Raw genomic sequence first — 56,674 nt, forward strand, 5'->3', positions numbered from 1 at the left:
CATGCCGCTTATCGAAAACGCCACGATCAGGAAATTGCGCTCGGGTGGGCTCGCTCTCGGATTCGGCGTGCACCATTTGCGTACCGGCGCAGCAGGCATGATCGCTGCCGCGACCGGGCACGACTGGCTGTTCATCGACACCGAGCATGGCGCATTCTCACAAGACGATGTGGCGCAAATCTGCATCGCAGCGCTGCCGACCGGCATCACCCCGATTGTGCGGATTTGCGCCGACGCGCTCGATGAAGGCACGCGGGCGCTCGACAACGGGGCCGCAGGCGTTGTCGTGCCCCACGTTGATACGATCGATCAGGCCCGTCGCATTGCGGACGCCTTCCGCTACCCGCCTTTGGGCTCACGGAGCTGGGGCGGACCACCCGCGCTGTTCGGCTACAAGGCGCCTGGGAACGCCGAGGCGCAGGCTGCCATCAATCCGGAAATCCTTGTGGTCGCCATGATCGAGAGCCCGGAGGGTGTCGCCATCGCCGAAGGCATTGCAGCGATCGATGGGATCGACGGCCTGCTGATCGGCACATCCGACCTCACGGCTGCGATGGGCATTTCCGGTCAAATCCTGCATCCGCGCATCGAGGAAGTCTATCGCAGCGTCGGCGCGGCATGCCGCAAGGCAGGCAAATTCCTCGGCATGGGCGGCGTCTACGAACCGGACGCCATGAAGCATTACGCCGGCCTCGGCGCGCAGTTCATCCTGACGGGATCGGATCACGCCTACATGCTGGCCGGCGCCAGTCTCAAGTCGGCCACGTTGCGGAAGCTCGAAGCGGATCGCAAGGCGGGCTGAGCCAAGTCACATCCCGGTATAGCCTGCCTTCACCGGGTCGGTGGAGCCGTCGAGCTGGCGCAGATAAGTGAGGCCGCACACGGTCAGGCGGTGGGTGTCCTTTTCGCCGGCCTCGAACAGCGTCTTCACATAGTCGGTCACCTTCTCGCGCGCTTCATCGTTCGCGGCGGCGCTGCGGTTCACCAGCAGGTCGTAGGTGTGCATGATGCGGTCGATGGCGGCTTCCATGAAGTTCTCCGGTGGGGGTCAGGCGATGTAGGTTTCGGCTTCGAATTTGGCGATCGCCTTGTTGGCGAGGCGGATCTTGTTGAGTTCGCCGCGCTGAAACATCTGCACGATGATTTCGAGCAGCCGCTCGTCGGTGGCGAAAGTGTCCGGGAGGGCGCCGGTCCTGCGGAGATAGTTCGAAGCGATGGCGTAGGCGTCGCCCACCACCTCGACATTCATCACCCGCAATCCGCGCTCGACGAGCATGTTCTTCGGTCCCCGTGTCAGGAGCAATAACGCGCGAGCCCGGCACAAGTTCCATCCGGGGAAACCGGCGGTTTGCTGGGCGCGCGCCTATGCCCGCGTGACCTTAGAATCGAGGTGCAGCTTGTTGTTTTGATGCGCTTTATCAGGTGAAACTGTGTTCGCCATCACTCGAAGCAGCTATGCCCGAAGCACTTCTAGCGCGCGTCGCGAAGGATGAAGCCGCTGCACTCAATACTCCGGCCCCAAAAAGCAAAACGCACCGGATCCGGTAACCCGGAGCCGATGCGCCTTGGGCAGGGCTTACTGCCTTGCCAGTTCATGATCCGCTGTGGGCTGCCGGTCTTTTGAGTGGCCGGCTTGGCCGCGGATTCGAATTCTTATTTGACGCGTTTTCTTCACGCGAACCGGAAGTCCGCTTCGCTCGAAAACGCTATGTAAATCTCAAAGCCGATACAGGATCTGGTCGGTCCAGAAGCGCTCGAGCCGATGCAGCGACTTGTTCAGCGTCGCGAACTCCTCGTTCGAAATGCCGCCGACCTGCTCCACGGTCTTGACGTGCTTCTGATAGAGCGCGTCGACGATCTTGCGGATTTCCTGGCCCTGCGAGGTCAGACGGATGCGGACCGAGCGGCGATCAACGCGCGAACGCTGATGATCGAGGAAGCCGAGCTCGACGAGCTTCTTCAGATTGTAGGAGACGTTGGAGCCGAGGTAGTAGCCGCGCGTGCGCAGCTCGCCTGCGGTCAGTTCCTTGTCGCCGATGTTATAGAGCAGCAGCGCCTGCACCGAGTTGATATCGGCGCGACCGCGGCGATCGAATTCATCCTTGATCACGTCAAGCAGCCGGCGATGCAGCCGCTCCACCAAAGTCAATGCTTCAAGATAGAGCGGCTGCACCGGAGCTTGACCGGCAGAGCGTTCAGCGGTTTCCACCGCCGTTGCAACGGCTTTCATCATGACATTCCCCTGTTGTCGTTTTTATCGACTTATTCGACGAAACTTTTGTCCCGCCTGATAGCTTCAACTTAAGGGGGCCGTTTGAAGATCCGCTTAAATAAGACAATAAAGAGATCATGAATTTAAGACAGTGAATCGCGGATTAAGCCCATGGATAAAGGGCTTTTCGCAAGATTTCATTGACGGTGGCAGGCCTCTGTTCACGCTTCGTCTGGCAGGGTTGTCGCATTCCAAAACAGGTTCGTTTGAATTCGAAACGCCTGGGTAACCGACGTGAGGGAACCCTTTACGGTGACTGAAAAGTTACCGCGAAAATCGTCGAAAATCTTACGGGAATGGCGCGGCCCATTCTGGGACGCAGATGCGCTGGCGCAATTAACAGTTCGGGCGGCATCCTTTCGGGCGTCATCCTTCGACACGCCACTTGCACCGAACGTCGTCATGCCCGGACTTGCCGCCTTCGCTAAAGCTCCGGCGGGCCAGCGACTCGTGGCCTCGTCGAAGCCTTGGCGGAGACGGGTGCCGGGCATCCACGTCTTGGCTTCCACTAAGCAAGAAAGACGTGGATGGCCGGCATAGGCGAGCGGAAGCGACGCCGTCCTACAGACGGCTATGCCCGGCCATGACGAAAAGCGAATCATTTTCCGGCAGTTTGGGAGTGCTCGAAAATGCTGGCTGCTTTTTCGGTCAGGCTCACAGGATGAGGTCGAGCAGTTCAGGGCGCGCTCTTGAGACCCTCATGGTAAGGAAGCGCGGCAACGCCGTGCATCTCGAACCATGCGGCCAACGTTTATGCCACCATCATTCAAGCAGACGCGCACGACTGCTATGGCGGCCGTTCGCGCGCGGCCATCCAGGCGAGTGCGAGGTAAGCTGCCAGCATCACGGCTTCGACACCGACCACCGTCAGGCTGCCGCCGTAGATGCCCGGAAACATCAATTCGATGACGGCCATCGAGACTACTGTCGTGAGCCACACCACCGCGCCCCAGGGCGTGGCAAGCCACAGACCGACAGCGGCGACGAGTTCAATCACGGCGAAATAAATCGTCGCGGTCTGCCAGGCCATCGACTGGTTTTCGAACGCCTCTTCCTCGCCGCCGATGAAACCGGTCACCTGCGCCCAATGGTAAAGGCCCTTGGCGATCGAGATGACCGCCATGATGCGCAGGAACAGCACCAGCCGCCGGGTCCACGCGTTGTCATCGGGCTCGATCCGCTCGGACGAGATCGCCGCCACCGACATCGCATTGTCCCGGGCATTGTCCCTGTTATCCCGCGACGGGTCGCGCGCGGAGGTGTCAGACATGAGAATCGGTGCTCACAGGCGAAAACGGGTCCTTATAGGCGGACTCTTGGCCCGCCGGGTCGGCAAAATCAATTGCCGCTGGCGCAAATCAAGCCGCGGTGACGCGGCCGTTCCGGAATGCTAGAATTAGACCAGGTCCAAATCAGGCCAAATCAGCCTTCCGCTGCGGGAGTACCATCATATGGCGATCAAATTCGGGCGTCCGATCGAAATGCGCGACGCGCCGCGGCACCAGACCGCCCTCACCTCGGCCCCGCTCGACCTCGCGATCCGCCCCCGGCGCAACCGCAAGGCCGAATGGGCGCGGCGGATGGTGCGGGAAAACGTGCTGACGACCGACGACCTGATCTGGCCGTTGTTCATCGTCGGCGGCCACAATACCCGCACCGCGGTCGCCTCGATGCCCGGCATCGACCGCATCACCGTCGATCAGGCGGTCCGTGATGCCGAACGCGCCGCGAAGCTGAACATCCCCTGCATCGCGCTGTTCCCCTATACCGACCCTTCGCTGCGCGACGAACAGGGGTCAGAGGCCCTGAACCCCGACAACCTCGTCTGCCAATCGGTGCGCGCGATCAAGAAGGAATTCCCGGGGCTCGGCGTGCTCTGCGACGTGGCGCTGGATCCCTTCACCAGTCACGGCCATGACGGCCTGATCGAGGATGGCAAGATCCTCAACGACGAAACCGTCGCCGTGCTGGTCCGCCAGGCGCTGGTGCAGGCCGAAGCCGGCTGCGATGTGATCGCGCCGTCCGACATGATGGACGGCCGCGTCGGCGCCATCCGCGAGGCGCTGGACGATGAAGGCTTTACCGACGTGCAGATCATGTCCTACGCGGCGAAGTATGCCTCCGCCTTCTACGGCCCGTTCCGCGACGCCATCGGTTCGGCGAAGACGCTGACCGGCGACAAGCGCACCTATCAGATGGACAGCGCCAATTCCGACGAGGCGCTACGCGAGGTCGAACTCGACATCGCCGAAGGCGCGGACATGGTGATGGTCAAGCCCGGCATGCCCTATCTCGACATCGTGCGGCGGGTAAAGGACACCTTTGCGATGCCGACCTTCGTGTACCAGGTGTCGGGCGAATACGCGATGATCGCGGCAGCCGCGGGCAATGGCTGGATCGACGGCGAACGCGCGATGATGGAAAGCCTGCTCGCCTTCAAGCGCGCCGGCGCCGACGGCATTTTGACGTACTTTGCGCCGAAGGCGGCGGAGAAGATCAAGGCGGAGAGCTGATCCGCGCTACGTCGCTAGATGTGGCCCGCAATGCTGGCGCAGGGCCTCCCGCCGCTCGGGCGACAGCACGGTCGCCGGATAGATCGGCTCGCGCGTGTTCTGCCTGAAGAAGGGATGCGGCCAGGTCCGGCCGCGCAGGCGCCAGCCAATCACCTTGGCGATCGCACGCAGGATGAGCGGCAGATTCAATCCGGTGGAGCCAGCCGGGGGCTCACCAATGGCGTATTTCCCCAGGATCGCGCCGGCCGGCGTGCCGAACACCTGATCGGCACGCTGGGTGCCGGTATTGAATGCCTGCGCGACAATTCCGACGAAAGGAATCGCCGGACCCAGCGTGTTGCCGACCGGCGTGTTGCAACAGGTCGTGTGCCACCGGAACAAACCTTTTGAGGTCAGCCGCACGCCTGCGATACGATCCTGCCCCTTCACAAACGTCAGTGACGCGGGCGCTACCTGCACGATATCGGAGCCGCCCTGGGCATTGAGCAGGTCGGCGCGGCCGAGCTGATGCGCAAATGCCTGGCAATCATCGCAGTAGCAAACCACGCGATTGACCGTCCGCGGCGAAGCGTTGGTGATCTCCCCGACCACCTCCCCGCAACGGCATCGCAACTCCGCTTGTTTGCTCATCTCCCCTCCCACAAGGCTACCGCGAATCGTGCCCGGGCATTCAGCCGGCACCGGCACTCCATTCTCAACTCGCTCATCCCATGGCAAGGCCATGGCCGCGGAATCGCCTGAATATTGCCGTTTCGTGACTGCCGCAGGGGCTTGCGTGCCCGGGCGCGGTTCCCATGTTTCCGCTTGCGGGAATATGCACGGTCTGGAGGACTGATCATGTCGTATAGCGGTTCGGGTAATAGCGGTGGCGGCCCTTCAAATGCTGGCGGCGCCTGGCGTAACGATGGCCGCGTGCAGCCGCATGCGTTCGACCCCGATTTGCAGCCGGAACTGTTTCGCGGGCTGCTGACGCGGCGGGTGTTCGCCTTCCTGATCGACCTCGTCGTGCTGTCGGTCCCGGTGATCCTCGGCTACGTCTTCATCGCGGTGTTCGGCCTGATCACGCTTGGGCTCGGCTGGGCGCTGTTCTGGCTGGCCTGGCCGGCCACGATCGTCTGGGCCATCGTCTATTACGGCTCTTCCCTCGGCGGGCCGCATTCGGCGACAGTGGGCATGCGCGTGATGGATCTGGAACTGCGCACCTGGTACGGCGCGCCGGGCTACTTCGTGCTCGGCACCACCCACGCCGTGTTGTTCTGGGTGTCGATCTCGTTCCTGACGCCGCTGGTGCTCCTGATCGGCTTGTTCAACGGCCGCCGACGGCTGCTGCATGACATCGTGCTGGGAACCGTCGTCATCAACAGTTCGATTCGCACACAGGTTGTACCTCCGGCGCGCGCCTATTGAAGGGATGTCACACTCCAAATGGATTGACCGTCAGCCCCCGCGGCGCGATGCTGAGGTTTGTTCGGCCCGGATCAGGATCGGGGCCGAACTTTGTGCCACCGGTACCAATTGTTCACCGGATAGCGTTATCGTTCGTGTTTCGGAGGCCTGACGACCCGACGTGACCCAGCATTCGCGTGATACCCCGCAGTTTTACCTGACGGCGCCCTCGCCCTGCCCCTATCTGCCGGGACGGCACGAGCGCAAGGTGTTCACGCATCTGGTCGGCGACAAGGCCGGCGACCTCAACGACCTCCTGACCCATGGCGGCTTCCGCCGCAGCCAGTCGATCGCCTACCGGCCGGCCTGCGACCAGTGCCGCGCCTGCGTTTCCGTGCGCGTCGTCGCCAACGAGTTCCGGCCCTCGCGCAACTTCCGCAAGATCCTCGCGCGCAACGCCGACATCATCGGCGAGCAGCGCAGCGCGGTCCCGACCTCGGAACAATATTCGGTGTTCCGCGCCTATCTCGACCGGCGCCACCGCCATGGCGGCATGGCCGACATGACCGTGCTCGACTACGCCATGATGGTGGAAGACAGCCACGTCGAAACCCGCATCATCGAATACCGCAAGCGCAACGTCGATTCCGGCATCACCGGTCGCGGCGAAGATTTGATCGCCGTCGCCCTCACCGACGTGCTCAGCGACGGGCTGTCGATGGTCTATTCGTTCTTCGAGCCGTCGGAGCAGAGCCGCTCGCTCGGCACCTTCATGATCCTCGACCACATCACGCGCGCGAGAAGGCTGGGGCTGCCTTACGTCTATCTCGGCTACTGGATCGAGGGCTCCAAGAAGATGGACTACAAGGGCCGCTTCCTGCCGCAGCAGCGGCTGGCCCCCTCAGGCTGGCTGCGCATCGACGCGTCAGGCGAAGTACTGACCGAGCCGCAGGATTAGGAACGGACCTCATCCCCGGATGAGAGCTTTGCGCTCACCGAGGGAGCGCGCTCTTGCGCGCGTCTCGAAGGATGGCCACGGGCCACATGGTTCGAGACGCGCGCGAGATGCGCGCTCCTCACCATGAGGATCGACTCAACCGCCGAAAAACGTATCGAACAGCAGCTTCACATTCAGGATCACAATGATCCCGGCCACGACCCACGCCAGCGTGGCGACCGAACGGGAAATCGCGAAATCACCCATCTTGCGGCGGTCGGAAACGAACCGTACCAGCGGGATGACCGCGAACGGCAATTGCATCGACAGGACGACCTGACTGAAAACCAGCAGCTGTGCCGTGCCCTTCTCGCCGTAGAGCGCGGTGACGATGACGACGGGGACGATGGCGACGCCGCGGGTGATCAGCCGCCGCGCCCAGTTCGGCAGGCGTAAATGCAAAAAGCCTTCCATCACGATCTGGCCGGCCAGCGTCGCGGTCACCGTCGAGTTGAGGCCGGACGCCAGTAGCGCGACGGCGAACAGCGTCGAGGCCATCCCGAGCCCCAACAGCGGCGACAACAGCTCATGCGCCTGCTCGATCTCGGCGACGTCGGTACGGCCGCTGGAATGGAAGGTCGAGGCGGCCACGATCAGGATCGCGGCGTTGATGAACAGCGCCAGCATCAGCGCGATGGTCGAGTCCGTCGTCGCCCATTTGATCGCGTCGCGCCTGCCCTCGTCGGTGCGCGGATAGGCGCGGGTCTGCACGATCGAGGAGTGCAGATAGAGATTATGCGGCATCACGGTGGCGCCGATGATGCCGATCGCGATGTAGAGCATCGCCGGATTGGTGACGATTTCGGTCGACGGCAGGAAGCCGCGCAGCAGCGCGGCAACCGGGGGCGCTGCGGCGAAGATCTGGATCGCAAAGCAGACCGCGATGACGATCAGGAGCGAAATGACGAAGGCTTCGAGGAAGCGGAAACCCCTGTTCATCAGAAGCAGCAGCAGGAAGGCGTCAAGCGCGGTGATCAGCGCGCCGCCGATCAGGGGAATGCCGAACAATAGCTTCAGCGCGATCGCGGTGCCGATCACTTCCGCCAGATCGCAGGCGATGATCGCGGCCTCGCAGGCCAGCCACAGCATGAAATTGACCGGACGTGAAAAGCTGGCGCGGCAGGCCTGTGCGAGATCGCGGTCGGTGACGATGCCGAGCCGTGCGGCGAGCGCCTGCAGCAGGATCGCCATCAGGTTCGACAGCAGGATCACCGACAGCAGCGTGTAGCCGAACTTCGATCCACCGGCGAGATCGGTCGCCCAATTGCCGGGATCCATGTAACCGACGGAAACCAGATAGCCGGGCCCGAGAAACGCGAGCAGCCGGCGCGCCCAATGGCCACCGAGCGGTACCGCGATGGTCGCGTTGACTTCGGCCAGACTGCGCTGCCTGTTCGCCGCGGCGTCGGCGCGCCAGCCGGCGTCGGCGTCTTGCAAGGCCAAAGGCAATCTCTCCGAATAAGTCTTTCGGCCCAATTCGGGCGTTCGCGCATCCATCTCAACAAGATGGTCGATATTCGCTCTTATTGCAACTCATTTGCAACTGCATCTAGTGATCGTGAATAATACCGGCATCGTGTCGAGGCGGGCCTGCGCCAGCGCCGCGGCGGTGAACCCCCGAATTCCCCCCGACGACAAACTGTTTGAGATCAAGTGGTCGATAACCCTGACCATCAACACCGTCGGAGGGGTGTCTTGGTTCCATTTGAAGTCCCGGGCTATCTTGCCGGTGGGAGAGTCCCCTTCCCGGCTCACCTGGTCTCAGACGGCCAGGCTTACGAGATCGACATCGCCGTCAAATCCCAACCGGAGAAGACCATGCCCCACGAAACGGCGATCACCGAACGTCTCGCGCGGATCAAGTCCTCACAATGAGCGCCGTCATCGACCTCCTGCTGGCGGCGGACGTCCGCCCCTTCACGATCGCCGCGGCGATCGTGGCCGTGCTTGCCGTCATCGAACTGCTGTCGACGATGGTTGGGTTTTCGCTCAGCCACATCGTCGGCAAGGACGTCGAGATCGAGGCCGACGGCCACAGCGCCATCTCCGGACTGTTTCTCTGGATCAACGCGGGGCGCGTCCCGCTCTTGATTCTTTTGATGTTGACGCTTGGCATGTTCTCGATCGCGGGATTTTTCCTGCAGGCCCTCGCGCACAGCGTCGGAATTTCTCTCCCGGTTTCGCTCGCCGCCGTCGGCGCCATCATCGGCACCATTCCGGCGGTCCGGGTTACCAGCCGAGCTATCTCGCGCGTGATCCCGCGCGACGAGACCTATGCAGTCGATGAAGCCGACTTCGTCGGCCAGGTCGCCGTGGTCTCGATCGGTCCGCTCGATCAGGGACTGCCCGGCCGCGTCCGTCTCAAGGATGTCTTCGGCAACTGGCACTCTGTCCCGGCGCGCGCCGGCCCCGATTCGAAAGCGCTCGCGGTCGGCAGCAGCGTGTTGCTGGTCGACCGCGACACCAGGAGCTTTATCGCGATTGCCGCACCGGCCAACCTCATTGCGCAACAATAGTCACCAGACAGGGAATGAACATGTGGGAACTTGCAGTACCGATCGCTATCGGCGTCCTTCTTTTTGTCATCATCGGCTTCATGTTCGCGACGCTGTACCGGCGTTCGACCCGCGACGAGGCCTATGTCCGGACCGGTCTCGGCGGCCAGAAAGTCGTTCTCGACGGCGGCTCCGTCGTGCTTCCGGTTTTCCATTCGACGGCAGCCGTCAATCTGAAGACGTTGCGGCTGGAGGTCGCCCGCGGCGGCCCGGACTCGCTGATCACCAAGGACCGCATGCGCGTCGACATCGGCGCCGAATTCTACGTCCGCGTCAAACCGGACATGTCGTCGATCGCGCTGGCCGCGCAGACGCTCGGCAACCGCACCAATGACGCTGCTGAACTGCGCGAACTGATCGAGGCGAAATTCGTCGACGGCCTGCGCTCGGTCGCCGCCACCATGCATCTCGAGGAGCTGCAGGAACAGCGCGCGACCTTCGTCAAATCGGTGCAGGACGCGGTCGGCGCCGACATCCAGAACAACGGCCTCGAGCTCGAATCGGTCTCGCTGACGAGGCTCGACCAGAGCGACATCAAGCATTTCAATCCGAGCAACTTCTTCGACGCGCACGGCCTCACCACGCTGACCAAGATCACCAAGGAGCGTGAGCAGGAGCGTAACCAGATCGTCCGCACCACCGAGGTCAACATCGCGCAGCAGGACCTGGTCGCGCGCCAGACCACACTGACGATCGAGAGCACCAAGCGCGAGGCGGAACTGGCGCAGCAGCGCGACATCGCCAACAAGACCGCGGCGATGCGCGCGCAGACCGCGCAGGTCGAGCAGACGGCGCTGCAGAACGAGGCCGAATACCGCATCCAGCAGGAACTGGCCGTCGCCAACGTCCAGACCGAGGCCAACCAGGCCCGCGACACCAAGAAGATCGAGGCTGATCTGGCGGTGAAGCGCCGCACCACCGAAATGGAGCGTGATCTCCAGATCGTGGCGCAGGAAGCCGCGATCGTCGTCGCCACCAAGAACAAGGAGCAATCCGAAGCGCAGACCATCGCCGAGACGGCGCGCGCACATGCGATCGCAGCCGAAGAAAAGGTCACGACGGCACGCGCCACCGAAATCGCCGAGCGCGACAAGATCATCAACGTGATCGCGGCGCGCAAGGTGGCGGAAACCGATGCGATGCCGATCACCGTGATGGCGGAAGCCGAACGGCAGGCCGCCGCCAACAAGGCCGAAGCGATCAACGTGCTCGCCAAGGCCGACGCCGACGCCGCAACCACGCGTGCGACCGGCGTCAAGGCGCTCGGCGAGGCCGAGGCGGAGGTGGCGGCGCTCAAGGCCGAGGCCCGCAACAAGCTCGGCGCCGAGATAATCGAATACGACCTCAACCTCGCCCGCATCAACATCATTCCGAGCGCGCTGGCCGAAGCAGTCAAACCGATCGAGAAGATCTCCGACATCCGGATCTTCGATACCGGCGGCATGCTCGGTCGCGGTGGCGGCAACGGCGCCATGAACGGCGGCAATGGCGGTCTCGGACTCGGCGACGGTCTCGCCGCACAGTTATTGTCGGTATCGGCGTTCAAGCCGATGATCGACAAGATTCTCGGCGAGGCCGGCTTCCCGGCTGGCCCCGATGGCATGACCAGCCTGTTGAATGCGCTGCGTGCCGGCAGCGGAACGCCGACTGAAGCGGAGTTGCCGGCGCCTGCCGACAGCCCCGCAACGCCGCCGGCCACCATCTCGGGCACGGGCAAGGCGACGCTCGGACCGAAGTCGTAGTCGTAGTCGTCGTGACGGCCTGATCCGCCGTTAGATCGCAAGCAGAGAGAAGCCCGCCGCAGTCGATGCGGCGGGCTTTTTTACGCCTGCCGGGCACGGCGCGTCGCTCCCTCTTCATTTCCTTATTGCAAATGCCTCTCATTAGTGACACTAGTTGCGAATAATTCGCAATTGCAAGTCAAGGGAGGCGGTCGATGCGTCAGCTCAAGCGGGCTTTTGGCGGCAAGGACGGAGACCATGACGATTTCCACTTCGGCAATTTTTCCCAGCCGTTTTTCCAGCCGCACCAGCCTCACAGTTCACATGGCTCGCACCCCTCTCACGGATCCCATGGTTCTCACGGGGGTCACGGCTCGCATGACGGCCCGTCGTGCCAACCGGGTCCGCAGCCGGCAAAAATCGAGTACCGCAGCTTCGACGGCTCACAGAACAACCGGTCTGACTCCACCCTCAACGCCGCCGGCACCGAATTCGCGCGCATCGGCACCGCGCATTTTGCCGACGGCATTTCCGTGCCGCTGGGCGGCAACAATCCGCGCACCATCAGCAATCTCGTGGTCGGCGCCGGCGATGCCGACGTGGCGAACCCGGAAGGTGTTTCCGCGTTCATGTACGCCTGGGGCCAGTTCATCGACCACGACATGACGCTGACCCGAACCGACGGCGTCAACGACATCAGCGTCGTGGTCCCCGCCGGCGATCCCGTCTTCCCCGCCGGCACCATCATTCGGATCACCCGCGCCGTCACCGATCCCACGACCGGTGCCGGCACATCCAATCCGGCGATGGCGGTCAATTCCAATTCCGCCTGGCTCGACGCCTCGATGGTCTACGGGTCGAGTGCGGCGGTCGCGGCCAGCCTGCGCACTGCCGACGGCCATATGAAGACGTCGGCGGGCGACAATTTGCCGATCGTCAACGGCATGGTGGTGGCCGGCGACGGCCGTGCCGCGGAAAATCCGGCGCTGACCGCGCTGCAGACGCTGTTCGTGCGCGAGCACAATTACCAGGTCGACAAACTGCATCATGAGCATCCGAACTGGAGCGGCGACCAGCTCTACAATTACGCCCGCGCCATCGTGTCGGCGGAAATCGCCAACATTACCTATTCCGAATTCCTGCCGAACCTCGTCGGCAAGGACGCGCTCACGCCCTATGACGGCTATGATCCCAATGTCGATCCGCATTTGACGCTGGAATTCGTCGCCGCGGCGTTCCGCTTCGGGCACTCGATCGTCTCGGGCGAAACCGAAGGCCTTGCGGAAAACGGCGAGGTCATCGCCGGCTCCGAGGAAGACCTGAAAGACGTGTTCTTCCAGCCGGCGGCAGACTTCATCGACAATGGCGGCGCCGACGGACAATTGCGCCATCTGGCCGCCGATCCGTCGCAGGCGCTCGATGCGCGCATCGTCGAGGACCTGCGAAATTTTCTGGTCGATGCGCCGGTGTCGATGGATCTCGCCGCGATCAATATCCAGCGCGCACGCGACCTCGGCCTCGGCACGCTGAACCAGACCCGCGAAGCGCTCGGGCTCGACCCATACACGGATTTCAGCCAGATCACGAGCGACCCGCAGACGCTGGCCGGACTGAAGGCGGCCTACGGCAACGTCAACAATGTCGGCCTGTGGACCGGCGGCCTGTCGGAAAACCATGTCACCGGCGCGCTGGTCGGTGAAACCTTCCAGGCCATCCTGACGATGCAGTTCGAGGCGCTGCGCGACGGCGACCGGCTCTGGTTCGAGAACCAGGGTTTTGACGCCAGGACGTTGTCCGAGATCAAAGGCACGACGCTCGCCGACATCATCCTGCGCAACACCGACACCAAGCATATCCAGGACGACGTCTTCGTCACCTATGTCCGTCACACGGGGCTTGCCGGCGGTGTGGAGTCCGAAGATCCCGACGCCCGTCAGATCGTGATCGGTTCCAACGGCACCGACACCCTGATCGGCGGTCCGCAGGGCGATTACCTGTTCGCCGGCACCGGCAAGCAGACCATGACGGGCCATGCCGGCGCGGATCGTTTCGTGTTCGATCTCGGCGCCACCAAAGCCAAAATCACCGACTTCGATCCCGACGTCGACCTGCTGGTGTTCAAACACGCCGGCCGTCTCGACTTTCGCGATGTGAAAATCTCGGGCAACCACGGCAACACGATCGTGCAGGTCGGCGACGACTGGATCGAACTGACGGGCGTGCGGCCCTATGAACTCAGCAAGCACGACTTTCTGTTCGACGTCTGATGGGTCAGCAAGACGTGGATGGCCGGGACAAGTGTTTGGCCCGGACAGATCACTGACGGGTGTTGGGAGACATCGCTGACACGTCAAGGTGAGAAACCTCCACACGTTCGCGTGTGGAGGTTTTTTCGTTGTCCCACCGCTTGTCGGGAAACGGGTGGGTTGGACCGTCTTGCAGTCGGACACTGTTGGTCAATCGAACCATCAGGGAATCGCCCCAAGGAATCCGCCCATGTCCGCCGCCGATACGCCGCACCTGCCGCCGACCTTCAACCGCCTCGCCTGGTCCAACCTCGCCGCGCAATCGGCCGAGCAGATTGCGCTGGCCGCCGCCCCCATCGTCGCGGTGCTGCTGCTGGGCGTCGGCGAAGGCCAGACCGGGCTGCTGCAGACCGCGCTGACGCTGCCCTTCATCCTGTTTGCGATCCCTGCTGGCCTGCTCGCCGATCGCATTTCGCGGCGCTGGCTGATGGCGGGCGCCGAAGCGCTGCGTGCCGCGGCGCTTTGCGGAATCCTGCTGCTGATCTGGCTCGGCTGGATGACGCTGCCGCTGCTGGCCCTGCTCGGTTTCATCGCGGTGTGCGGCACGGTCGCCTATAGCGTCGCCGCACCGGCGCTGGTGCCCTCGCTGGTGAACCCGGAGCAACTGCCCGCGGCCAATGCGCGGATTGAGCTGGCGCGCACAGTCGCCTTTGCCAGCGGCCCCGCGCTCGGCGGCGTGCTGGTCGGATGGGTCGGTGCGGCGCCCGCCTTCGGGTTTGCCGCGGCGCTTTCTGTGCTCGCCGTCGTGCTGTTGTCCGGCATCTATGAGCCCGCCCGCGCGCCCGCGCCCCGCCGCCATCCGCTGCAGGAGATCAAGGAAGGCGCTGACTTCGTGCTGCACCACAAGCTTCTGCGGCCGGTGTTCATCACCCAGTTCATCTTCAACACGGCCTCGTTCCTGCTGCTCGCCGTGTTCGTGCCCTATGCCGTGCGCCATCTCGGCCTCTCCGCCACCGGCGTCGGCACCACGCTCGCGATGTACGGCGTCGGCATGGTGGTCGGCGCGCTGCTGGCGACGCGCGTCATGAAGCGCCTCGCCTTCGGCACCGTGATCGGGCTCGGCCCGGTGACCGGGTTCGTTGCCGCCACCGTGATGGCGCTGACGACCATCGTTCCATCACCGCTGCTCGCGGGCCTGAGCTTCTTCCTGCTCGGCGTCGGTCCGATCCTGTGGGTGATCTCCACCACCACGCTGCGCCAATCGGTGACGCCGCCCTCGCTGTTGGGGCGCGTCTCCGCCATCAACATCATGAGCTATGGCGCCCGCCCGCTCGGCTCGGCGCTCGGCGCCATCGTCGGCGGCCTCTACAGCGCCGAAGCCTGCCTCTATCTGGCGGCCGCGATCTTCGCCGCCCAAGCGCTTGTCATCCTGATGTCGCCAGCCGTCTCGCTGACGCGGCAACCGGACATGGTCGGCGACGGACCGGCGCTGCGGGCGTGTTGATTAGGGAAGCATGATCTCTTCAAGCAGGTTCCCAAGGAAAAACTTCTCGTCATGCCCGGGCTTGTCCCGGGCATCCACGTCTCTCTTGGCGGCAAACCCCGAAGTAAGACGTGGATGGCCGGGTCAAGCCCGGCCATGACGAACGAATTACCGTAACCCTGCCACTGGCATTTCTTAATCCGGTTTTATATGATACTCATCATTTTATAGAAAAACGGGAACCCTCCATGGCCGACCAGACCGTAGCGATCGCAAGCCCCCGTCCCGAGGCCTCCTCCACCGTGCTGCAGATCGCGGTGCTGGCGGCGCTGGCCGCCACCGGGACGCTGGCGACCAATATCCTGCTGCCGTCGCTGCCGCAGATGGCAGCCTCGCTGCACGTCACCAGCGCCGCGGTCACATCCGCCATCACGATCTTTCTCGCGGTGTTCGCGGTCGGCCAGCTGGTGGTCGGGCCGATTTCAGACCGCTACGGCCGCCGCTGGCCAGTACTGATCGGATTTGCGGTGTTTTTCGCCGGCAGCGTCTGGTGCGGCCTCGCCACCGACCTGCCCAACCTGCTCGCCGGCCGCGTGGTCCAGGCCGCCGGCGCCTGCGCCACCTCCGTGCTGTCACGCGCCATTGCGCGCGACCTGTTCTCCGGCGCCGCACTGGCGCGCGCTATGGCGCTGATCATGATTGCGATGGCGGCCGCACCCGGCTTCTCGCCGCTGCTCGGCGGCGCGCTCGACCACTATTTCGGCTGGCGTTCCGAATTCGCGCTTGTCGCCGTCTTTGCGGTGCTCGGCGCGCTCGCCTACAGCATGGTTCTGGGCGAGACCCATCATGCGACGCGCACGCCGCTCGACCCGCTCGCGATTGCCAAAAACTATCTTGGCCTGATCGCCGACCGGCGTTTTGTGGTGCCGGCCGCGACCGTGAGCCTGATCATGGGCGGTCTGTTCGCGATGTTCTCGGCCGCGCCCCGCGTGCTGATCGAAGCGATGCACTTTACGCCTATTCAGTTAGGCCTGTTCTTCGCCGGCACTGTGCTGATCGTATTCGCCTCAGGCATGCTGGCGACAAAGCTGGCGCCGCGCTACGGGCTCGACCGCTCGATCCGCGGCGGATTATTCGCGGCCGCTGCCGGCAGCCTAGCGATGCTGCTGGTGTCGCTGTATAGCCCGACCTTCCTGCCGTTTCTGGGGGCGATGAGCGTATTCCTGCTCGGCATGGGCATCGTGAACCCCTTGGGCACCGCGCAGGCGCTCTCCCCGTTCGGCGAGAAAGCGGGCGCCGCCTCCGCGCTGGTCGGGTTCTGGCAGATGATGACAGCGGCGATCGGCGTCTGGCTGGCCGCGACGATCTCGCGTGAGGCGCTGTTTGCGCTCGGCGTGGTGCTGACGGTGTTTTCCTTTGTCGCGGTCGGGCTGTATACGCTGCGCGCCAAAGCGGCCTAGCTTCCGAGATACCGCTCGTACTTCCCCGCCACAACTTCATCCGACGCAATGTCTGGATCCAGCGTAAAGAGATCCTGCGCGCGGCCGATGCCGCGCAGCGCGTAGCGGCCGGTGGAAACCAGATAGTTGCGCCCCGCAGCGTCCAGTCCGGTGCGAAACGCCTCCGAGGTCAGCAATTCGCGGTCGACCGAACGGCACATCGAGGCGATACGGCTGACTTCGTTGACGGCTGGCCCCACCACGGTGAAGTCGAGCCGGTCATCGCTGCCGATATTGCCGTAAAAGACCTCGCCGACATGCAGGCCGACATGGGCCGTCGTCACCGCCACGCCTTCGGCGGCACGGCGGGCACTGACCGCAGCCATGTTGCGCCGGAAATGGTGTTCGGCGCGCAGCGCTGTGCGCTTGGCAACGGCCATGTTCTCGTTGGTGAACATCGCCAGCACACCGTCGCCGATCAGTTTCAGCACCTCGCCGCCGGCATCATGGATGGCGTCGATCGAGGCTTGCGCATAATCGTTCAGGAACGGGATGATCTGGCCGGGCTCGATGCTCTCGCTGATCGAGGTAGAGCCGCGCAGATCCGAAAACCACAGCACCGCGTTGATGCGCTCGGTGACGCCGCGGGCAATGCGGCCACGCAGCACCTGCTCGGACGCGTCCCGGCCGAGATAGACCCGCCCCAGCGTCCGCGCGACTTCGGCCTGTGCGGCGGATTTGACCGCAAGCCCAAGCACCGGCACCAACTCGCGCAAGGCGGCGAGCCCCTGCTCGCCAAAACCTTCGTCGCGCCGGGTCACCCATGTCGAGTAAAAGCAGTCCATCTGGCCCATGGTGCCGGCTTCGCCGAAGCGGTGCACCATACTGAGAAAATGCTTGTGCCCCTTGGCGGACAGGTCCTCGATCATGTTGAAATCGAGGCCTTCGCAATCGGACAGATCGATCAGCAGTTCGTCGCCACCGGTTTCAAGCAAATGGTAGAATGTCGAGCGCCGCCAGTTTTCCGCAACGGCGCCGCCCTCGCTACTCGAACCATATTCAAAACTGTCGCTCTCGTTGGTTTGGGAATGGCTCCAGCGAAATCCGCGGCCCTCGAACACCGGGTGCAGCGTGTCAATGATGACCATTGCGCGCGACAGCTCCAGGCCATGGGCGCGGCAGCGCTCGCAAAAGCCACGAAGCAGATCGTTTTCGGGCAGGCCTGTCAGGCTCTGGTGGGCGATCCAGTTCATCAGGCGCAGGCGGGGCGTGAGTTCCATGCCGCTATTATGCCGCGCAATCGTGACAGACGGAAGCCTGCCGCAACCCGTTACGTCTTCCCCGCTGCGACGACTTCGCCGTCTTCCTTCACGAAGGAGTCGACGGGACGGTCGAGCAGGTCGAGCACCAGTTTCGACGGCCGGCACAGCCGCACGCCCTTGCCCGTCACCACGATCGGCCGGTTGATCAGGATCGGATGGGCGAGCATGAAATCGATCAGTTCGTCGTCGCTCCATTTGGGATCGGCAAGGCCGAGCTCCGCGTAGGGCGTACCCTTCTCGCGCAATAACTCGCGTGCGGAAATGCCCAACGCGGCGATCAGTTCGACCAGCCGGGCGCGGCTCGGCGGGGTCTTCAGGTATTCGATCACTTCGGGCTCTTCGCCGCTCTGGCGGATCATCGCCAGGGTATTGCGTGAAGTGCCGCAGGACGGGTTGTGATAAATGGTCACGCTCATGTGTGAGCTTACTTCTTGAGTACCAACGAGGCTCCGGCGCCCGCCTCGTACCAGCCGCGCGACGCTTTCACCAAATGGACGACCGAAAGCATGACGGGCACCTCGACCAGCACACCCACCACGGTAGCCAGCGCGGCTCCGGAGTTGAGACCGAACAAGCTGATCGCGGCGGCAACCGCGAGTTCGAAAAAGTTGCTGGCGCCAATCAACGCCGCCGGGGCCGCCACGCACCAGGCCACGCCGAAGCGCCGGCTCAGCCAGTAGGCCAGTCCGGCATTGAGATAGACCTGGATCAGGATTGGTACGGCCAGCAGGACAATCACCAGCGGCTGCGAGATGATCTGTTCGCCCTGAAAGCCGAACAGCATGACCAGCGTCGTCAGCAGCGCAACCAGCGACACTGGCTGCAAGACATGCAGCTTCCGCTGCAACGCCGCCGGTCCCGTGCTCAACAGCCAGCGGCGCCACAGCTGCGCGACGATGACCGGCACGACGATATAAAGCACCACCGAGATCAGCAGGGTCGCCCAGGGTACCGCGATCGAAGCAACTCCCAGCAGCAAGCCGACCAGAGGCGCGAACGCAAACACCATGATGACGTCGTTAAGCGCCACCTGACTGAGCGTATAATGCGGCTCGCCCTCGCACAGGTTCGACCACACGAACACCATGGCGGTGCAAGGCGCTGCGGCCAGCAGGATGAGGCCGGCGATATAGGACGGAATCTGTGCCGACGGCAGCCACGGCGCGAACAAATGTCCGATAAACAGCGAACCCAGCAAAGCCATCGAGAACGGCTTGACCGCCCAGTTGATGAACAGCGTGACGCCGACACCGCGCCAGTGCTCGCGCACCTGGCCGAGCGCGCCGAAATCGATTTTCAGCAGCATCGGGATGATCATCAGCCAGACCAGCGCGGCCACCGGCAAATTGACCCGGGCGATTTCGGCGCTGGCGATGGTTGCAAACAACCCGGGAAGCAGATGGCCCAGCGCGACGCCCGCAACAATGCAAAGGGCGACCCACAGCGAGAGATAACGTTCGAACAGATTCATGGTGAGGTCATTCCGGTGGCGTGGTGGCCGATCCCGCCCACCGGCGCCCCGACCATCGCTTGTCGATAGAGCAGAATCGCATCATCCACAACTATTTGTCTTGATTTCTCGACATATAGAATAGACACTATCGCTGAATGAGCCACCAAATACGCAATTTCTAGACAAAATGTGGCTTATTGTCATCTTCGTGTCATCAAAATATGTCGATAAATATGGACACGACTACCTTATGGAAAATCAGATGAGCGAAAGCAGCCGGGAATCGAGTGCCATTGAAGGCTTTGGGTCGCTTGCGCAGCCGACCCGCCTCGCCGCTGTTCGCCACCTGCTCGCAGTCCATCCGCAAAGCCTGCCCGCCGGTGAGATCGCCCGGCTTTGCGAGGTGCCGCACAATACCATGTCGACGCATCTCGGCATTTTGAGCCGGGCTGGCTTGATCTCCGTCGAGAAGGACGGCCGCTCGATGAACTATCGGGCAGACGTGACAGGCTTTCGAAGCTTGCTCGATTTTCTCTCTCGGGACTGCTGCAACGGCCGTCCCGAACTCTGCGGCACCGCTTTCGATCTGCCATTCGAAGCCATCGCTACCGAACCGTCGGAGAAGTTCATGACGCCGGCATTCAATGTGCTTTTCCTGTGCACCCAAAACTCTGCCCGCTCTATCATCGCAGAAGCCCTGCTCGAGAAGATCGGCCGCGGCCGCTTCCGGGCCTATTCGGCCGGAGCTGAGCCGGCCCGAGAACCGGTTCCGGAAGTCATCGACCGGCTGAAGGCGCTCGGACACGACGTGTCGCACTTGCATTCCAAGTCGTGGGACGAGTTCAAAGGGCCGGACGCTCCCCGGATGGATTTCATCATTGCGCTTTGCGACGCACCCAATGGTCAATTTTGTCCGGATCTCGGCGGCCAATTCGTCACCGGCGCGTGGCCCCTCCCCGACCCCATGCAATTCAAGGGTTCGGCGACCGAGCGGACCACGCTGCTGAATGAGCTTTACGCAATGATCCGGCGACGCATCGAGATCTTCACGAGCCTGCCGTTCGATTCTCTCGACCGCATGGCCGTCAAGGCTCGCCTGGATGAGATCGGCGACACGACGCGCGTATCACCCTAAGAGGACTTTCCATGAAGGTTGGCATCAATGGCATGGGCCGCATCGGCAGGCTCGCGCTGCGTTCGGCACTCGGCGGCACACGGCGCCCTGAGAGCGACCCCCGCGCCGGCAACCGGCTGGACGTCGTCCACATCAACGAGCTGAAAGGCGGCATCGCCGCTACGGCGCATCTCATCGAGTTCGACAGCATCCACGGCCGCTGGCACCAATCCATCGGCGTCGAGGACGAAAAATCAATTGCCATCGGCAAAGCCCGGATCGGATTCAGCGAGCAAGCGTCGCCCGGTGAAGTTGCCTGGGGCGATCTCGGCTGCGATGTCGTGCTGGAGTGCACCGGAAAATTCCTCAAGCCGGATCAGCTTCAGGCTTATTTCGACCGCGGCGTCAAACGCGTCATCGTCGCGGCGCCGGTCAAGGACGAGGCAGCCCTCAACATTGTCGTCGGCGTCAATGACCGCCTCTACGATCCGGCCCGACACAGGCTGCTGACGGCCGCTTCGTGCACGACGAATTGTCTGGCGCCCGTCGTCAAGGTCATCCACGAAGCAATCGGCATCAAACATGGACAGATCACGACTATCCATGATCCGACCAACACCAACGTCGTCGTCGATGCCCCGCACAAGGACCTACGGCGCGCGCGATCGGCGATGCTCTCGATGCAACCGACGACCACGGGAAGCGCCACGGCTATTGCCCTGATCTATCCGGAGCTCAAGGGCAAGCTGAATGGCCACGCCGTGCGGGTGCCGGTGCTGAACGCCAGCCTGACCGATTGCGTATTCGAGCTGAAACGCCCGACCACGGTCGAAGAGGTCAACGCGCTCTTCAAATCCGCCTCGGAAGGGGATTTGGCTGGTATCCTCGGCCTCGAGACCCGGGCACTGGTCTCGGCCGACTACAACAACGATCCGCGCAGTTCGATCGTCGACGCCTTGAGCACCCTGGTCACGGACGAAACACTGCTGAAGGTCTACGCCTGGTACGACAACGAGGTAGGGTACGCCTGCCGGATGGTCGATCTCGCCAACATTGTGCAACGCGCAGGCGTATAACGCCATGGTCCGAAACTACGTCATCGTTACCGCATCCTACTGGGGCTTTACCCTGGTCGATGGCGCGCTTCGCATGCTCGTGCTGTTTCATTTTTTTCGGCTGGGTTATTCGCCGTTCACGCTGGCCTTCCTGTTTCTGCTGTACGAGGCCGCCGGAATTGCCGCCAACCTCGCAGGCGGTTACTTCGCGTCGCGCTTCGGCATTCCTCGCATGCTCGCGATCGGCCAGTTACTCCAGATTGCCGGCTTGCTGATGTTGTCCGCGCTGGACCCGGGATGGGGAGCCGCCGCATCGGTCGCATGGGTCGTCGTCGCCCAGGGCGTTGCAGGTGTTGCCAAGGATCTGACCAAGACCGCATCCAAGTCGGCGATCAAGGCAACTTCTGCGGAGGGCAGCGGGCAGCTTTTCCGATGGGTCGCGTGGTTCACCGGCTCGAAGAATGCGATGAAAGGCATCGGCTTCTTTGTCGGCGGCCTGTTGCTGGACTCGGTGGGATTTGTCCACGCGCTATGGCTGATGGCAGCGCTGCTGGCCGTGGTCTTCGTCGCCGGCCTGCTGCTTCTGCCCTCGCAGCTTGGCAAGGCGAAATCCTCGAAGACCATCCGCGAACTGTTCGGCAAATCGCGCGGCGTCAATCTTCTGGCAGCCGCGCGCATCTTCATGTTCGGCGCGAGGGATGTCTGGTTCGTGGTCGGACTGCCGGTATTTCTCTACGCATATGGCTGGACGTTCTTGCAGGTTGGCGGCTTCTTGGCTGCCTGGACCATTGCCTATGGCGGCGTACAGGCTCTCGCGCCCTCGCTGGTGAACCGCAGCGCCGACGGCTTAAGTCGCGAGGTGCCGGCCGCCCGGGTGTGGGCGGCCGTTCTGGCTGCCGTGCCCCTTGCGCTGGCGTTGATCATGAACTCAACCGATATCGCGCGTCCCGATCTCGTTCTGGTAGTCGGGCTGGCGCTCTTCGGCCTGCCCTTCGCCGTAAATTCATCGCTGCATTCGTATCTCATTCTGGCCTATGCGGGCTCCGAAAAGGCCGCCGAGGACGTCGGCTTCTACTATGCCGCCAATGCCGCCGGCCGCCTGCTGGGCATCATGCTATCCGGAGCGCTCTATCAGGTCGCAGGCATCACCGGCTGCCTGATCGGCTCTGCGGTCATGCTGCTGCTCTGCTGCCTCATCACGTTCCTGCTTCCGCTGAACGCTCCCCTGTCGACCGCAAAGCCGGCCTCGGTCTGATCGAAAGCGAACTTCGAGCGGAGCTGCATTCGACCTCAATCCAAAACGAACACACCCGGGCGCTACCAAGAGACTGGAGCTGCGACATGGCGTGGACCGTAACCAACCTGATCGTTCAAATCATTGCCGGTCTGGCTGGCGCCCACATCGCCGCGGCCGCGGCCCACGAGCACCGGTTCGGCTTCTGGGGACACAGCCTTGTCGGGCTGATGAGCGGCGCGTTGGGTGGCTCTCTTCTCCAGGTCTATGCCATGACAGTAGTAACCGGCAGCGGGAGTCTGAATGTCCCGACCAACGCCGAGACAATCGCCATCCAGTCATTGACGGGCGCAACATTGGGCTGCCTCGCAATGCTCGCAGTCGGATTCTTCATTAGCGAGCAATCGAAAGAGAATTGATCGGGTCGCACCCGGCTGCAGTCGCTAGCTAGCAGCATTCCCTGCTCTCGTGTACCGGCGCAACGCCAACTGCGTCGCCTCGCGCGCAAGCGCAACCTTGCGGCCTGGGTGCGACAAAACAACCCGACGGGCAAATCACTTCCGATTTACGGAAGTCATGTCAAGCCCCGGAACAAAAAATATTTCGGTTTTCAAGAACCCCAAATCAGTGCTCCTGTATGCCCATCCCGTCCTGATCAGAAGGGCGTCGGCCGTCGTCACGGACGTTGGACGGGTTGCGGTGGACGCTGGGTTCACGTCTGACGACGGCGTGGATCGAGCGTACGGCAAAACCGTGTGGTCCTGGCACCCGTTGCCGGTGTCAAGCTGTCGGAGAAGCGCAAGCGGAAACGGCAGTGACGGAGTCAACCAAGAACTCGTCTCCGGGGAGATCACGGCATAAGCCGTAAAGCCACTGCGCAGGGAATGTCGGATGTTCTCCGCTGCCCTGTATGCTCGTGTGCAGCCTACTTAGCACTAACCGCACACGGGACCGCGGGTGCAGCGCGCATCCGGCATTCCCTGCGCCCTCTCTTTGAGGGCGGGAAGTTTCTGGCAAACCTCGGGCCCATCGCGCCGCGAGAAAGCGAAGGTGTGCTTCCCCGTCATCCTGAGGTGCGAGCGTAGCGAGCCTCGAAGGATGAATCGGCCACAGACGGGCCGTCGTCCTTCGAGGCGCGCAAGAGCGCGCACCTCCAGCGACAACGGCGAAGCCGTTGCGCGGGGATGACGGGTCGAGATAAGAGACGACCATGATTGAACCGAAAAGCCCCGGCGTACTGGGTCCCCCGCTTTCGCGGAGGACGACAGCGTTCACTGCGGACAGAACTCGCTATTTCCATAATTCTAGAAATACAGTTGACAGCCCCGGATTCGGATGTCATTCTACCGTCATGAAACTCGATGACGCAGCCGCACACCTCGAAGCCCTGGGCAATCCGACCCGGCTCAAAATCTATCGTACGCTGGTTCGCGCCGGCGACGCCGGAATGTCCGTCGGTCGCCTGCAGGACAAGCTGAAGATCGCGCCATCCACCCTTTCCCACCACATCAAGACGCTGATGGTGGTGGGCCTGATCAACCAGGTGCGGGACGCCACCACGCTGGTGTGCCACGCCAATTACGACGTGATGCGAGGATTGGTGGAGTTCCTGGTGGCGGAATGCTGCACCGGCGCCACCGAAAGCAACGATACCAAGACCGCGGCGTGAATTTGCGCCGCCCGTAATTTCGATATTTCTAGTTTAATAGGAGGATGCCATGAGCGAAGCGAAGACAGTTGCCGTCATCGGCGCCGGCCCGGTTGGCCTTGCCGCCGCCGCCCATGTGCTGGAGCGGGGTTTTCGGCCGATCGTGCTGGAAGCAGGCGACAGCGTCGGGCATTCCGTTCGCCAATGGAGCCATGTCCAGCTGTTCTCGCCGTGGGAATACAACATCGACCGCGCCGCGGAGCGTCTGCTTGCGGCAACGGGGTGGAATTCGCCGGATCCGCAACACTATCCGACCGGCGCGGAATTGCTGGAAGGCTACCTCGAACCGCTCGCGGCCAAGACCGCCCTCACCGATCACATCCACACCTCCAGCCGCGTCACCGACATCAGCCGCGCCGGTTTCGACAAGCTCAAGACCAAAGGACGCGAGTCCGCGCCGTTCGAAATTCGTTACCAGAACGGGCAAGGCCCGAAGGTCGTGAAGGCTGACGCCGTGATCGACGCGTCAGGCACCTGGCATTCGCCCAATCCGGCGGGCGCCAACGGCCTCCCCGCCATCGGCGAGACGCAGGCTGCGGCCAAGATCGCCTACGGCATGCCCGATGTTCTGGGACGAGATCGCGCGCGCTACGCCGGCAAGACCGTCGCCGTGCTCGGTGCCGGTCATTCGGCGATCGGTACGCTGACCGATCTCGCCCAGCTCGCCGCTGAGATGCCAGGAACACAGCCCGTCTGGCTGTTGCGGGGCAATGATCCCGCCAAGGCCTTTGGCGGCGGCGCCAATGACAAGCTGGTTGCGCGCGGCGAGCTTGGCGCCGCCTTTGCATCGCTGGTCGCGGCCGGCCGCATCAAGGTCGAGAGCGAGTTTCGGGTTTCGCACATCACGGCGGATGGCCCTCGCCTCACCGTCGCGACCAGCGCGGGCAGTTGCTGCCGCCAGATCGCCGTCGATGAGCTGATTGTTGCCACGGGCTTCCGGCCGGACCTGAATTTCGTGCGCGAGCTTCGCATCCAGCTTGATCCGGCGATCGAATGTCCGGTGGCGCTGGCGCCGCTGATCGATCCGAACGAGCATAGCTGTGGCACCGTGCGGCCCCACGGCGCGCGCGAACTGGCGCAGGCCGAACCCGGCTTCTATTTCGCCGGCATCAAGTCCTACGGCCGTGCACCCACGTTCCTGATGCTGACGGGCTATGAACAGGTCCGTTCGATTGCCGCCGACATTGCCGGCGATCACGCGGCGGCGGAGCGTGTCGAACTGGTGCTGCCCGAAACCGGCGTTTGCAGCCGCGCGGCCGCGCCTGGCGCAAACCAGTGCTGCGGCGGACCGGCGCCATCCACCGTTGACGCCTGTTGTGTAGCGGACGCAAATGCCAAGCAAGAAGGCAAATCAGGCTGCGGCTGCGCGTCCTGAACGAACCGGGGTGAAGCGCATTTCCTTAAACGGTCGATCCGTCATCGTCGCGATGTGTGTGGGGCAGCTCGGCAGCCTGCTTCCGCATGTCGTGGTGCCTTCCATTCTCGCGGCGTTCCTGATCCCGGAATGGCAGCTGAGCGGCGCGCAGGCCGGCCTGCTCGCAGGCTCGGGCGCTGCAGGTTACATGCTGACCGTGCCGGTGCTGGCGACGCTGACCGACAGGATCGATGCGCGCAAAATCCTGATCGCGGGTTCGGCGGTCAGTGCGCTCGGTACATTGCTGTTCGGCCTGTTTGCGACCGGCCTCTGGTCCGGCGCGTTGTTCAACGCCATCGCGGGCATCGGATTTGCGGGCGCTTACATGCCCGGCCTCAAGGCGCTGACCGACCGGCTTGCGCCCGGCGATTCATCGCGCGCGGTCACGTTCTACACGTCGAGCTTCTCGTTCGGCGTCGGGCTGTCGTTCCTCATCTCGCAGCTCGTCGCGGACGCCTGGGGCTGGCGCGCCGCCTTCCTGGTGACGGCGCTGGGCCCGCTGGTGATGCTTTCGGTCTGCTTCCTGCTGCAACCGGTGACGCCAAAACCCGCGCAAGGCCGTTTGCTGGATTTTGCGCCGGTGTTCCGCAACACCAGCGCGATGGGTTTCGTTCTCGGCTATGGCGCGCACTGCTTTGAGCTTTACGGCATCCGAACCTGGCTGGTGGCGTTCTGGACGTTCGTGGCGGCGAGGAGCTCGGACGGCTCGATCCTGACCCCCGTCGTGGTCAGCGTGCTGTTCTCCGTGCTCGCAATGCCCGCCAGCATTCTCGGCAATGAATGCGCGATCCGGTTCGGCCGCCATCGCGCCATCACCGCCGTGATGTTCAGTTCTGCCGTCGTCGCGCTGCTGATCGCCGCGTTCGCCGACAAATCGCCATGGCTGCTGCTGCCGCTGATCCTGGCCTACGCCATCACCGTGCCCGCCGATTCCGGCGCGCTGACATCGGGGATGACGATGGCGGCGGACCCGAAATACCGCGGGGCAACGATGGCCGTGCATTCGACCGTCGGCTTCAGCCTTTCGGCTTTGGGCGCCTGGGCCCTTGGCGTCGCGCTGGATGCGGCCGGTGGACCGTCGAGCGCCTCGGCCTGGACGGCGGCGTTTGCCGTGCTCGCGGTGGGCATTCTACTCGGGCCTTTGGCACTCTTCTGGTCGAGACGGACCGCGGTTCAGGCATGAGTGCGACACAAGCCTGTTGCCACCTGGCGTCATGGCGCCTAGGTTCCAAGTTGTCTATTATCATAGACAACTTGATTCCGGCATGCTGGAACGACGCCAGCGACAACAAGCAGGCGCAACGAAAAAGATAAGCCATGAGCGCACGTCCCCTCCCCATCATCATCGCGCTCGGCACCACGCAGACGCTGGCCTGGGCGTCGAGTTATTATTTGCCGGCGATCCTGGCCGACCCGATCTCGCGCGATCTCGGCGTCTCCTCGAACTGGATATTTGCCGCCTTCTCCGCAGCATTGGTGCTCTCGGCTTTGCTCGGCCCGCGTGTCGGCCGGCAGATCGACCTGGTCGGCGGCCGGTCGGTCCTGTCGATGTCCAACATGGTATTCGCGGCCGGACTGACGCTGCTTGGGTTCAGCTACTCCATTCCGGTGATGGCCATCGCATGGCTCCTGCTCGGCATCGGCATGGGCTCGGGCCTCTACGATGCGGCGTTCGCCGCGCTCGGGCGCATCTACGGCAATGACGCGCGCCGCTCGATCACCGGCATCACGTTGCTCGCGGGTTTTGCGTCGACCGTCGGATGGCCGCTGTCGGCCTGGGGGCTGGAGACCATCGGCTGGCGCAACACCTGCTTTGCCTGGGCGGCGGCGCATATCCTGATCGGCCTGCCGATCAATCTGCTGATGCTGCCGGCGGTCAAGGGCGCCAAGGCGGCGGTGGCGAACGCCGTCAAGCCGCACATCGCGATCGACCGCACCATGATCCTGCTGGCCTTCGTGTTCGCCGCCGCCTGGACCGTCACCGGTGCGATGGCCGCGCACCTGCCGCGCATCATGGAAGCGGCCGGCGCCACCACCGCGCAGGCCGTGTTCGCCGGCGCCCTGCTCGGCCCGGCGCAGGTGGCGGCGCGTATTTTCGAGGCCGGCTTCCTCAGCCGCTTTCATCCGCTGGTCTCGACCAAGCTCGCATGTGTCACCAATCCGATCGGCGCGGCGATCCTCGGATTGGCCGGTGGCGGCGCGGCCAGCGTGTTCGCGATCTTCTACGGCGCCGGTAACGGCATCCTCACCATCGCGCGCGGCACGCTGCCGCTGGCGATCTTCGGCCCCCAGAATTACGGCTATCGCCTCGGCATCATCGGCGCGCCGGCGCGGATGGCGCAGGCCGCTGCGCCATTGCTGTTCAGCCTCCTGATCGACATCATGGGCAGCCGCGTTCTCATCGTCTCCTCCGCGCTCAGCCTCGCAGCGCTATTCGCGCTGTTCTTGGTACGCAGCCATCCGCCCATGACAAAGCCATCATGAGGACTCCCAATGGTAGATGACACACCACCATCGATCCGGCGCATCAATCCACCCGAACTCGGCACCCCGCCCGGCTATTCGCAGATCGTTGACGTCAGTCCGGGTCGCCTCATCTTTATCGCCGGTCAGACTGCGCTCGACCGCGACGGCAACGTGGTCGGCAAGAACGATTTTGCCGCGCAAGCAGATCAGGTGTTCGAGAACCTCATCATCGCGCTGCGGGCGAGCGGATGCACGGCCGCCAATCTCGTAAAACTCACAGTGTTCCTCACCGACATGAACAATCTCGGCCGCTACCGGGAAGCCCGTAACCGCTTCTTTGCCTCCGTCGCGCCGCCGGCCGCGCCCGCGGTGACGCTGGTCGAGGTGTCGAAGCTCTATGGCCCCGATTTCCTGATCGAGATCGAGGCCATCGCCGCTGCATGAGCGTCACGCGTTCAACGTTTGCTCGCCGCCGACGTCGCGATCCAGATGCCGGCGAACACCGCGACCAGCCCGAGCACGAGGTTCGGCGTGATCGGCTCGCCGACCAGCTGGGTGGCGAGCAATCCTGCTGCCAGCGGGTTGACGGTCATGGTGTTGGCCACCCTTGTCGGCGACGCCCGCTCCAGCGCCAGCACCCACAGGATGAACGCCAGCGCGCCGCCGGCGATCCCGAGATAGAGGCCCGCGATCCATTGCGCCGTTCCGAACTGGCTCAGGACCGCGACGCTCCCGGTCAGGGAGCCTACCAGGATCAGCGCGGCGGCACCCGTGCCCATGCCGACGGTGAGAAAGCCGAGCGCGCTCGAGCGCTGGATGAACGGACGGGACCAGACGTTGTAGAACGCCATGCACAGGACGGCAGCCGTCATGATCAGTTCGCCACGCCACGCGCCCGCCGGCGCGCTCGAAAGCCCCGACGCCAGGGCTGCGAAGACGCCGAGCACGGCAATGCCGACACCGATCGACTTCCGCTTCGTCAGCGGCTCGATGCCGAGCATGGCGCCGACCACCATCGTGTGCAGCGGCAGTGTCGCCAGCGCAAGGCTGGCGCGCGCCGCGGTCGTATAGGACATTGCGATGTTGTAGAGGACGAAGAACACGCCGAAGAAGCAGAATCCCAGCGCGGCGACGGCGGGCCAATCCCGGCGCTGCGGCCAGCGCGCCTTCAGGAGCAGCGCGGCAGGCAACACGCAGCAAAAGCCGATGCCCCAGCGCAGGATCGCCATCGTGATCGGATCGGCATTGCCGGCGAGATAGCGCGTGATCGCCGCCGCGGTCCCGCCGAGAGAGCTCGATACCAATGCGATTGCGACACCGACCCATTCGCCGCCCAATGCCTGTCTCCCATGTCTTGCCAAGCTTGCTTGTGGCATCTTGCCGGTCAGCAGGCTTTCGGCAACTACCTGGCAGGTACTCATGGCGCTTCAACAGGATTTCGCGGCAAGCCTGCGCTGGTGGCGACGGAAGCGAGGCCTGTCGCAACTCGAACTCGCCGGACGCACCGAAATTTCGCAGCGGCATCTAAGCTTCCTAGAACTCAGCCGTGCAGCGCCGAGCCGGGACATGGTAATACGGCTTGCCATTGCCCTCGATGTGCCGCTGCGCCAGCACAATTCGCTGCTGATCGCGGCAGGGTTTGCGCCGGTGTGGCGGCAGACCAACCTCACAGCTCCCGAGCTCGGCCAGATCCGCATTGCGCTCGATTTCATGCTGGCCCAGCAGGAGCCGTTTCCAGCCGTCGCAGTCGATCGGCACTGGAATCTGCTGCAGAGCAATTCCGGCGCCGTCCGGCTGGTCGAATTTCTGGTCGGGCCACTCCCGCCGGATACGCCGGTCAATCTGGCCGACGCGCTGGTTGCCCCTGATGTGCTGCGGCCGCATTTGGTGAACTGGGTCGAAGTCGTCGGCTATTTCATCCGAAGCGTGGAAGCCGATGCTGCCGCTGACGGATCAGCCGAGACCGCAGCGCTTCTCAAGCGACTGCTCGCTTATGAAGGCGTGCAGGCGGCGGTCCATGCGCCACCTGCCGAACTGGCTATCTCGCCGGTCCTTCCCATGCATTTCCGCAAGGACGGGATCGACCTGCGGCTGTTTACGACCATCGCTACGCTGGGCATTCCCCAGGACATTACGCTGCAGGAACTGCGCATCGAAAATTTCTTCCCCCTGGATGACCCCACCGCCCGCATCCTGCGCGGCTGGGCCGAAGATGCGGCTAACGTACGATCCGTAGCAGAATAACCTCAGCCATCCGCGCAAAACCTTCTGCCTGATGGCAGCATTTTTCAGCAGCACAATCTAATCCCGTGCGCTCTCCTCCGGCGGCTTGATGTGGCGGAACGAGAACAGCAGCGCGAGGTCGTAGCCGATCTTGAGCGCGCCGCAGACCACCAGCGGCAGGCCGGAGAATGCCGTCATCAGCAGCGCGCCCGAGATCGCCGGGCTGATCGCGGACGCGAGGCTGCGCGGCACCGCGGTGACGCTGGCGGCAGCGGGCCGCTCTGCGGGCGTCACGACGGCCATCACGTAGGACGTGCGGGTCGGGACGTCCATTTGCGACAGCGCCGAGCGCAGCAACAGTAAGCCCAGCGCCAGGTAAAGATTGGGCGAGAACGCCGCCAGGATCAGGAACACGCTGGAGGGGATGTGCGTGAACACCATGGTGTTGACGAGGCCGATGCGCCTCGCGAGCCAGGCGGCGACCGGATAGGAGAAGGCGCTCAGCGTGCTCGACCAGAAGAAGAACAATCCCGCCGCAGACAGTGAAAGATCGAAGCGCTCGAACAGCCACAGCACCAGCAACGACTGGGCGACGAAACCGCCCGCGAATGCATCGATGCTGAACAGCGCGGCGAGCTTGTAGACGGTGCCGCGCGAAGGTCCGAGCGGCGTCTGCGGCGCCCGCTCCTCGCCGCGCGTGTGCGGGACACGACGATAGAGCGCGGCGCAGAGAATACCGAGCCCGGCGTAGGCATAGAACATCAGGCGGAACGCGCCGAGCTGGGTGCTGCCGCCGGCAACGAGAAAATCTGGCAGCGACGCCGCCAACGATCCCGCCGCGGTGGCCAGCGCCCCGATCAGGCTGTAGCGGGCGAAGATCTGCGTGCGGCGCTCGTCGGTCGTGCTGTGCGCGAGCACCGCATGTTCGAGCGGCACCAGCACGCCGAGGTCGCCGCCGGACGGATTGATGGTGCCGATAAAGGCGACCAGCACGATCAGGACAAAGTGCTCGACGCCCGGGAACGCAATCCCGGTGGCCGCCATCAGGCCGGCGCCGAACATCAGTAGCGGACGCAGATCATGGCGGGGCGCGATCCAGCCGACGATCAAGGTCAGCAGCGCGGTTCCCAACAACGAGGCTGTAGCGACGATCCCGACCGCGATGGCGTCGTAACCCAGCAGCGTCATGTAGGCCGGCAGGATAATGATCGCAAAACCGTCGCCGAACCCGCGCAAGCCCCGCGCGACATAGAGCAGCGTGATCAGCGAATTTGCCGACGAGACGTTCGATTCCGAGGGGATGCTGGCCATCGATCCATGCTTTCATGCGCAACTCGACACGTCGAGCGGTGCGCAGAGCTTGGACGGAGGACCGTCTGACGGGGAGCCTGCTTTGTCCCCGATGCCAAGCAGGCTAGGTCGGAATCTGCACCGGCGCAAGGTTGCAAGGTTGACAGCGGAACCGGCAAGCGCTTAATTCGGCGCATGGGGACTCTGCGATCTCCCCACGAGGCGACATGCCCAAGTATCGCGCCCGTTTTCTCTTAACGAGGGCGCAACCATGTCATCCTACACCACGATATCTCCAGATAAACTTGCACGGTTGATCGGCACGGCGAACATGCCTGTCCTGATCGACGTCCGTACCGACGAGGATTTCGCCGCCGACCCGCGGCTAATTCCGGGCGCCGTCAGGCGCAGCCATCAGGACGCCGCCAGTTGGGGCGAGGAGTTCTCCGGCCGTCCCGCCATCGTGGCTTGCCTGCGCGGCCAAAAGCTCGCGCAAGGCACCGCCGCCTGGCTACGGCATCTCGACGTGTCGGCCGAAACGCTTGAAGGCGGCTTTGAAGGCTGGAAGGCCGCCAAGCTGCCGCTGGTGCCGGCCGAAAAGCTGCCCGCGCGCGATGCGCGAGGCCGCACCGTCTGGGTCACCCGGGCGCGGCCGAAGATCGACCGCATCGCCTGCCCCTGGCTAATTCGAAGATTTGTCGATCCAAACGCGGTGTTCCTGTTCGTCGCACCGTCCGAAGTGCTTGCGGTCGGCGAGCGCTTTAACGCGGCGCCCTTCGACGTCGAGAACGTGTTCTGGAGCCACCGCGGTGAACTCTGCACCTTCGATGTGATGGTCGAGGAATTTGGCCTGGCAACGCCGGCCTTGCTGCGGCTGGCGACCATGGTCCGCGCCGCCGATACCGAACGGCTCGACCTTTCGCCGGAAGCGCCGGGGCTGCTTGCGGCTTCGCTCGGCCTGTCGCGGATGTTCGACGACGATCTCGAGCAACTGGAGGCCGGCATCACGCTGTACGACGCCTTCTATCGCTGGTGCCGCGATGCGACCGGAGAGACCCATAACTGGCCGACCAACAAGGCGAAGCCGTAATGGATGCGACCATCAACAAGACAGCCGAAGCCGGTGCCAACAGCGAATATGCGCACGGCATCAGCTTCGGCGAAGCGTTCCGGGTCTGGCTGCGGGTGGCGTGCCTGAGTTTCGGCGGGCCCGCCGGCCAGATCGCGGTAATGCACCGCATCCTGGTCGAGGAAAAGAACTGGATCTCCGAGAGCCGGTTTTTGCATGCGCTGAATTACTGCATGCTGCTGCCGGGGCCGGAAGCGCAACAGCTTGCCACCTATATCGGCTGGCTGCTGCACCGGACCGCCGGCGGCATCGTGGCCGGCGGGCTTTTCATCCTGCCGGGCGTCATCGCTATCATGGGGCTGAGCTATATCTACGCCGCCTACGGCAATGTCGGATTCGTCGAGGCGGTGTTTTTCGGGCTGAAAGCGGCGGTGCTCGCCATCGTCGTGCAGGCGGTGGTGCGGGTCGGCAAGCGCGCGTTGCGCAACCGGATCATGATCGCGCTGGCAGGCATCGCCTTTGTCGCGATCTTTTTCTTCAACGTCCCCTTCCCGATCATCATCATTGCCGCCGGCGTGATCGGTTATCTCGGCGCCCGCAGCGGCCGGCCGGAATTCGCCGCGGTCGAACATGGTGGCGGCGGCAAGAAGACGGCCGTCGTCGACAGCCTGCTCGGCGAGGAGTTGCCCGAGCATGTCCGCCCGAGCGTCGCCAAGGCGCTGAAAGTAAGTTCGGTCTGGCTGCTGCTATGGCTGGTGCCGGTCGCCGCGCTGCTGATCGCGTTCGGCCAGGACAATGTGTTCAGCCAGATCGCGCTGTTTTTCTCGAAGATGGCGATGGTGACGTTCGGCGGCGCCTATGCTGTGCTGGCCTATGTCGCCCAGCAGGCAGTCGAGCATTATCACTGGGTGCAGCCGCGCGAGATGCTGGACGGCCTCGGCATGGCCGAGACCACGCCGGGCCCCCTGATCATGGTGCTGCAGTTCGTCGGCTTCATGGCCGCCTTTCGCGATCCCGGCACGTTGTCGCCGATGATGGCGGCGACGCTCGGCGGATTGCTGGCGACCTGGGTCACCTTCATGCCCTGCTTCCTCTGGATCTTCCTCGGCGCGCCCTTCATCGAGACCTTGCGCGGCAACAAGGGGCTTGCAGGTGCGCTAACCGCAATCACCGCCGCCGTGGTCGGGGTGATCCTCAACCTGTCGATCTGGTTCGCGTTGCATACGCTGTTCCGGCAGACGACGCCGGTTCGATCGTTCGGGCTGTCGTTCGACATGCCCGTGCTGTCGAGCATCGATATCGCCGCCTTCGTGCTGTCTGCTGCGGCGGCGGCCGCGATCTTCCGACTCAACATCGGCATGCTCTGGGTGCTGGCGGGGTCCTGCGCGGCCGGCGTGGCGTTGCGGCTGACGGGGCTGATTTGAGGCGCGGCGCTGACGTCTGAAGTCAGGCTTACTCCCGACCGATTCTGGTTTGCAGGTCGGCAATGTCGATGAATCCGTCGGCCTGACGACGCAATTCTTCCGCAGCGACCGGCGGCTGGCTCGAAATCGTCGAGGCGACGGTGACGCGGAGACCTCGCCGCTGCAGCGATTCAACCAGCGGGCGGAAAGCGCCATTCCCGGAGAACAGCACGATTTCGTCAAGATGCACGGCAAGTTCCATTGCATCGACCGTGAGTTCGATATCCAGGCTGCTTCTGAACTTGCGGCGGCCACCGGCGTCGACGACCTCTTTCGACGCCTTGGTAATGACGGTGTAGCCGTTGTAACCAAGCCAGTCGATCAAGGGCCGGATCGAGGGGAATTCCTGATCCTCACTGAAAGGCGTGTAGTACAACGCCCGCAACAACGAACCGCGGCTCTCAAATTCCATGAGCAGGCGCTTGAAGTCGATATCAAAACCGAGCGCCCTGGCGGTTGCATGAAGATTGGGGCCGTCGATGAAGATCGCCATTCGGCCGGGCTCAGATCGCAACATATGACCGTCCTTGAATCGAGAAACAATGGGCGGAGTTCAGGCCAGCCGGTCACCGGCTTCCCGTTCACGTGCCTCTTCAACGTTTCGCCTTGAAACCATGTCGTCGAACGCAGCGATGGCCGCACGCACCTTCGTCCGCTCGCCTGCTTTGAAACCTGAGAGATGCCGCAGCAAAAATCGCGCAACCGAAACCGGCCGGCTCGAAGCGGCAATGCCTATCTAGCAGATAGCCCGCGTCCGACTTGCGATCCTGCGCCAATTATTTGGTTTTCTGCGCCAGGATGGCCCCCTCGCGGCGTACAAACCGCAAACGGACCGGGGCGGATCGCCTTACACCCGCTCCGCCGGCGCCAGCTTGCAGACCGCGCCGCTGGACTCGATCTGCAGCGTGGCGTGGTGAATGTTGAAACGGTGCGACAGCTCCTCGCAGACCCGATGCAGGAATGCGTCGTCGCTGCCGTCAGGCCGCACCAGATGCGCCGTCAGCGCGGTCTCGTTGGTGCTCATGGCCCAGATGTGGAGGTCATGCACTTCAGAGACGCCGTCGAGTGCGCCGAGATAGTCCCTGACCTTTGCCAGCTCGATGCCGCGCGGCACGCCGTCGAGCGCGAGATTGACGCTGTCGCGCGCCAGCCCCCAGCCGCTCACGAGCACCACACCGGCGATGGCAAGGCTGATCGCGGGATCGACCCACAGCCATCCCGTGAACATGATCACCAGGGCCGCCACCACCACGCCAAATGACACGCCGGCATCGGCGGCCATGTGCAGATAGGCGCCGCGAACATTGAGGTCGCCATGGCGGCCGCGCATGAACAACAGGGCCGTGCCGCCATTGATGGCGATGCCGAGTGCCGCGACCGCCACGACGGTCCAGCCGGCCACCGGCGCGGGGGCCGAGAAGCGATTGATCGCCTCGACGATGATGCCGCCGACGGCGACCAGCAGAAGCCCGGCGTTGAACAACGCCGCGAGGATCGAGGCCCGCCGGTAGCCGTAGGTATGCCGCTGCGTCGGTTGCTTCTGCGCGAGCCACGCCCCGCCCCAGGCCAGCAGCAGCGCGATCACGTCGGAGAGATTGTGAACGGCGTCCGAAATCAGCGCCAGCGAATTGGCGGCATAGCCGAAGACCAGTTCGGCGGCGACGAACGCCGCATTGAGCGATGCGCCGACGGCAAATGCCCATCCGAAACTGTCGGGCGCATGGCTGTGCCCGGCGTGGTCATGTCCGTGGGAATGGTCGTGATGGTGGTGGTGATCGTGCGCCATGGCGGATTTATAGCGCGCGGAAATGCGAATACTATCACAGCGCCCTGCCCGTCAGAGCGAGACCGCGATCAGTTCCTCCACCAGAGGACCGCCGCCGACCGGAAACACGATGAACTGCTTGCCGCCGGCCATATAGGTGATCGGCGCGCCGACGGCGTTGGCAGGCACCGCGATCTCTGCCAGCATCTCGCCCGAGGTCTTGTCGTAGACCCACAGATGCGGACTGAAATTGTTGAGATCGGCGATCCGGCGCGTTCCACCCGCAGGCAGTCGCGGCGCACCGAAATAGCCTGACTGTACAACGATCATCACCGTTTTCGTGATCAGCGCCCAGCTGCGTGCGGGAAATCCCAGCCGCTCACGTATGCCCAAGGCTTGAATGGTCGGAATAAGCTCGGCACGCCCGATCGGAATCCGCCAGCGATGCTCGCCGCTGTTCATATCGATAGCAAGCATGCTGCCGAATGGCGGCTTGAGCAGCGGCAAGCCACGCGGCCCGGACAGGTAGCGGAATTCGCCGATAAAGTCGTAGCGCGACTCCCCCGGCGCCGGCCTGCGAACGGTGACCACAAACGGCAGCCGGTAGGTGCCGACATAGAGCATGCCGGTGTCCGGATCGATCGCCGCACCTGCCCAGTTGCCGCCGCCGGCGACGCCCGGTACCTGGATGGTCCCTCGTTCCGACGGCGGGGTGAACAGCGGACCGTGATCGTATTTCGCCACGATGTCTCTTGCCTCCTGACGGAGTTCGGGCGTGAAATCGATCAAGTCTTCGTCGCGCACGCCCTGAAGGTCGATGGGGGCCGGCCTCGTCGGAAAAGGCTGGGTCTTCGATGCGCTTTCACCGGGAACGGTCGAAGCCGGCACCGGCTGCTCCTCGATCGGCCACACCGGCTGGCCGGTGACGCGATCGAATACGTAAACAAACGCCTGCTTGGTCACCTGCGCCACCGCCTTGACCGTTTTGCCGCCTACGGTGATGTCGATCAGGGTTGGCGCCGCCGGGGTGTCGTAATCCCACAATCCATGATGCACGAGCTGGTAGTGCCAAACCTTTCTGCCGGTGGCGGCTTCGAGACACACGATGCTGTCGCCGTAAAGCCCGTCACCGGGACGATGACCGCCATAGTAATCGTTGGTCGGCGTGCTCACCGGCAGATAGACATAGCCGAGTTCTTCATCCGCGCTCATCGGCGCCCAGACATTGGCGTTACCCGCCTCGCGCCACGAACCCCGTTGCCAGGTCTCGACGCCCTCCTCTTCGCCCTGCGGCACGGTGTGGAAGGTCCAGAGCAGCCGGCCAGTCACGACATCGAAGCCCCGTACGTCGCCGGGCGGCGACGGGCTTTTCCGCCACCAATCCATGACGGACGACCCAACCACGATGACGCCGCGTACGATCACCGGTGGTGAACTCATGGTGTAGTAGTCGCGGTCGACCTCGCGGCGCAGACCCTGCGTGAGATCGATCCGGCCGTCATTGCCGAAGCCCGGCACCGGCTTTCCGGTCTTCGCATCCAGCGCGATCATCTGCGCAAATGCTGTGAGCATGATGATGCGCTCGTCCTCGCCATTGCGCCAATAGGCGACGCCGCGATGCAGCCAGCCGTCATTGGCGGGCATGCCGAGTCCGTTCTCGTAAACCTTGGGATCAAACACCCATTTGGATTCGCCGGTGACGGCATCGACGGCGGCAACCTGTGACAGCGACGTCGAGGTGTAAAGCACGCCCCCGACCATCAGCGGCGTCGATTCATTGGCGCGGGTCGGGCCGACGGACGGATTGGCTTGCTTGACCGCCATGTCCGGCGACTTCCAGCGCCAGGCGACATGCAGGTTTTTCGCGTTGCTCCGATCGATCTGCGTGAGCGGCGAATAGCGCGACACGGCGTAGGTCCCGGCATAGGCCGGCCATTCCCCTTGCGACAAGGCCTTGGCCGATTCAGGCAGCGCACCGGGGATAGGCTGAGCGTTGAGCAAAGACGGCATGGCGAGCATCAGGACTGCTCCGCCGATCGTTGCGATGAGTCGTTGCCATTCCGCTTTGCGCAATGCCGCCTCCCCTTTTTTGGAGAGCATCGGCGAGAACCCTGAAGCAGTCAAAGGGCATCCAGCAAAACCGCGAGCAGATAACGAAATCGTAATCCGCCGCCAAGACGTGGATGCCCGGCACCCGTCTCCGCCAAGGCTTCGACGAGGCCACGAGTCGCTGGCCCGCCGGAGCTTTAGCGAAGGCGGCAAGGCCGGGCATGACGACGTCTGGGTATAAGTCCCCTACTCCACGCCCCGCAGGAACTTGTTCGACTTCGGCAGGCCGTGCGCGAGGCGGCCGGCGTCGGCGCGGTTGCCGCGCCAATCGGCCAGTTCCTTCCAGCTCATGCTCTGGTCGCGGCCGGCGGAATCTTTCCAGTTCAGCCCCGCCTTGGACTCGAATACCGCGACATCGGAGAGCTTTGCGCTGGTGTATTTCTGCAGCCGCACGCCGCGGCCGCGCGCCATCTCCGGCACCTGGTCGAGCGGGAACAGCACCATCTTGTGGTTGGTGCCGATGACGGCGACGGTGTCGCCGGCCACGGTCGTGATCGCGCAGGCCTCGTTCGGCATTTCGACGTTGAGCACCTGCTTGCCCTTGCGGGTGTTGCCGACGCAATCGTCCTCGTTGACGATAAAGCCCTGCCCTTCGAGGCTTGCGATCAGGAATTTGCGGCCGCCCTTGTTGACGAACAGCGATACGATCGCGGTTTCCGGCTCCATGTCGATGAACATGCGGATCGCCTCGCCATGGCCGCGGCCGCCCGGCAGCTTTGCGACGTCGAGCGAATAGAACTTGCCGTTGGTCGCGAACACCAGGAGCTTCGAGGTGGTCTCGGCAAAGAAAGCGTGGTCGAGCTTATCGTCGGTCTTGAAGGCAAGTCCCGAAATATCCTCGACATGGCCCTTGAGCGTGCGCACCCAGCCCTTTTCGGAGATCACCACCGTGCACGGCTCGCGCTCGACAAACGCCTCCTCGATCGCGGCCAGATCGTGCTCGGGCGCATCCGCGAAGGTGGTGCGGCGCTTGCCGAGCGGTGTCTTGGGCCCGAACATGTCGCGAACCTTGCGGACCTGATCGCCGACCTTGGACCATTGCTCGGTCTCGGAGCCGAGCAGCGACTTGATGCCCTTCAACTCGGCGCGAAGGTTCTTGTCCTCGGTGCGGATCTCGAATTCCTCGAGCTTGCGCAAACGGCGCAGCCGCATGTCGAGGATGGCGTCGGCCTGGACCTCGGTCAGCTTGAACGCCTTCATCAACTCCGGCTTCGGTTCATCCTCGGTGCGGATGATCTTGATCACCTTGTCGATGTTCAGATAGGCGATCAGGTAGCCGCCGAGCACTTCCAGCCGGTTCTCGATCTGGGTCTTGCGGTAGTTCGAGCGGCGCAGCAGCACGTCGCGCAGATGGTCGAGCCATTCGCGAAGGCATTCGGCAAGGCCGACCACTTTCGGGATCTTGCCCTTGATCAGCACGTTGAGGTTCAGCGAAATCTTGCTTTCGAGCTCTGTCAGCCGGAACAGCGATTCCATCATCAGCGCGGGATCAACGGCGCGAGATTTCGGCTCGATCACGAGACGCACGTCTTCGGCAGACTCGTCCCTGACGTCGCCGACCAGCGGCAGCTTCTTTTCGTTGAGCAGCTCGGCGATCTTCTCCACCAGCCGGGATTTCTGCACCAGCCAGGGGATCTCGGTGATCACAACGACCCAGGTACCCCGCGCCCCCTCTTCCTGGGTCCATCGCGCGCGGGTGCGGAACGAGCCCCGCCCGGTCATGTAGGCTTCCGCGATCGCTTCCTTGGAATCGACGATGATGCCGCCGGTCGGGAAGTCCGGCCCCTTGACCCATTTCAGCAGCGACTTCGATTTGGCATCCGGCTTGTCGATCAGGTGCAGGGCGGCGTCGCACAGCTCGGCGGCGTTGTGCGGCGGGATCGACGTGGCCATGCCGACCGCGATGCCCTGGGAGCCGTTCGCAAGCAGGTTCGGGAAGCCGCCCGGCATCACCACCGGCTCTTTGGTCTGGCCGTCGTAATTGGGACGGAACTCGACGCCGTCCTCGTCGATGCCCTCCAGCAGCAGCTGCGCCACCGCGGTCATGCGCGCTTCGGTGTACCGATAGGCCGCCGGATTATCGCCGTCGATATTGCCGAAATTGCCCTGGCCGTCGACCAGCGGGTAGCGCGAGGAGAAATCCTGCGCCAACCGCACCATGGCGTCGTAGATCGCCTGGTCGCCATGCGGGTGGAACGAGCCCATCACGTCGCCGACGATCTTGGCGGATTTCTTGAACGCCGTGCCGGGGTCGAGCCGCAGCAGCCGCATGCCGTAAAGGATGCGCCGATGCACCGGCTTCAGGCCGTCGCGGCCGTCCGGCAGCGCGCGGTGCATGATGGTCGAAAGCGCATAGGTGAGATAGCGCTCTTCCAGCGCATCCCGCAGCATGACTTCATGGATTTCGGCCGGCTCTTCCGGCGGTAACGTTCGTTTTCCCATGGGGACGGGTTAAACTTTTGGGCTGACTCGGGCAAGCCGCGAATCGGGGCAACCGTCGCCCCGGCGAACGCCGGGGCCCATAAACACAGGTGTTTGTGGCGAAAAACGGCTGGGGCCACAGCTCCTATTGATAGGCCGCGGCGTATGGGTCCCGGCTCAAGGCCGGGACGACGCGCGCTCGTGTCAAACCGCGGAACTGATTCGCGCCCGGTATTTGGTCACCGCGTTGATGAATCCATCGCGGGCGTCGGAATGGCCTTGCCCGCGCGGCTCCAGTACGTGGCGGAGCAGGAACATGCCGGTCAACCGAAAGCCGTCCTGCAGGTCCTGGTCCGACCAGCCATTCGTCCCGCCCTCGCCCTCTCGCAAAAATGCCGGCAACGGCAGCAGCCGGTCGCGGTAGGGCTCCCCGGCGCGTCGCGACACCGCGCCGCCGGATTTCGGCGACACGTAGATCAATTCCGTTGTCTCGCCGGTCGCGGCGCAGTTTTCCAGGTCGAGCCCGAAGCCGAGTTCGGCCAGCATCGCCAGCTCAAACCGGATCAGATGCGCCGCGGCGACGCCGACATCGTCGAAATCGTCCAGCGTGCGCTCGAACATCTCGTAGATGTCCTCGTGCGGGTCGCGCTCCGGCAACAACCGCACCAGCGAGGCCAGGTGGGTGACGCCATAGGTGGCATGCGCCGACGCCAGTAACGTCGCCGCGCGCAGCCGCGTGCCTTCGATGGCATAATATCCAAGATGCTCGTCGAGCCGCGCCCGCCACACCGTGGTGACGCTGTTGCCGGGCTGCAGCAGCGGCCGCATCCTTTTACCCGCGCCGCCGCGCACCAGCCCAAGGTGCCGGCCGTGGCTGCGCGTCAAGAGTTCGACGATGGCGGAGGATTCGCCATGCCGCCGCACCCCCAGCACGATGCCTTCGTCGGTCCATTCCATGGGCGGAAGTTTATCACGTAGGGTGGGCAAAGCGTAGCGTGCCCACCACGATCGACAAACGGTGTCGCGATGGGTTGGTGGGCACGGCGCGAAGATCGCGCCTTTGCCCACCCTACGCAGCCGAACTATCAAGCGTTGAACCAGCCCACGGCATCGCCGGTGAAGGAAAAATACAGCCCCGCCGTCGTCAGCGCGCAGGACACCACCTCGATGGCGCTGTCCAGTTGCAGGCCGTTCGCGCCGATCACCTGCGCCAGCGAGATCACCGACAGCACCAGCGCCGCGGCCAGCACCCAGCGCGGCCAGTTCTTGCGCTCCCGCGCCGCGAGCCGGACGAAATACACTAGCAGCAGGATCAGGCCGGCCGCCATCAGGGTCGCGACCATGATCATCTGCTCGGTCATGTCGGCTTTCGGCGTGCGGTCCTGGAACGCGACCGACACCGCATCCAGCGTCAGCGACAGATAGAGCAGCACTTCAAACCAAACTACGTTCCTGGGCAGGGTCATCGGACTTCCAATTCCGTCATTGCCTGCGACAAACGCGCCGCGTTTGCGCAAGGGAGCCGAGCGACGAAGCAATACCTTTTCGCCAACGCGGCGAGATGGATTGCTTCGCTTCGCTCTTATGCACAAACGCTTCGCGTTTGTTGCAGACAATGACGATCGCATGCATTGCCGAATTATTCCTTCGGGAATTCAATTCCCATTTCGCGGTAGCGCTCCGGGTCGTCGCCCCAGTTCTCGCGCACTTTGACGAACAGGAACAGATGCACGGGCTGGCCCAGTATCTCGGCGATCTCTTTTCGCGAATCCGCGCCGATCGACTTGATGGTGGCGCCGCCCTTGCCGAGGACGATTTTGCGCTGGCTCTCGCGCTCGACAAAGATGGTCTGCTCGATGCGGACCGATTTGTCCTTGCGTTCGGTCCAGCTGTCGGTCTCGACGGTGGATTGATACGGCAGCTCCTGGTGCAGCTGGCGGTAGATCTTCTCCCGGGTGATCTCGGCCGCCAGATGCCGCATCGGCGCATCCGACATCTGGTCTTCGGGATAGTGAAACGGGCCCGCCGGCACCATCTTGGCGAGTTCGGCGCGCAGATCGTCGACGCCGTCGCCCGACAGCGCCGAGATCATGAAGGTGTGTTCGAACTTCATGCGGTCATTGGCGGCCTGCGCCAGCGCCAGCAATTTCTCGCGCGGGATCAAATCGATCTTGTTCAGCACCAGGATTTTCGGATGCTGCACGCTCGCAAGCCTGCTCAGGATCGCGTCGGCCTCCTCGTCGATGCCGGCTTTGGCATCGAGCAGCACGCAGACCAGATCGGCGTCATGCGCCCCGCTCCAGGCGGTCGATACCATGGCGCGGTCGAGCCGCCGTTTCGGCGCGAAGATGCCGGGCGTATCGACCAGGATGATCTGCGCGTTGTTCTCGATCACGATGCCGCGGATCAGCGCCCGTGTGGTCTGCACCTTGCGCGACACGATGGTGACCTTGGAGCCGACCAACGCGTTGACCAGGGTAGACTTGCCGACATTGGGCGCGCCGATCAGCGCGACGAAGCCGCAAGCGGTCTGGGCCGGAGATTCAGCTGTCATTGCCACCACCGCCGACGCCTTCGCGTTCGATCATCACGGACGCCGCAACCTTCTCGGCCGCACGCTTGCTGCCGCCGACGCCTTCGGCCGGCTCGAGTCCCGGCAGTTCCACGGAAACGCGGAACTGCGGATCGTGATGCGGTCCGGTGCGCTCGACCTCGCGATAGACCGGCGTCGGCATCCCCTTGCTCTGCGCCCATTCCTGCAACACCGTCTTGGGATCGCGCAGCGGCCGGCGCGGCTTGCGCATCCGTTCGGTCCAGTTGCGCTCGACGAACTGGGCGGCGGCGCCGTAGCCGCCGTCGAGAAAGATTGCCCCGATCACCGCTTCGCAGATGTCGCCGAGCACGGATTTGCGCAAACGGGCGCTGGCGCTGGCGCCGACCTGGCCGAGCTTGATGTCGTCGACCAGCCCGAGCGACTTGGCGACGTCGGCGCAGCTTTCCTTGCGCACGAGATCGGCGAGGCGTTTTGACAGCTCGCCCTCGTCGGCGTTCGGAAAGGCGCGGTACAGCATGTCGGACACGATCAGCCCGAGCACATGATCGCCGAGAAATTCGAGGCGCTGGTAGCTTTCGGCGCGATTGCGCGCGGGTTTCAGCGCGGACACATGCGTGAACGCTGATGTCAGCAGGTTGGGATCGCCGAACTTGTGGCCGATGCGCGCCTCGAGCGCAGCAGCCGCGGCCTTGGCCGATTCCTTGGCCGAGCCCCTGCCGCGCTTCTTCTTGGGCGCAGGTTCGCCACCGGCATCAGGCTGCGGGCTCTCGCCCGGTGGCGGGGTATTCCTGATGACGGGCGTTTCGTCGTTCATCGCACGATTGAAAAAATGCGATTCCAGCGCACTGCGGTCGGCCAGCGCCAGAACATCCAGGCATGTTCGCCCTCGGCAATGGAGAAGAAGATCATTTGCGCCCGGCCGACGATGTTTTCGAACGGCACATAGCCCACCGCCGACAGCACGCGGCTGTCGGTCGAATTGTCCCGGTTGTCGCCCATCATGAAGAAATGGCCGGCCGGCACGGTATAGGTGGTGGTGTTGTCGTAGAAGCCGTTGTCGACGCAATCGAGCGACTCATAGGAGACGCCGTTCGGCAGGGTTTCCTTCCAGCGCTTGACGCGCGCGGTGGCGTCGGAGCCGCACGGGTCTTCACCGATGAAATCGCTCAGGCGCTCGCGCTTGATCGGGGCGTCGTTGATGTAGAGCAGTCCTTCGCGCATCTGGATGCGGTCGCCCGGCAGGCCGATCACGCGCTTGATGTAATCGGTGGAATCGTCCTTCGGCAGGCGGAACACGACGATATCGCCGCGCGACGGCTCCGAGCCGAAAATACGGCCCGAGAACAATGGCGGCGAGAGCGGGATCGAGTAGTGGCTATAGCCGTACGAATATTTCGAGACGAACAAATAATCGCCGACCAGGAGCGTCGCCTTCATCGATCCCGAGGGAATGTTGAACGGCTGGAACAGGAAGGTGCGGATCACGAGCGCGATCAGGAGGGCGTGGATGACGACACGGATGGTTTCGCCCAAGCCGCTTTCAGTTTTTGTCCCGGATGTCACGCTCATCGCTTTCCCAATTCCCGCAAGGCTGCTTCAAGCAAGGCAAGTATTAAACAGAGGCTTGGCCTGCACGGTGGCAGAACGTTTTCCTCACGCGAATCGAACAGTTCCGTTCGCGTCAAGAAAATGGTCTTCGATACTGATGTTGAAGGCAAATTCCGGCGCAAAACCCGAATTCGCCCTGGCTCGGTAGTGTCGCAGCGGCGTTTTAGACGGTTGTTCGCGGCCGTGCAATCAAGCGCCTCGATAAAACTTCGTAATCCATTGATAAATCAATGTTTTTTAGTTTTATGTCGGTCCCCGGCGCGAACGGCCGCCTGCCCTATGATTTGCCCGGAACGACCGCCGAAATTATGACGAAGGCCTGCGCCAGCGGCCAGTCGTCGGTGATGGAAAGGTCGATCCGGGCCTCGAACCCCTCCGGCGTCAGCTTCTCGAGCCGGGCCAGCGCCCCGCCGGTCAGCTTCATGGTGGGACGGCCGCCCGGCAGGTTCACCACCCCCATATCCCGCCACCAGACGCCCTGGCGGATGCCGGTACCCAGCGCCTTGGAACAGGCCTCCTTGGCCGCGAACCTTTTGGCATAGGTTGCGATCACCATCTTCTCGTTGTTGGCGCGGCGCGCCGCCTTGGCGCGCTCGGCGTCGGTGAAGATGCGGTCCAGGAAGCGCTCGCCATGGCGTTCGATCACCTTGGCAACCCGCGTGATGTCGATCAGGTCGGAGCCGATGCCGATGATCATGTCGGAGCCACGCTGCGCTGGCGCCCGCGGTCCATCGCCGCGCGCATGCTGCGGACGGTTTCGCCGAGGCCGACGAACAGCGCCTCCCCCATCATGAAATAGCCGATGTTGAGCTCGGCAAGTTCGGGCAGAGCGGCGATCGTCTCGGCCGTGTCGTAGTCGAGGCCGTGGCCGGCATGAACCTCAAGCCCCGCGGCCCGGGCCAGCCGCGCCCCCGCGACGATGCGCTGCCATTCCGCCTCGGCCTTGGCGGCATGGCCATCCACCACGGCGTCGCACCAGCCGCCGGTGTGGATTTCGATCACCGGCGCCCGCAGGCGCGCGGCCATCTCGATCTGGGCGGGATCCGCGGCGATGAACAGCGACACCCGGATGCCGGCATCGTTCAGCCGCGCGATAAACGGCGCCAGCGCATTGTGCTGGCCGACCACGTCGAGCCCGCCTTCGGTGGTGAGCTCTTCGCGGCGCTCGGGAACCAGGCAGACCGCGTGCGGCCTGGTCGCCAGCGAAATCCGCAGCATGTCCTCGGTCGCCGCCATCTCGAAATTCAGCGGTTTTGAGATTTCGGCTTTGAGGCGCGCCATGTCGGTGTCGCGGATATGGCGGCGGTCTTCGCGCAGATGCGCGGTGATGCCGTCGGCCCCCGCTTCGATCGCGGTCAGCGCGGCGCGCACCGGATCCGGCCGCGCGCCGCCCCGTGCATTACGCAAGGTGGCGACGTGGTCGACATTGACTCCGAGGCGCAGCGGAAGAGCTTTCGGCATTTCACTCTCTTGGAATCCTGGCGGGCGACGTTACCCATTAACACGCTCGACCCGTGCGACGACGGCCTTGGCGCGCAACTGGGCGATGATAGCGCTGAGATGCTTCAGGTCATAGACCTCGAGATCGATGGTCAGCTCGGTGAAATCGGGGGAGCGGCGCGACATGCTGATATTGTCGATATTGCCGTCATGCTCGGCGATCACCGTGGCGACCTGGGCAAGGCTGCCGGGCTCGTTGACGTTGTGCACCAGAATCCGCGCCGGAAAACGTTGCGGCATGGTCTCGTCGACGTCCCAGCGCACGTCGAGCCAGCGCTCCGGCTCTTCCTCGAAATCCTTCAGCGCCGGCGACTGGATCGGATAGATCGTGATCCCCTCACCCGGTGAAACGATGCCGACAATGCGATCGCCCGGCACCGCGCCGCCGTTGGGGGCGAACTTGACCGGCAGGTCGGAATTGAGGCCGCGCACCGGGATCACCGACGCGCTGCGCGCCGGATGCGGCGGCGATTTCAGCTTCAGCTTGTCCGCGAGGCTTCGCTTGGCCCCGTAGCGCACCATCCGCTCTTCCTTATAGTCCGGATACATCGCCCGCGCGACGTCGGACGCCTTCAGTTCGCCGCGACCGACGGAGGCCATCACGTCTTCGATCGAGGCGCGCGCCAGCCGGGGCAGCGCGCCCTTCAGCTTGTCATCGGCGTATTCGATCTTGGCGCGGGCAAACAGGCGGTCGACGATACGGCGGCCAAGTCCGGCATATTGATCGCGCACAGCGGTTCGGGTCGCACGGCGGATCGCCGCCCGCGCCTTGCCGGTGACCGCGAGCGACTCCCAGGCCGACGGCGGCGCCGACTGCGCCTGCGAGGTCAGAACCTCGACCTCGTCGCCGTTCTGCAATTCCGACGACAATGGCGCGAATTTGCCGTTGATCTTGCAGCCGACCGCGCTGTTACCGACGTCGGTATGCACGGCATAGGCGAAATCGATCACGTTGGCCTGACGCGGCAGCGCGATCAGCTTGCCCTTCGGCGTGAAGCAGAACACCTGGTCGTGGAACAGTTCGAGCTTGGTGTGCTCCAGGAACTCTTCCGGATTGGCGCTTTCGGACAGAATGCCGACGGTGTGGCGCAGCCAGGCAAAGGCGTTGGACTCGTGCTTGAGCCGCTCGGTCGGCGAGCCCTCCCCCTCCTTGTAGAACGCGTGCGCGGCGATGCCGAATTCGGCGATCTGGTTCATCTCCTCGGTGCGGATCTGCAATTCGACGCGCTGCTGGCCCGGACCGATCACGGTGGTGTGGAGCGAACGATAGTCGTTCTGCTTCGGCGTCGAGATGTAGTCCTTGAAGCGCCCCGGCACCACCGGCCAGGTGGTGTGGACGACGCCGAGCGCGCGATAGCAGGATTCGACGTCCCCCATCACGACGCGGAAACCGTAGATGTCGGACAATTGCTCGAAGCCGACCGACTTGCGCTCCATCTTGGTCCAGATCGAAAACGGCTGCTTGCGGCGGCCATAGACCCGCGCGGTGATGCCGTTCTTCTGCAAATTCTTCGACAGCTGGCTTTCGATCTCGCCGATCAGATTGCGGTTGCGCTCGGCCAGTGCGTCGAGCCGCTGCATCACCACCGCATAGGCTTCGGGATCGAGCGTGTGGAACGACAGGTCCTCGAGCTCTTCGCGCATCTCCTGCATGCCCATGCGGCCGGCGAGCGGCGCATAGATGTCGAGCGTCTCCTCGGCGATCCTGCGGCGCGAGGCGTGCGGCACGAATTCCAGGGTCCGCATGTTGTGCAGGCGGTCGGCGAGCTTGATCAGCAGCACGCGGACGTCGTCGGCGATCGCCAGCAGCAGCTTGCGCAGGTTCTCGGCCTGCTTGGCCTCGCGCGAAACCAGTTCCAGCCGCTTCAGTTTGGTGAGGCCCTCCACCAGCGCGCCGATCTCGTGGCCGAACACGTTGTCGATCTCGGCGCGCGTCGCCTCGGTGTCCTCGATGGTGTCGTGCAGCAGCGCCGCGACGATGGTGGCATCATCGAGCTTGAGGCCGGTGAGGATCGCCGCGACCTCGAGCGGATGCGAGAAATAAGGATCGCCCGATGCGCGGGTCTGGGTACCGTGCGCCTTCATGGCGTAGACATAGGCGCGATTGAGCAGGTCTTCGTCGGTGTCCGGATTGTACGAGCGGACACGCTCGACCAGATCGTATTGCCGCATCATGCGCGAGCGGGGGGATTTGGGCCGCTCCACCACGGGCAAGGCCGGCGCCACCGCGACCGAATCGGTCGCAGCCTGCATTTGCCGGGATATGCGGCGCCAGAACGCCATCGAATCACTGCCTCATCCGCGCGCCGCGCTCGGCCCGCTGCAAGAATGCCTCAAGAACATTAATGCGATTTCGAGCGAAGCTGCACCCCGTTGGGGGTCCGCAAACGATCAATTTCGCATGGCTTGGAACGATTGTGATGCCGAACCCGGCCAACCTGCGGCCAACCCGGTTCAGGCGATCTCGCACCCATCCGCCAAGCTCGCATCGTACCTGAAAAAATGTCAACAAAAGCAAAGGCCCGGACAAATGTCCGGGCCTTTGGCAGATCAGGGTGTTCGGGACGTCCCGGAAGCCTAAGTCTATTCGTCCTCTTCGGGCTGCTCTTCCGGCGGGGCCAGGCCCTCGAGGCCCTTCAGGAGCTCTTCCTCGGTCATGCGCTCGACCGCGACCTCGGTGTCGTCGGCATCGACGCTGGCGCCGGCCGAGCCGATCAAGGGCACGGTATCGGGCTCGGGTTCATCGACTTCGACGAATTTCTGCAGGGAATGAACCAGTTCCTCGCGCAGATCTTCCGGGGAGATCGAAGAGTCGGCGATTTCCCGCAGCGAAACGACCGGGTTCTTGTCGTTGTCGCGATCAACTGTGAGTTGTGATCCGGACGAGATCATACGGGCGCGATGTGCTGCCAGCAGGACCAGGTCGAACCGGTTGTCGACCTTATCAATGCAATCTTCCACGGTGACGCGCGCCATAGACTGTCGCTCCGTTAAATGGGGCCCAATATGTCGGTTATGGGGGCTAGTTATAGGGGCGGATGGGGTTTCGCAAGACTAAATTTGTGATTTGCCTTCTTAATGGGCTCTGGTAACCATCCCCGGGGCCAGAAGGGCCGGAGCGTCCGAAGACGGCGGGACACCGTTCGGGACAAGTATTCTCTCCTTACAACGTCAAAAGACTAGGTATTTCGCCCTCGCCTCACCATAATTGCAGTGGTGATTGTCGTGGGGAAAGATTCACCGAACTTTAGACAGCTGACCTGGAAAGTGCGCGCGGTCGATTCCCGCTGCGCTAAAAACGTTAACAACAACGCGAGAACCCTTTGATGTCACCCGTTTCCAACAAGATCGCGCTCTTCATCGATGGCGCCAATCTCTATGCAACCGCAAAGACACTCGGCTTCGACATCGACTACAAGCGCCTTCTCAAGGAATTCCAGAGTCGCGGTACGCTAGTGCGGGCGTTCTACTACACGGCGATCATCGAAGATCAGGAATATTCATCGATCCGTCCTTTGATCGACTGGCTCGACTATAACGGCTACACCGTCGTCACCAAGGCGACCAAGGAATTCATAGACGCCAGCGGCCGCCGCAAGGTGAAGGGCAATATGGACATCGAGCTCGCGGTCGATGCCATGGAGCTCGCCGAGCACGTCGATCAGATCGTGCTGTTCTCCGGCGACGGCGATTTTCGCTCCCTGGTTGAAGCGGTGCAGCGGCGCGGCGTTCGCGTCACGGTGGTGTCGACCATTTCGAGCCAGCCGCCGATGATCGCCGACGAGTTGCGCCGCCAGGCCGACGTCTTCACTGATCTCGTCGAGCTGCAATCCAAGCTCGGCCGTGACCCCTCCGAGCGCCCGGCTCCGCGCGAGCCGCGTCATCACGCACCGCAATTCCTGCAGCGCGCCACCACCATGGCGCCGCGGGCCGCCGGCGACGACGATTTCGAAGATTGAGAATAATCCGCTGCACTGCTAGAGCCCGGTTCTGGAATCAGAACCGGGCTTTTGTTTTTTCGCGACGTCCCGACGCGAACCGGTGCCCACATTGAAAACGCCATGGTCATGAATGGCTAGCACCGCCGCCTTTTCCGCTATCGGACCGGACCGCAACTGCCCGCTTTGCCCGCGTCTCGCCGAGTTTCGTGACCAGGCCCGTGCCCGTGAGCCGGGCTGGCACAATGCACCGGTGGCTTCGTTCGGCGATCCAAGAGCCCGATTGCTGATCGTAGGCCTCGCCCCGGGGATGCAGGGTGCCAATCGCACCGGACGCCCTTTCACCGGCGACTACGCGGGCGACCTGCTCTATGCCACCTTGCTGGAATATGGCTTTGCCAAGGGCAGCTATCAGGCGCGGCCCGACGACGGATTGCGGCTGGTCGACGGCTTGATCAGCAATGCGGTGCGCTGCGTGCCGCCGCAGAACAAACCGCTGCCGGTCGAGATCAACACCTGCCGGCAATTTTTGATCGCAACCATCGCCGCCATGCCCAAGCTTCGCGCCATCGTGGCGCTCGGGCGCATCGCCCATGAATCGACGCTAAAGGCCCTTGGTCTACGGAACGCCGCGGCCCCCTTTGCGCACGGCGCGGTGCATACGGCCGGTCCGATCAATCTCTACGACAGCTATCACTGCTCCCGCTACAACACCAACACTCGGGTGCTGACGCCGGAAATGTTTCGCAATGTGTTTGCGAAAGTGCGCGCCGATTTGGATTCGTAGGGTGGGCAAAGGCGCTTGCGCCGTGCCCACCATACTTGTTTCGATGAAAATGGTGGGCACGGCGCAAGTGCGCCTTTGCCCACCCTACAAGATCAAACCCGATTTGCCTTCAGCCACGCCAGCACGTCGCCGGCATTCCGGTCCGGCGGAAACACCGGATAGAACACGTGGCTGATGCGTGCGTTGTCGATGATCAGCGCCAGCCGCTTGATCAGCGTCAGCCCCGCCACCTCCATGGTCGGCAATTTCAACGCGCGGGTCAGCGCCAGCTTCTCATCCGACAGCACCGGGAACGGCAGATGCAGCCGCGACGCCATTTCGGTCTGGTAGACGTTGCTTTGCGTCGACAGGCCGAAGACATGCCTGGCGCCGGCAGCCTTCAGATCGGCGAACAGATCGCGGAACGAGCAGGTCTGTGGCGTGCAGCCGCGCGCCCCCGGGATCATATCCCAATCATCGACCAGGCTGATCTTGCCGGGCTCGCCGGTGCGGGGATAGGCGAATACGACGACCCGGCCCGGCAGCGCCGACAGCGTGACCGAATTGTCGTCGGTCGCCATCAGGCTGAGCGGCGGGATCGTCATCCCGACGAGGTGGGCAGCTGCGCCATCGTCCGACGGCGCCGGGATCTTGCTCCAGTCGACTTCGAGCAGATTTTTTTGATTCATTGTTGCAACTCTCCATCGTCGTCATTGCGAGCGAAGCGAAGCAATCCATGGTACCGCAAGGAAGATGGATTGCTTCGTCGCAAGTGCTCCTCGCAATGACGGAAAGACATTAGGTCGCCGCTACCCCCGCGCCCGAAGCAGGCGGCCCTTCTCCCGGCCCCAGTCGCGTTTCTTCTCGCTCTCGCGCTTGTCGTGCAGCTTCTTGCCCTTGGCCACCGCCAGCAGCAGCTTGGCGCGGCCGCGCTCGTTGAAATAGAGCTTTAGCGGGATCAGCGTCATGCCCTCGCGATCGACCGCACCCATCAGCTTGTTGATCTGCTTGCGGTGCAGCAGCAGTTTACGCGGCCGCTTGGGCTCGTGGTTGAAGCGGTTGGCCTGCAGATATTCGGGAATATTGGCGTTGATCAGCCAGATCTCACCGTCCTTGGTGTCCGCATAGGACTCCGCAATGGTGGTCTTGCCGTTGCGAATTGATTTCACCTCGGTGCCGGTCAGCGCGATGCCGGTCTCGATGGTGTCCTCGATCGCATAGTTGAACCGGGCCTTGCGGTTCTCGGCGACGACCTTGATCGGGCGCTCGTTCTTCTCGGCCACGTTAGCTCTTCTTGAGGAGATCGCGGATCTCGGTCAGCAACTCTTCCTGGCGCGTCGGCTTCGGCGGCTCGGCGGGCTTGGCTTCATCCTTGCGCTTCAGCGTGTTCATGGCGCGAATGACCATGAACAGCACGAACGCAATGATGATGAAATTCAGCGTCAGCGTCAGGAAGCTGCCCCAGGCCAGCACGGCGCCCTGCTTCTTGGCGTCGGCCAGGTTGGTCGCCGTCACCGCCTTCGACATTCCGGTGAAATAATTGGAGAAGTCGAGACCGCCGGTGATCGCACCGATGATCGGCATGATGATGTCGCCGACCAGCGAGGTCACGATGGCGCCGAAGGCCGCACCGATGATGACGCCGACGGCGAGGTCGACGACATTGCCCTTCATCGCAAACTCGCGGAATTCCTTCAGCATAGTCGGTTTCCTTCGTGCATCAGGCGAAGTGAGAGGCCGGCCTTAGTTGATCAGGCCGGCATGGACCATGGCGTCGCGGATCACCTTGCCGGTTGGCGGCGTCACATTCATCAGCGGCAGGCGCACTTCTTCTTCCAGCCGTCCGAGCAGCTTGAGGCCATGCTTGGCCCCCGCGAGACCCGGCTCCTTGAAGACGGCATCATGCAGCGGCACCAACCGGTCCTGAAGCTTCAGTCCGGTGGCGTAATCGCCCTTCAGGACGGCCGTCATCAGTTCGGCGCACAGTTTTGGCGCCACGTTGGCGACCACCGAAATGCAACCATGTCCGCCCGCCGCCATGTAGGCCAACGCGGTCATGTCCTCACCGGACAGCTGGATAAAATCCGGTCCCATCGCATGGCGCTGTTGCGACACTCGCGCGAGATTGGCGGTGGCGTCCTTGACGCCGGCGATGTTCTTCAACTCGAACAACCGGGTCATGGTTTCGACGGACATATCGACGACGGAGCGCGGCGGAATGTTGTAGATGATGATCGGGATGCCGATCGCGTCATTCACCGCCTTGAAGTGCTGATACATCCCTTCCTGGGTCGGCTTGTTGTAATAGGGCGTGACCACCAGCACGGCGTCGGCGCCGGCCTTCTCGGCGTGGACAGCCAGATCGACGGCCTCGCGCGTGGAGTTCGAGCCCGCGCCGGCAATGACAGGCACGCGCCCCTTTGCCTCCTCGATACAGATTTCGACCACACGGTGATGCTCAGCATGGCTCAGCGTCGGGCTTTCGCCTGTCGTGCCGACGGGAACGAGACCGTGTGAACCCTGCTCGATTTGCCAGCTGACGAGACCGCGGAACGCCGCTTCGTCGAGCGAGCCGTTCTTGAATGGCGTGACCAAGGCGGTGAAGGATCCCTGGAATTTTGTCTTGGCTGCCATGGATTTCCTCCCAACGCGCGCGTGACGGCACTGCTAAAAATGACCAGCCAATTCATATCGGGTCTGGCGATCTGGCGAAAGGGCCGAAGGATATGACCACAGGCCTTTGTTTTTGACGCGTTTTCCGGCCGCGCGGCGCGGGCGTTCCCGGATCGAATCCGGAAGGCTCGAAAACGCCGCAGCCGCGATTTTGCCGTGGTGTTGGCGCAAACACCCCGGGACGCGACGTTTTTAGCATTTTGTCCACATATTCAATCAAATAGACCTAAGGCTTGAGCGATTGAATGATTCGCCGCCGCAGAGGAAATCCGTGACCCGCTCCGCCCGCGCAGCCGCATTGCGATCGACCGCACTGGCGACAGCTCTGGTGCTCGTGGTCGGGCTATTTGCAATGTCGGTGGAGGCCTGGGCCCAGCCGAAAGTTCCATTGCCGAAGCCGCGGCCGATCGCCCGCAGCGTGGTCCCCAAGACCACACCTGCTGCAATCCCGACGGCTGCGATCCCGACACAGCATTCTGCGCCCGCAACGACAGCTCCCGCCGCGCCAATTCCAGCACCGGCGCTGGCGCCTGCGACGCGCCAGCACGCCGCCCTGCCCGCGGCGCGCAAGCCCGTGACCGCTGCCGCGGTTGCCGCGACGTCGTCGACCTCGCAGTCCGACAAGGATGCGCTGGAGAACGTCATCGAGCTCGTTCGAAAGCGCAAACCGGGGGACGCGACGCAGGCGCAAGCCGCGATTTCAGATCCCGTCGCCCGCAAGCTCGCCGAATGGGTGATCCTGCGCAGCGACGACAATGGCGCTTCCGTCGAGCGCTATCGCACTTTCGTTTCGGCCAATCCGAGCTGGCCCTCGCAGACCTTCCTGCGCCGGCGCATCGAGGCCGCGCTGTGGGACGACCGCCGCGACGACGCCACGGTCTGGTCGTGGTTCGAAAACGAATCGCCGATCTCGGCCAAGGGCAAGTTCGCGCTGGCACGGGTGATGATCGGGCGCGGCGATCGCGCCAATGCCGAACGCCTGGTGCGCGATGCCTGGCGGCACGACGGCATGACCGAGGACACCGAAAACACCGCGCTCGATCTGTTCGGCGCCCTGCTGACGGCCGGCGATCACAAGGCGCGGATGGATTTTCTGCTCTATGGCACCGAGCAGGAAGCCGGCGGCCTGCGCGCCGCGAAGCGGCTGGGTGCGGGCCACATGGCCTTGGCCAAGGCGCGCATCGCGGCCAACAAGAAGGGCTCGAACCTCCGGGCCTTGCTGGACGCGGTGCCACGCGAACTGCACGGCGACCCCGGCTACACCTTTGCCAGGATCCAGCTGCTGCGTCGCGAGGAGAAATTCGCCGAGGCCGCCCAGCTGATGCTGAGCGCGCCGAAGGATCCGGGCCGTCTGCACAATCTCAACGAATGGTGGATCGAGCGGCGGCTCCTGGCGCGCAAGATGATGGACGTCGGCGAACACCGCAACGCCTATCTGATCGCGCGGGATGCCGCCCTGCCCTCGCGCGACATCTACAAGACCGAGCAGGAATTCACCGCCGGCTGGATTGCTTTGCGCTTCCTCAAAGACCCTGCTGTAGCCGCCCAGCATTTCGCGCGGATCGGCGTCGGCAGCGTGAACCCGACCGCGCTGGCCCGCGCCGGCTATTGGCAAGGCCGCGCGGCGGAAGCTGCCGGCCGCGCCCAGGAAGCCCGCGCCGCCTACACAAGGGCCGCCGAACAGTCGACCAGCTATTACGGCCAGCTGGCGCGCGCCAAACTTGGATTGCCGCAGATCGAACTGAACGGCGTCCCCCGCGGGCGCGGCGCCGAGCGGCTCGAGATCGTGCGCGCGGTGCAATTGCTCTATGAGCTCCAGGAGCGCGAGCTCGCCATCCCGATTTTCGGCGACATGGGCGAGAACGGCGATCCCGACGCGCTGGCCGGGCTCGGCGAGCTGACCGCGCGCTACACCGACGCCCGCGGCATGCTGTTGCTCGGCAAGGCCGCCCTCAATCGCGGCCTGCCGTTCGACCACTACGCCTATCCCGTCAACGGCATCCCATCGTTCAAGCAGATCGGCCCCGAGGTCGAGCAAAGCGTTGTCTACGCCATCTGCCGGCAGGAAAGCGCCTTCAACCAGGCCGTGGTCTCGCCGGCGCAGGCCTACGGGCTGATGCAGGTGACGCCGGACGCCGGGCGCTATGTCGCCAAGCGGGCCGGCGTCAGCTTCGACCTCAACCGGATGAAGACCGATCCGGTCTACAACGCCGCGATGGGCGCCGCCGAGCTTGGCGGGCTGCTCGAGGACTATCGCGGCTCCTACATCCTGACCTTCGCCGGGTACAATGCCGGCCGCGGCAGCGTCAAGAAATGGATCGAGCGCTATGGCGATCCGCGCGACCCCAAGGTCGACGCGGTCGACTGGGTCGAACAGATCCCGTTCTCCGAAACGCGAAACTACGTGCAGCGGATCATGGAGAATCTGCAGGTCTACCGCGCGCGTTTCGGCGGCGGGACCAGGCTTCAGATCGAAGCCGATTTGCGGCGCGGCTCCAGCGTCGAGTAGCGCCGTCGCACAGGTTTTATGGGGTCGGGATTCCCGGCGGTTGGATCGAGCTGTCGTCGAAAGCCAGCACCTTGGAGATCCCGGCTGGACGTTGTTGGCCGCCCGGCGGAAGTGGTCTAGAATCGACGTCGTGAATAACAGGCAGAACAATTCGCGCGATCAGGCGCTTCAGCAGGCCTCACAAGCGCTGCAGATGCAGCAGTTCGATCGAGCCCAGCAGCTGGTGTCCGGCCTGCTGAAATCGAACCGCACCGACAGGAGCGCGGTCCTCGTTCTGGCTCATGCCCTGATCGGTCAAAATCGTCACGTTGAGGCGATCATGCCGCTCGAAAGGGTGATGCGCCGTAACAGCGACGCGGAAATCGAAACCCTGCTTGGTGCCGTGTTGTGCGGTGCACGCCGATCGTC

The 56,674-nt window shown here is 63.5% G+C and carries 53 protein-coding genes and 1 pseudogene (1 of these 54 cut by a window edge); 26 read left to right on the forward strand and 28 right to left on the reverse strand.

Annotated features, from left to right (window positions below; all coding sequences use genetic code 11):
- Position 1: 1 nt before the first annotated feature.
- Positions 2-802: an HpcH/HpaI aldolase family protein gene (locus tag JQ641_RS31835; RefSeq protein WP_212000020.1), complete on the forward strand. Its 801-nt coding sequence runs from the start codon at positions 2-4 to the stop codon at positions 800-802.
- Between the two features lie 6 nt (positions 803-808).
- Here the strand turns inward: JQ641_RS31835 and JQ641_RS31840 are convergent, their stop codons facing one another.
- From JQ641_RS31840 to JQ641_RS31855, 4 genes are all read right to left on the reverse strand, one after another.
- Entirely contained in the window at positions 809-1,030 is a 222-nt protein-coding gene (locus JQ641_RS31840; protein WP_192733582.1) for a hypothetical protein, read from the reverse strand.
- A gap of 18 nt (positions 1,031-1,048) precedes the next feature.
- Positions 1,049-1,276 (reverse strand): hypothetical protein, encoded by a 228-nt coding sequence (locus tag JQ641_RS31845; RefSeq protein ID WP_212000022.1) that lies wholly within the window; start codon positions 1,274-1,276, stop codon positions 1,049-1,051.
- Positions 1,277-1,717: 441 nt separating this feature from the next.
- Positions 1,718-2,233, reverse strand: a complete 516-nt coding sequence (ldtR, locus tag JQ641_RS31850) for a transcriptional regulator LdtR (protein WP_192733585.1) — start codon at positions 2,231-2,233, stop codon at positions 1,718-1,720.
- 826 nt (positions 2,234-3,059) lie between these two features.
- Positions 3,060-3,542: a DUF6163 family protein gene (locus tag JQ641_RS31855; protein ID WP_192733586.1), complete on the reverse strand. Its 483-nt coding sequence runs from the start codon at positions 3,540-3,542 to the stop codon at positions 3,060-3,062.
- A gap of 181 nt (positions 3,543-3,723) precedes the next feature.
- On the opposite strand from JQ641_RS31855, the gene hemB reads away from it, so the two are divergent.
- On the forward strand, positions 3,724-4,785 hold the full coding sequence (gene hemB / locus JQ641_RS31860; RefSeq protein ID WP_212000023.1) for a porphobilinogen synthase: 1,062 nt from the start codon (positions 3,724-3,726) through the stop codon (positions 4,783-4,785).
- Positions 4,786-4,791: 6 nt separating this feature from the next.
- On the opposite strand, the gene JQ641_RS31865 is transcribed toward hemB, so the two are convergent.
- Entirely contained in the window at positions 4,792-5,472 is a 681-nt protein-coding gene (locus JQ641_RS31865) for a DUF6151 family protein (protein ID WP_212000024.1), read from the reverse strand.
- Between the two features lie 150 nt (positions 5,473-5,622).
- Here JQ641_RS31865 and JQ641_RS31870 point away from each other — a divergent pair, with 150 nt between their 5' ends.
- Positions 5,623-6,192 (forward strand): RDD family protein, encoded by a 570-nt coding sequence (locus JQ641_RS31870; protein ID WP_212000027.1) that lies wholly within the window; start codon positions 5,623-5,625, stop codon positions 6,190-6,192.
- A gap of 160 nt (positions 6,193-6,352) precedes the next feature.
- Positions 6,353-7,129: an arginyltransferase gene (locus JQ641_RS31875; protein WP_212000030.1), complete on the forward strand. Its 777-nt coding sequence runs from the start codon at positions 6,353-6,355 to the stop codon at positions 7,127-7,129.
- A 135-nt stretch (positions 7,130-7,264) separates the two neighbouring features.
- Here the strand turns inward: JQ641_RS31875 and JQ641_RS31880 are convergent, their stop codons facing one another.
- Positions 7,265-8,665, reverse strand: a complete 1,401-nt coding sequence (locus JQ641_RS31880; protein WP_212000033.1) for an Nramp family divalent metal transporter — start codon at positions 8,663-8,665, stop codon at positions 7,265-7,267.
- Positions 8,666-8,863: 198 nt separating this feature from the next.
- On the opposite strand from JQ641_RS31880, the gene JQ641_RS31885 reads away from it, so the two are divergent.
- The 6 genes from JQ641_RS31885 to JQ641_RS31910 all read left to right on the forward strand — a co-directional run bounded on the left by JQ641_RS31885 (position 8,864) and on the right by JQ641_RS31910 (position 16,633).
- Positions 8,864-9,043 (forward strand): hypothetical protein, encoded by a 180-nt coding sequence (locus JQ641_RS31885; RefSeq protein ID WP_212000037.1) that lies wholly within the window; start codon positions 8,864-8,866, stop codon positions 9,041-9,043.
- Positions 9,044-9,051: 8 nt separating this feature from the next.
- Positions 9,052-9,684: an OB-fold-containig protein gene (locus tag JQ641_RS31890; protein ID WP_212000107.1), complete on the forward strand. Its 633-nt coding sequence runs from the start codon at positions 9,052-9,054 to the stop codon at positions 9,682-9,684.
- A 20-nt stretch (positions 9,685-9,704) separates the two neighbouring features.
- A complete protein-coding gene (locus tag JQ641_RS31895; RefSeq protein ID WP_212000038.1) occupies positions 9,705-11,465 on the forward strand; it encodes a flotillin family protein in 1,761 nt (586 codons plus the stop codon).
- 194 nt (positions 11,466-11,659) lie between these two features.
- A complete protein-coding gene (locus JQ641_RS31900) occupies positions 11,660-13,711 on the forward strand; it encodes a peroxidase family protein (protein WP_212000039.1) in 2,052 nt (683 codons plus the stop codon).
- A gap of 229 nt (positions 13,712-13,940) precedes the next feature.
- Entirely contained in the window at positions 13,941-15,194 is a 1,254-nt protein-coding gene (locus JQ641_RS31905; RefSeq protein ID WP_212000040.1) for an MFS transporter, read from the forward strand.
- A 227-nt stretch (positions 15,195-15,421) separates the two neighbouring features.
- The gene (locus JQ641_RS31910; protein WP_212000041.1) at positions 15,422-16,633 is read left to right on the forward strand and encodes a multidrug effflux MFS transporter; all 1,212 of its coding nucleotides are present in this window, start codon (positions 15,422-15,424) and stop codon (positions 16,631-16,633) included.
- Here JQ641_RS31910 and JQ641_RS31915 read toward each other — a convergent pair.
- The 3 genes from JQ641_RS31915 to arsB are packed head-to-tail and all read right to left on the reverse strand — an operon-like array spanning position 16,630 to position 19,405.
- On the reverse strand, positions 16,630-17,892 hold the full coding sequence (locus JQ641_RS31915) for an adenylate/guanylate cyclase domain-containing protein (RefSeq protein ID WP_212000042.1): 1,263 nt from the start codon (positions 17,890-17,892) through the stop codon (positions 16,630-16,632). The two genes, JQ641_RS31910 and JQ641_RS31915, sit on opposite strands and share 4 nt — an antisense overlap.
- A gap of 50 nt (positions 17,893-17,942) precedes the next feature.
- Complete coding sequence (arsC, locus tag JQ641_RS31920) at positions 17,943-18,350, reverse strand: arsenate reductase (glutaredoxin) (protein ID WP_212000043.1); 408 nt, start codon at positions 18,348-18,350, stop codon at positions 17,943-17,945.
- 8 nt (positions 18,351-18,358) lie between these two features.
- The gene (gene arsB, locus JQ641_RS31925; RefSeq protein WP_212000045.1) at positions 18,359-19,405 is read right to left on the reverse strand and encodes an ACR3 family arsenite efflux transporter; all 1,047 of its coding nucleotides are present in this window, start codon (positions 19,403-19,405) and stop codon (positions 18,359-18,361) included.
- 244 nt (positions 19,406-19,649) lie between these two features.
- On the opposite strand from arsB, the gene JQ641_RS31930 reads away from it, so the two are divergent.
- The 9 genes from JQ641_RS31930 to JQ641_RS31970 all read left to right on the forward strand — a co-directional run bounded on the left by JQ641_RS31930 (position 19,650) and on the right by JQ641_RS31970 (position 28,822).
- Entirely contained in the window at positions 19,650-20,522 is an 873-nt protein-coding gene (locus JQ641_RS31930) for an arsenate reductase/protein-tyrosine-phosphatase family protein (protein ID WP_212000047.1), read from the forward strand.
- 11 nt (positions 20,523-20,533) lie between these two features.
- A complete protein-coding gene (locus JQ641_RS31935; protein WP_212000049.1) occupies positions 20,534-21,577 on the forward strand; it encodes an ArsJ-associated glyceraldehyde-3-phosphate dehydrogenase in 1,044 nt (347 codons plus the stop codon).
- 4 nt (positions 21,578-21,581) lie between these two features.
- Positions 21,582-22,811 carry an organoarsenical effux MFS transporter ArsJ gene (gene arsJ, locus JQ641_RS31940; RefSeq protein ID WP_212000050.1) on the forward strand — a complete coding sequence of 410 codons (1,230 nt, stop codon included), beginning with the start codon at positions 21,582-21,584 and terminating at the stop codon, positions 22,809-22,811.
- Between the two features lie 86 nt (positions 22,812-22,897).
- Complete coding sequence (locus tag JQ641_RS31945) at positions 22,898-23,209, forward strand: hypothetical protein (RefSeq protein WP_212000051.1); 312 nt, start codon at positions 22,898-22,900, stop codon at positions 23,207-23,209.
- Between the two features lie 932 nt (positions 23,210-24,141).
- A complete protein-coding gene (locus JQ641_RS31950) occupies positions 24,142-24,459 on the forward strand; it encodes an ArsR/SmtB family transcription factor (RefSeq protein WP_212000052.1) in 318 nt (105 codons plus the stop codon).
- A 49-nt stretch (positions 24,460-24,508) separates the two neighbouring features.
- On the forward strand, positions 24,509-25,873 hold the full coding sequence (locus tag JQ641_RS31955; RefSeq protein WP_212000053.1) for an NAD(P)-binding domain-containing protein: 1,365 nt from the start codon (positions 24,509-24,511) through the stop codon (positions 25,871-25,873).
- A gap of 52 nt (positions 25,874-25,925) precedes the next feature.
- On the forward strand, positions 25,926-27,095 hold the full coding sequence (locus JQ641_RS31960) for an MFS transporter (protein WP_212000109.1): 1,170 nt from the start codon (positions 25,926-25,928) through the stop codon (positions 27,093-27,095).
- Positions 27,096-27,229: 134 nt separating this feature from the next.
- The gene (locus JQ641_RS31965; protein WP_212000054.1) at positions 27,230-28,396 is read left to right on the forward strand and encodes an MFS transporter; all 1,167 of its coding nucleotides are present in this window, start codon (positions 27,230-27,232) and stop codon (positions 28,394-28,396) included.
- 9 nt (positions 28,397-28,405) lie between these two features.
- On the forward strand, positions 28,406-28,822 hold the full coding sequence (locus JQ641_RS31970; protein ID WP_212000056.1) for a RidA family protein: 417 nt from the start codon (positions 28,406-28,408) through the stop codon (positions 28,820-28,822).
- 11 nt (positions 28,823-28,833) lie between these two features.
- Here JQ641_RS31970 and JQ641_RS31975 read toward each other — a convergent pair whose 3' ends face one another.
- The gene (locus JQ641_RS31975) at positions 28,834-29,715 is read right to left on the reverse strand and encodes a DMT family transporter (RefSeq protein WP_249150913.1); all 882 of its coding nucleotides are present in this window, start codon (positions 29,713-29,715) and stop codon (positions 28,834-28,836) included.
- An 82-nt stretch (positions 29,716-29,797) separates the two neighbouring features.
- Here JQ641_RS31975 and JQ641_RS31980 point away from each other — a divergent pair, with 82 nt between their 5' ends.
- The gene (locus JQ641_RS31980) at positions 29,798-30,622 is read left to right on the forward strand and encodes a helix-turn-helix domain-containing protein (protein WP_212000060.1); all 825 of its coding nucleotides are present in this window, start codon (positions 29,798-29,800) and stop codon (positions 30,620-30,622) included.
- A gap of 57 nt (positions 30,623-30,679) precedes the next feature.
- On the opposite strand, the gene JQ641_RS31985 is transcribed toward JQ641_RS31980, so the two are convergent.
- Positions 30,680-31,912 carry an MFS transporter gene (locus JQ641_RS31985; protein WP_212000061.1) on the reverse strand — a complete coding sequence of 411 codons (1,233 nt, stop codon included), beginning with the start codon at positions 31,910-31,912 and terminating at the stop codon, positions 30,680-30,682.
- A 250-nt stretch (positions 31,913-32,162) separates the two neighbouring features.
- On the opposite strand from JQ641_RS31985, the gene JQ641_RS31990 reads away from it, so the two are divergent.
- Together JQ641_RS31990 and chrA are read left to right on the forward strand one after the other, a co-directional pair.
- Positions 32,163-32,981 carry a chromate resistance protein ChrB domain-containing protein gene (locus JQ641_RS31990; RefSeq protein WP_212000063.1) on the forward strand — a complete coding sequence of 273 codons (819 nt, stop codon included), beginning with the start codon at positions 32,163-32,165 and terminating at the stop codon, positions 32,979-32,981.
- On the forward strand, positions 32,981-34,384 hold the full coding sequence (chrA, locus tag JQ641_RS31995; RefSeq protein ID WP_212000068.1) for a chromate efflux transporter: 1,404 nt from the start codon (positions 32,981-32,983) through the stop codon (positions 34,382-34,384). The genes JQ641_RS31990 and chrA overlap by 1 nt, the downstream gene beginning before the upstream one ends.
- A 31-nt stretch (positions 34,385-34,415) precedes the next feature.
- On the opposite strand, the pseudogene JQ641_RS32000 reads toward chrA, so the two are convergent.
- The 13 genes and pseudogenes from JQ641_RS32000 to rpoZ all read right to left on the reverse strand — a co-directional run.
- Positions 34,416-34,937 (reverse strand): annotated as a pseudogene (locus JQ641_RS32000) (LabA-like NYN domain-containing protein); the annotation flags it as partial.
- Positions 34,938-35,270: 333 nt separating this feature from the next.
- Complete coding sequence (locus tag JQ641_RS32005) at positions 35,271-36,209, reverse strand: cation diffusion facilitator family transporter (RefSeq protein ID WP_212000071.1); 939 nt, start codon at positions 36,207-36,209, stop codon at positions 35,271-35,273.
- A gap of 51 nt (positions 36,210-36,260) precedes the next feature.
- Positions 36,261-38,207 (reverse strand): PQQ-binding-like beta-propeller repeat protein, encoded by a 1,947-nt coding sequence (locus JQ641_RS32010; RefSeq protein ID WP_212000072.1) that lies wholly within the window; start codon positions 38,205-38,207, stop codon positions 36,261-36,263.
- A gap of 276 nt (positions 38,208-38,483) precedes the next feature.
- A complete protein-coding gene (gene parC, locus JQ641_RS32015; protein WP_212000073.1) occupies positions 38,484-40,739 on the reverse strand; it encodes a DNA topoisomerase IV subunit A in 2,256 nt (751 codons plus the stop codon).
- A gap of 183 nt (positions 40,740-40,922) precedes the next feature.
- A complete protein-coding gene (gene recO, locus JQ641_RS32020) occupies positions 40,923-41,675 on the reverse strand; it encodes a DNA repair protein RecO (RefSeq protein WP_212000074.1) in 753 nt (250 codons plus the stop codon).
- Between the two features lie 128 nt (positions 41,676-41,803).
- A complete protein-coding gene (locus JQ641_RS32025) occupies positions 41,804-42,184 on the reverse strand; it encodes a hypothetical protein (protein WP_192733613.1) in 381 nt (126 codons plus the stop codon).
- 173 nt (positions 42,185-42,357) lie between these two features.
- Positions 42,358-43,272 (reverse strand): GTPase Era, encoded by a 915-nt coding sequence (gene era, locus JQ641_RS32030; RefSeq protein WP_212000075.1) that lies wholly within the window; start codon positions 43,270-43,272, stop codon positions 42,358-42,360.
- Positions 43,262-44,086, reverse strand: coding sequence for a ribonuclease III (rnc, locus tag JQ641_RS32035; protein ID WP_212000076.1), 825 nt, complete (start codon positions 44,084-44,086; stop codon positions 43,262-43,264). Before rnc ends, era begins: the two co-directional genes overlap by 11 nt.
- Positions 44,083-44,841: a signal peptidase I gene (gene lepB, locus JQ641_RS32040; protein WP_192733616.1), complete on the reverse strand. Its 759-nt coding sequence runs from the start codon at positions 44,839-44,841 to the stop codon at positions 44,083-44,085. Before lepB ends, rnc begins: the two co-directional genes overlap by 4 nt.
- Positions 44,842-45,157: 316 nt before the next feature.
- Positions 45,158-45,577 carry a holo-ACP synthase gene (gene acpS, locus JQ641_RS32045; RefSeq protein WP_192733617.1) on the reverse strand — a complete coding sequence of 140 codons (420 nt, stop codon included), beginning with the start codon at positions 45,575-45,577 and terminating at the stop codon, positions 45,158-45,160.
- Positions 45,574-46,341, reverse strand: a complete 768-nt coding sequence (locus JQ641_RS32050; protein WP_212000077.1) for a pyridoxine 5'-phosphate synthase — start codon at positions 46,339-46,341, stop codon at positions 45,574-45,576. The genes acpS and JQ641_RS32050 overlap by 4 nt, the downstream gene beginning before the upstream one ends.
- A gap of 30 nt (positions 46,342-46,371) precedes the next feature.
- A complete protein-coding gene (locus JQ641_RS32055; RefSeq protein WP_192733619.1) occupies positions 46,372-48,663 on the reverse strand; it encodes a RelA/SpoT family protein in 2,292 nt (763 codons plus the stop codon).
- Between the two features lie 300 nt (positions 48,664-48,963).
- A complete protein-coding gene (gene rpoZ, locus JQ641_RS32060) occupies positions 48,964-49,356 on the reverse strand; it encodes a DNA-directed RNA polymerase subunit omega (protein WP_074276225.1) in 393 nt (130 codons plus the stop codon).
- Between the two features lie 350 nt (positions 49,357-49,706).
- Between rpoZ and JQ641_RS32065 the strand changes: the two genes are divergently transcribed.
- Together JQ641_RS32065 and JQ641_RS32070 are read left to right on the forward strand one after the other, a co-directional pair.
- On the forward strand, positions 49,707-50,339 hold the full coding sequence (locus JQ641_RS32065) for a LabA-like NYN domain-containing protein (RefSeq protein ID WP_192733620.1): 633 nt from the start codon (positions 49,707-49,709) through the stop codon (positions 50,337-50,339).
- Between the two features lie 112 nt (positions 50,340-50,451).
- Positions 50,452-51,105, forward strand: coding sequence for a uracil-DNA glycosylase (locus JQ641_RS32070; RefSeq protein WP_212000079.1), 654 nt, complete (start codon positions 50,452-50,454; stop codon positions 51,103-51,105).
- A 92-nt stretch (positions 51,106-51,197) separates the two neighbouring features.
- On the opposite strand, the gene JQ641_RS32075 is transcribed toward JQ641_RS32070, so the two are convergent.
- The 4 genes from JQ641_RS32075 to dapA all read right to left on the reverse strand — a co-directional run bounded on the left by JQ641_RS32075 (position 51,198) and on the right by dapA (position 53,718).
- Positions 51,198-51,773 carry a peroxiredoxin gene (locus tag JQ641_RS32075; protein ID WP_212000081.1) on the reverse strand — a complete coding sequence of 192 codons (576 nt, stop codon included), beginning with the start codon at positions 51,771-51,773 and terminating at the stop codon, positions 51,198-51,200.
- Between the two features lie 120 nt (positions 51,774-51,893).
- A complete protein-coding gene (gene smpB / locus JQ641_RS32080; protein ID WP_192733623.1) occupies positions 51,894-52,367 on the reverse strand; it encodes an SsrA-binding protein SmpB in 474 nt (157 codons plus the stop codon).
- Between the two features lies 1 nt (position 52,368).
- A complete protein-coding gene (gene mscL / locus JQ641_RS32085) occupies positions 52,369-52,785 on the reverse strand; it encodes a large conductance mechanosensitive channel protein MscL (protein ID WP_212000083.1) in 417 nt (138 codons plus the stop codon).
- A gap of 42 nt (positions 52,786-52,827) precedes the next feature.
- Positions 52,828-53,718, reverse strand: a complete 891-nt coding sequence (gene dapA, locus JQ641_RS32090; RefSeq protein WP_212000087.1) for a 4-hydroxy-tetrahydrodipicolinate synthase — start codon at positions 53,716-53,718, stop codon at positions 52,828-52,830.
- Positions 53,719-54,109: 391 nt separating this feature from the next.
- On the opposite strand from dapA, the gene JQ641_RS32095 reads away from it, so the two are divergent.
- On the forward strand, positions 54,110-56,266 hold the full coding sequence (locus tag JQ641_RS32095) for a lytic transglycosylase domain-containing protein (protein ID WP_249150927.1): 2,157 nt from the start codon (positions 54,110-54,112) through the stop codon (positions 56,264-56,266).
- Between the two features lie 130 nt (positions 56,267-56,396).
- A protein-coding gene (locus JQ641_RS32100; protein WP_212000113.1) for a tetratricopeptide repeat protein crosses the window boundary here: on the forward strand, positions 56,397-56,674 show its 5' portion. It continues 559 nt past the right edge of the window; 278 of the gene's 837 nt are visible here — the first part of the coding sequence; it begins with the start codon at positions 56,397-56,399; the stop codon falls past the right edge of the window.

The sequence above is a fragment of the Bradyrhizobium sp. JYMT SZCCT0180 genome, from assembly GCF_018130165.1.
GTDB lineage: Bacteria > Pseudomonadota > Alphaproteobacteria > Rhizobiales > Xanthobacteraceae > Bradyrhizobium.

Excerpts from the sequence above, each read along its gene's own strand:
- chrA (WP_212000068.1), top strand. The coding sequence starts at position 32,981 with ATGGATGCGACCATCAACAAGACAGCCGAAGCCGGTGCCAACAGCGAA.
- JQ641_RS31855 (WP_192733586.1), bottom strand. The coding sequence starts at position 3,542 with ATGTCTGACACCTCCGCGCGCGACCCGTCGCGGGATAACAGGGACAAT.
- JQ641_RS32005 (WP_212000071.1), bottom strand. The coding sequence starts at position 36,209 with ATGGCGCACGATCACCACCACCATCACGACCATTCCCACGGACATGAC.
- JQ641_RS32095 (WP_249150927.1), top strand. The coding sequence starts at position 54,110 with ATGTCGGTGGAGGCCTGGGCCCAGCCGAAAGTTCCATTGCCGAAGCCG.
- JQ641_RS32010 (WP_212000072.1), bottom strand. The coding sequence starts at position 38,207 with ATGCTCGCCATGCCGTCTTTGCTCAACGCTCAGCCTATCCCCGGTGCG.
- JQ641_RS31895 (WP_212000038.1), top strand. The coding sequence starts at position 9,705 with ATGTGGGAACTTGCAGTACCGATCGCTATCGGCGTCCTTCTTTTTGTC.
- JQ641_RS31905 (WP_212000040.1), top strand. The coding sequence starts at position 13,941 with ATGTCCGCCGCCGATACGCCGCACCTGCCGCCGACCTTCAACCGCCTC.
- acpS (WP_192733617.1), bottom strand. The coding sequence starts at position 45,577 with ATGATCATCGGCATCGGCTCCGACCTGATCGACATCACGCGGGTTGCC.
- JQ641_RS31935 (WP_212000049.1), top strand. The coding sequence starts at position 20,534 with ATGAAGGTTGGCATCAATGGCATGGGCCGCATCGGCAGGCTCGCGCTG.
- rnc (WP_212000076.1), bottom strand. The coding sequence starts at position 44,086 with ATGAACGACGAAACGCCCGTCATCAGGAATACCCCGCCACCGGGCGAG.
- recO (WP_212000074.1), bottom strand. The coding sequence starts at position 41,675 with ATGGAATGGACCGACGAAGGCATCGTGCTGGGGGTGCGGCGGCATGGC.
- JQ641_RS31955 (WP_212000053.1), top strand. The coding sequence starts at position 24,509 with ATGAGCGAAGCGAAGACAGTTGCCGTCATCGGCGCCGGCCCGGTTGGC.
- JQ641_RS32050 (WP_212000077.1), bottom strand. The coding sequence starts at position 46,341 with ATGCCGAAAGCTCTTCCGCTGCGCCTCGGAGTCAATGTCGACCACGTC.
- JQ641_RS31970 (WP_212000056.1), top strand. The coding sequence starts at position 28,406 with ATGGTAGATGACACACCACCATCGATCCGGCGCATCAATCCACCCGAA.
- JQ641_RS31910 (WP_212000041.1), top strand. The coding sequence starts at position 15,422 with ATGGCCGACCAGACCGTAGCGATCGCAAGCCCCCGTCCCGAGGCCTCC.
- JQ641_RS31960 (WP_212000109.1), top strand. The coding sequence starts at position 25,926 with ATGTGTGTGGGGCAGCTCGGCAGCCTGCTTCCGCATGTCGTGGTGCCT.
- mscL (WP_212000083.1), bottom strand. The coding sequence starts at position 52,785 with ATGCTGAAGGAATTCCGCGAGTTTGCGATGAAGGGCAATGTCGTCGAC.
- JQ641_RS31950 (WP_212000052.1), top strand. The coding sequence starts at position 24,142 with ATGAAACTCGATGACGCAGCCGCACACCTCGAAGCCCTGGGCAATCCG.
- JQ641_RS32075 (WP_212000081.1), bottom strand. The coding sequence starts at position 51,773 with ATGAATCAAAAAAATCTGCTCGAAGTCGACTGGAGCAAGATCCCGGCG.
- parC (WP_212000073.1), bottom strand. The coding sequence starts at position 40,739 with ATGGGAAAACGAACGTTACCGCCGGAAGAGCCGGCCGAAATCCATGAA.
- JQ641_RS31900 (WP_212000039.1), top strand. The coding sequence starts at position 11,660 with ATGCGTCAGCTCAAGCGGGCTTTTGGCGGCAAGGACGGAGACCATGAC.
- JQ641_RS31965 (WP_212000054.1), top strand. The coding sequence starts at position 27,230 with ATGAGCGCACGTCCCCTCCCCATCATCATCGCGCTCGGCACCACGCAG.
- JQ641_RS31915 (WP_212000042.1), bottom strand. The coding sequence starts at position 17,892 with ATGGAACTCACGCCCCGCCTGCGCCTGATGAACTGGATCGCCCACCAG.
- JQ641_RS31840 (WP_192733582.1), bottom strand. The coding sequence starts at position 1,030 with ATGGAAGCCGCCATCGACCGCATCATGCACACCTACGACCTGCTGGTG.
- JQ641_RS31880 (WP_212000033.1), bottom strand. The coding sequence starts at position 8,665 with ATGGATGCGCGAACGCCCGAATTGGGCCGAAAGACTTATTCGGAGAGA.
- arsC (WP_212000043.1), bottom strand. The coding sequence starts at position 18,350 with ATGAGCGTGACCATTTATCACAACCCGTCCTGCGGCACTTCACGCAAT.
- JQ641_RS31985 (WP_212000061.1), bottom strand. The coding sequence starts at position 31,912 with ATGGCCAGCATCCCCTCGGAATCGAACGTCTCGTCGGCAAATTCGCTG.
- JQ641_RS32025 (WP_192733613.1), bottom strand. The coding sequence starts at position 42,184 with ATGACCCTGCCCAGGAACGTAGTTTGGTTTGAAGTGCTGCTCTATCTG.
- rpoZ (WP_074276225.1), bottom strand. The coding sequence starts at position 49,356 with ATGGCGCGCGTCACCGTGGAAGATTGCATTGATAAGGTCGACAACCGG.
- dapA (WP_212000087.1), bottom strand. The coding sequence starts at position 53,718 with ATGGCAGCCAAGACAAAATTCCAGGGATCCTTCACCGCCTTGGTCACG.
- arsB (WP_212000045.1), bottom strand. The coding sequence starts at position 19,405 with ATGAATCTGTTCGAACGTTATCTCTCGCTGTGGGTCGCCCTTTGCATT.
- lepB (WP_192733616.1), bottom strand. The coding sequence starts at position 44,841 with ATGAGCGTGACATCCGGGACAAAAACTGAAAGCGGCTTGGGCGAAACC.
- JQ641_RS31835 (WP_212000020.1), top strand. The coding sequence starts at position 2 with ATGCCGCTTATCGAAAACGCCACGATCAGGAAATTGCGCTCGGGTGGG.
- arsJ (WP_212000050.1), top strand. The coding sequence starts at position 21,582 with ATGGTCCGAAACTACGTCATCGTTACCGCATCCTACTGGGGCTTTACC.
- ldtR (WP_192733585.1), bottom strand. The coding sequence starts at position 2,233 with ATGATGAAAGCCGTTGCAACGGCGGTGGAAACCGCTGAACGCTCTGCC.
- JQ641_RS32055 (WP_192733619.1), bottom strand. The coding sequence starts at position 48,663 with ATGGCGTTCTGGCGCCGCATATCCCGGCAAATGCAGGCTGCGACCGAT.
- era (WP_212000075.1), bottom strand. The coding sequence starts at position 43,272 with ATGACAGCTGAATCTCCGGCCCAGACCGCTTGCGGCTTCGTCGCGCTG.
- JQ641_RS31945 (WP_212000051.1), top strand. The coding sequence starts at position 22,898 with ATGGCGTGGACCGTAACCAACCTGATCGTTCAAATCATTGCCGGTCTG.
- hemB (WP_212000023.1), top strand. The coding sequence starts at position 3,724 with ATGGCGATCAAATTCGGGCGTCCGATCGAAATGCGCGACGCGCCGCGG.
- JQ641_RS31980 (WP_212000060.1), top strand. The coding sequence starts at position 29,798 with ATGGCGCTTCAACAGGATTTCGCGGCAAGCCTGCGCTGGTGGCGACGG.
- JQ641_RS31990 (WP_212000063.1), top strand. The coding sequence starts at position 32,163 with ATGTCATCCTACACCACGATATCTCCAGATAAACTTGCACGGTTGATC.
- JQ641_RS32065 (WP_192733620.1), top strand. The coding sequence starts at position 49,707 with ATGTCACCCGTTTCCAACAAGATCGCGCTCTTCATCGATGGCGCCAAT.
- JQ641_RS32070 (WP_212000079.1), top strand. The coding sequence starts at position 50,452 with ATGGCTAGCACCGCCGCCTTTTCCGCTATCGGACCGGACCGCAACTGC.
- JQ641_RS31845 (WP_212000022.1), bottom strand. The coding sequence starts at position 1,276 with ATGCTCGTCGAGCGCGGATTGCGGGTGATGAATGTCGAGGTGGTGGGC.
- JQ641_RS31870 (WP_212000027.1), top strand. The coding sequence starts at position 5,623 with ATGTCGTATAGCGGTTCGGGTAATAGCGGTGGCGGCCCTTCAAATGCT.
- JQ641_RS31930 (WP_212000047.1), top strand. The coding sequence starts at position 19,650 with ATGAGCGAAAGCAGCCGGGAATCGAGTGCCATTGAAGGCTTTGGGTCG.